Origin of the sequence: Allobosea sp. TAF32 (assembly GCF_052113585.1) — a bacterium.
GTDB lineage: Bacteria > Pseudomonadota > Alphaproteobacteria > Rhizobiales > Beijerinckiaceae > Allobosea.
In genome coordinates this window covers 111242-167371 of sequence record NZ_JBFRDM010000013.1, presented here as the reverse complement: position 1 = coordinate 167371, position 56130 = coordinate 111242, and the positions used below count along the sequence as shown (strand labels likewise).

Annotated in this window: 55 protein-coding genes and 3 pseudogenes (2 of these 58 only partly in view); 29 read left to right on the top strand and 29 right to left on the bottom strand. The window is 64.6% G+C overall.

The window, feature by feature from the left end; translation table 11 throughout:
• From AB4Z16_RS25780 to AB4Z16_RS25770, 3 genes and pseudogenes are all read right to left on the bottom strand, one after another.
• Positions 1 to 898: the 5' end (the start) of a catalase gene (locus tag AB4Z16_RS25780; RefSeq protein ID WP_441514164.1), read on the bottom strand. Its footprint begins 1199 nt before the window's first position; only the first 898 of its 2097 coding nucleotides appear in the window; its start codon is at positions 896 to 898; its stop codon lies beyond the left edge, outside the window.
• 341 nt (positions 899 to 1239) lie between these two features.
• Entirely contained in the window at positions 1240 to 1368 is a 129-nt protein-coding gene (locus tag AB4Z16_RS25775; protein ID WP_441514163.1) for a hypothetical protein, read from the bottom strand.
• A 192-nt stretch (positions 1369 to 1560) separates the two neighbouring features.
• Positions 1561 to 2044 (bottom strand): annotated as a pseudogene (locus AB4Z16_RS25770) (YciE/YciF ferroxidase family protein).
• Positions 2045 to 2556: 512 nt separating this feature from the next.
• Between AB4Z16_RS25770 and AB4Z16_RS25765 the strand changes: the two are divergent.
• Positions 2557 to 2841, top strand: a complete 285-nt coding sequence (locus tag AB4Z16_RS25765; protein ID WP_441514212.1) for a cysteine hydrolase family protein — start codon at positions 2557 to 2559, stop codon at positions 2839 to 2841.
• Positions 2842 to 3066: 225 nt separating this feature from the next.
• Here the strand turns inward: AB4Z16_RS25765 and AB4Z16_RS25760 are convergent, their stop codons facing one another.
• Positions 3067 to 4380, bottom strand: coding sequence for an Nramp family divalent metal transporter (locus tag AB4Z16_RS25760; RefSeq protein ID WP_441514162.1), 1314 nt, complete (start codon positions 4378 to 4380; stop codon positions 3067 to 3069).
• A gap of 144 nt (positions 4381 to 4524) precedes the next feature.
• Between AB4Z16_RS25760 and AB4Z16_RS25755 the strand changes: the two genes are divergently transcribed.
• From AB4Z16_RS25755 to AB4Z16_RS25730, 6 genes are all read left to right on the top strand, one after another.
• Positions 4525 to 4827, top strand: a complete 303-nt coding sequence (locus tag AB4Z16_RS25755) for a PepSY domain-containing protein (protein WP_441514161.1) — start codon at positions 4525 to 4527, stop codon at positions 4825 to 4827.
• 18 nt (positions 4828 to 4845) lie between these two features.
• A complete protein-coding gene (locus tag AB4Z16_RS25750; RefSeq protein WP_441514160.1) occupies positions 4846 to 5382 on the top strand; it encodes a hypothetical protein in 537 nt (178 codons plus the stop codon).
• 140 nt (positions 5383 to 5522) lie between these two features.
• The gene (locus AB4Z16_RS25745) at positions 5523 to 5774 is read left to right on the top strand and encodes a DUF6894 family protein (protein ID WP_441514159.1); all 252 of its coding nucleotides are present in this window, start codon (positions 5523 to 5525) and stop codon (positions 5772 to 5774) included.
• 162 nt (positions 5775 to 5936) lie between these two features.
• Positions 5937 to 7007: an ROK family protein gene (locus AB4Z16_RS25740; RefSeq protein WP_441514158.1), complete on the top strand. Its 1071-nt coding sequence runs from the start codon at positions 5937 to 5939 to the stop codon at positions 7005 to 7007.
• A gap of 186 nt (positions 7008 to 7193) precedes the next feature.
• Positions 7194 to 8474, top strand: coding sequence for a DUF763 domain-containing protein (locus AB4Z16_RS25735; protein ID WP_441514157.1), 1281 nt, complete (start codon positions 7194 to 7196; stop codon positions 8472 to 8474).
• Between the two features lie 107 nt (positions 8475 to 8581).
• Complete coding sequence (locus AB4Z16_RS25730) at positions 8582 to 9526, top strand: cation diffusion facilitator family transporter (protein WP_441514156.1); 945 nt, start codon at positions 8582 to 8584, stop codon at positions 9524 to 9526.
• 48 nt (positions 9527 to 9574) lie between these two features.
• Here the strand turns inward: AB4Z16_RS25730 and AB4Z16_RS25725 are convergent.
• A pseudogene (locus tag AB4Z16_RS25725) lies at positions 9575 to 9862 on the bottom strand (flavodoxin family protein); the annotation flags it as partial.
• Between the two features lie 245 nt (positions 9863 to 10107).
• On the opposite strand from AB4Z16_RS25725, the gene AB4Z16_RS25720 reads away from it, so the two are divergent.
• The 3 genes and pseudogenes from AB4Z16_RS25720 (at position 10108) to xth (ending at position 11771) form a co-directional block, all read left to right on the top strand.
• Positions 10108 to 10347 (top strand): DUF2171 domain-containing protein, encoded by a 240-nt coding sequence (locus tag AB4Z16_RS25720; RefSeq protein WP_441514155.1) that lies wholly within the window; start codon positions 10108 to 10110, stop codon positions 10345 to 10347.
• A 238-nt stretch (positions 10348 to 10585) separates the two neighbouring features.
• Positions 10586 to 10918, top strand: a pseudogene (locus AB4Z16_RS25715) (dienelactone hydrolase family protein); the annotation flags it as partial.
• Positions 10919 to 11000: 82 nt separating this feature from the next.
• The gene (gene xth, locus AB4Z16_RS25710; RefSeq protein ID WP_441514154.1) at positions 11001 to 11771 is read left to right on the top strand and encodes an exodeoxyribonuclease III; all 771 of its coding nucleotides are present in this window, start codon (positions 11001 to 11003) and stop codon (positions 11769 to 11771) included.
• 30 nt (positions 11772 to 11801) lie between these two features.
• Here xth and AB4Z16_RS25705 read toward each other — a convergent pair whose 3' ends face one another.
• The 3 genes from AB4Z16_RS25705 to AB4Z16_RS25695 all read right to left on the bottom strand — a co-directional run bounded on the left by AB4Z16_RS25705 (position 11802) and on the right by AB4Z16_RS25695 (position 15660).
• Entirely contained in the window at positions 11802 to 12098 is a 297-nt protein-coding gene (locus AB4Z16_RS25705) for a SemiSWEET family sugar transporter (RefSeq protein WP_441514153.1), read from the bottom strand.
• Positions 12099 to 13106: 1008 nt separating this feature from the next.
• Complete coding sequence (locus AB4Z16_RS25700; protein ID WP_441514152.1) at positions 13107 to 14822, bottom strand: M28 family peptidase; 1716 nt, start codon at positions 14820 to 14822, stop codon at positions 13107 to 13109.
• 49 nt (positions 14823 to 14871) lie between these two features.
• Positions 14872 to 15660 carry an IclR family transcriptional regulator gene (locus AB4Z16_RS25695; protein WP_441514151.1) on the bottom strand — a complete coding sequence of 263 codons (789 nt, stop codon included), beginning with the start codon at positions 15658 to 15660 and terminating at the stop codon, positions 14872 to 14874.
• Between the two features lie 215 nt (positions 15661 to 15875).
• Here AB4Z16_RS25695 and AB4Z16_RS25690 point away from each other — a divergent pair, with 215 nt between their 5' ends.
• From AB4Z16_RS25690 to AB4Z16_RS25660, 7 genes are all read left to right on the top strand, one after another.
• Positions 15876 to 16700, top strand: a complete 825-nt coding sequence (locus AB4Z16_RS25690) for a polysaccharide deacetylase family protein (RefSeq protein WP_441514150.1) — start codon at positions 15876 to 15878, stop codon at positions 16698 to 16700.
• Positions 16697 to 17494: a polysaccharide deacetylase family protein gene (locus AB4Z16_RS25685; protein WP_441514149.1), complete on the top strand. Its 798-nt coding sequence runs from the start codon at positions 16697 to 16699 to the stop codon at positions 17492 to 17494. The genes AB4Z16_RS25690 and AB4Z16_RS25685 overlap by 4 nt, the downstream gene beginning before the upstream one ends.
• Before the next feature lies 1 nt (position 17495).
• Positions 17496 to 19046 carry an ABC transporter substrate-binding protein gene (locus AB4Z16_RS25680; RefSeq protein ID WP_441514148.1) on the top strand — a complete coding sequence of 517 codons (1551 nt, stop codon included), beginning with the start codon at positions 17496 to 17498 and terminating at the stop codon, positions 19044 to 19046.
• A gap of 71 nt (positions 19047 to 19117) precedes the next feature.
• Positions 19118 to 20809, top strand: coding sequence for a M20/M25/M40 family metallo-hydrolase (locus tag AB4Z16_RS25675; RefSeq protein WP_441514147.1), 1692 nt, complete (start codon positions 19118 to 19120; stop codon positions 20807 to 20809).
• Positions 20810 to 20873: 64 nt separating this feature from the next.
• Entirely contained in the window at positions 20874 to 22466 is a 1593-nt protein-coding gene (locus tag AB4Z16_RS25670) for an ABC transporter substrate-binding protein (RefSeq protein ID WP_441514146.1), read from the top strand.
• Positions 22467 to 22500: 34 nt separating this feature from the next.
• Complete coding sequence (locus AB4Z16_RS25665) at positions 22501 to 23442, top strand: ABC transporter permease (protein WP_441514145.1); 942 nt, start codon at positions 22501 to 22503, stop codon at positions 23440 to 23442.
• The gene (locus AB4Z16_RS25660) at positions 23439 to 24323 is read left to right on the top strand and encodes an ABC transporter permease (protein ID WP_441514144.1); all 885 of its coding nucleotides are present in this window, start codon (positions 23439 to 23441) and stop codon (positions 24321 to 24323) included. Before AB4Z16_RS25665 ends, AB4Z16_RS25660 begins: the two co-directional genes overlap by 4 nt.
• Positions 24324 to 24381: 58 nt before the next feature.
• Here the strand turns inward: AB4Z16_RS25660 and AB4Z16_RS25655 are convergent, their stop codons facing one another.
• Positions 24382 to 24795, bottom strand: a complete 414-nt coding sequence (locus AB4Z16_RS25655; protein WP_441514211.1) for a LysR substrate-binding domain-containing protein — start codon at positions 24793 to 24795, stop codon at positions 24382 to 24384.
• Between the two features lie 464 nt (positions 24796 to 25259).
• Here AB4Z16_RS25655 and AB4Z16_RS25650 point away from each other — a divergent pair, with 464 nt between their 5' ends.
• Complete coding sequence (locus tag AB4Z16_RS25650) at positions 25260 to 26282, top strand: PAS domain S-box protein (protein WP_441514143.1); 1023 nt, start codon at positions 25260 to 25262, stop codon at positions 26280 to 26282.
• 761 nt (positions 26283 to 27043) lie between these two features.
• Positions 27044 to 27211 (top strand): hypothetical protein, encoded by a 168-nt coding sequence (locus AB4Z16_RS25645; RefSeq protein WP_441514142.1) that lies wholly within the window; start codon positions 27044 to 27046, stop codon positions 27209 to 27211.
• A 48-nt stretch (positions 27212 to 27259) separates the two neighbouring features.
• Here the strand turns inward: AB4Z16_RS25645 and solA are convergent, their stop codons facing one another.
• The 9 genes from solA to AB4Z16_RS25600 form a co-directional block, all read right to left on the bottom strand.
• The gene (gene solA, locus AB4Z16_RS25640; protein WP_441514141.1) at positions 27260 to 28447 is read right to left on the bottom strand and encodes an N-methyl-L-tryptophan oxidase; all 1188 of its coding nucleotides are present in this window, start codon (positions 28445 to 28447) and stop codon (positions 27260 to 27262) included.
• The gene (locus AB4Z16_RS25635) at positions 28444 to 29505 is read right to left on the bottom strand and encodes an LLM class flavin-dependent oxidoreductase (RefSeq protein WP_441514140.1); all 1062 of its coding nucleotides are present in this window, start codon (positions 29503 to 29505) and stop codon (positions 28444 to 28446) included. The genes solA and AB4Z16_RS25635 overlap by 4 nt, the downstream gene beginning before the upstream one ends.
• Positions 29506 to 29512: 7 nt before the next feature.
• Positions 29513 to 30433 (bottom strand): ABC transporter substrate-binding protein, encoded by a 921-nt coding sequence (locus tag AB4Z16_RS25630; protein ID WP_441514139.1) that lies wholly within the window; start codon positions 30431 to 30433, stop codon positions 29513 to 29515.
• Positions 30434 to 30510: 77 nt separating this feature from the next.
• Positions 30511 to 31452 (bottom strand): ABC transporter substrate-binding protein, encoded by a 942-nt coding sequence (locus AB4Z16_RS25625; RefSeq protein WP_441514138.1) that lies wholly within the window; start codon positions 31450 to 31452, stop codon positions 30511 to 30513.
• Between the two features lie 43 nt (positions 31453 to 31495).
• Positions 31496 to 33265 carry an amino acid ABC transporter permease/ATP-binding protein gene (locus tag AB4Z16_RS25620; RefSeq protein ID WP_441514137.1) on the bottom strand — a complete coding sequence of 590 codons (1770 nt, stop codon included), beginning with the start codon at positions 33263 to 33265 and terminating at the stop codon, positions 31496 to 31498.
• Positions 33266 to 33292: 27 nt separating this feature from the next.
• The gene (locus tag AB4Z16_RS25615; RefSeq protein ID WP_441514136.1) at positions 33293 to 33820 is read right to left on the bottom strand and encodes a GNAT family N-acetyltransferase; all 528 of its coding nucleotides are present in this window, start codon (positions 33818 to 33820) and stop codon (positions 33293 to 33295) included.
• Positions 33821 to 33834: 14 nt separating this feature from the next.
• Positions 33835 to 35013 (bottom strand): M20 aminoacylase family protein, encoded by a 1179-nt coding sequence (locus tag AB4Z16_RS25610; protein ID WP_441514135.1) that lies wholly within the window; start codon positions 35011 to 35013, stop codon positions 33835 to 33837.
• Entirely contained in the window at positions 35010 to 36362 is a 1353-nt protein-coding gene (locus AB4Z16_RS25605; protein ID WP_441514134.1) for an LLM class flavin-dependent oxidoreductase, read from the bottom strand. The genes AB4Z16_RS25610 and AB4Z16_RS25605 overlap by 4 nt, the downstream gene beginning before the upstream one ends.
• Positions 36363 to 36396: 34 nt before the next feature.
• On the bottom strand, positions 36397 to 37368 hold the full coding sequence (locus tag AB4Z16_RS25600; protein ID WP_441514133.1) for an MsnO8 family LLM class oxidoreductase: 972 nt from the start codon (positions 37366 to 37368) through the stop codon (positions 36397 to 36399).
• Between the two features lie 425 nt (positions 37369 to 37793).
• Between AB4Z16_RS25600 and AB4Z16_RS25595 the strand changes: the two genes are divergently transcribed.
• The 7 genes from AB4Z16_RS25595 to AB4Z16_RS25565 all read left to right on the top strand — a co-directional run bounded on the left by AB4Z16_RS25595 (position 37794) and on the right by AB4Z16_RS25565 (position 44146).
• Positions 37794 to 38720 (top strand): LysR substrate-binding domain-containing protein, encoded by a 927-nt coding sequence (locus AB4Z16_RS25595; protein WP_441514132.1) that lies wholly within the window; start codon positions 37794 to 37796, stop codon positions 38718 to 38720.
• Between the two features lie 102 nt (positions 38721 to 38822).
• A complete protein-coding gene (locus AB4Z16_RS25590; RefSeq protein WP_441514131.1) occupies positions 38823 to 39173 on the top strand; it encodes a DUF3088 domain-containing protein in 351 nt (116 codons plus the stop codon).
• Positions 39174 to 39560: 387 nt separating this feature from the next.
• A complete protein-coding gene (locus AB4Z16_RS25585) occupies positions 39561 to 40187 on the top strand; it encodes a GNAT family N-acetyltransferase (protein ID WP_441514130.1) in 627 nt (208 codons plus the stop codon).
• Positions 40188 to 40207: 20 nt separating this feature from the next.
• Positions 40208 to 41179 (top strand): LLM class flavin-dependent oxidoreductase, encoded by a 972-nt coding sequence (locus AB4Z16_RS25580; RefSeq protein WP_441514129.1) that lies wholly within the window; start codon positions 40208 to 40210, stop codon positions 41177 to 41179.
• Between the two features lie 17 nt (positions 41180 to 41196).
• A complete protein-coding gene (locus tag AB4Z16_RS25575) occupies positions 41197 to 42459 on the top strand; it encodes an LLM class flavin-dependent oxidoreductase (RefSeq protein ID WP_441514128.1) in 1263 nt (420 codons plus the stop codon).
• Positions 42460 to 42500: 41 nt separating this feature from the next.
• A complete protein-coding gene (locus AB4Z16_RS25570; RefSeq protein WP_441514127.1) occupies positions 42501 to 43607 on the top strand; it encodes an LLM class flavin-dependent oxidoreductase in 1107 nt (368 codons plus the stop codon).
• Positions 43604 to 44146 carry a flavin reductase family protein gene (locus AB4Z16_RS25565; protein ID WP_441514126.1) on the top strand — a complete coding sequence of 181 codons (543 nt, stop codon included), beginning with the start codon at positions 43604 to 43606 and terminating at the stop codon, positions 44144 to 44146. The genes AB4Z16_RS25570 and AB4Z16_RS25565 overlap by 4 nt, the downstream gene beginning before the upstream one ends.
• A 110-nt stretch (positions 44147 to 44256) precedes the next feature.
• Here AB4Z16_RS25565 and AB4Z16_RS25560 read toward each other — a convergent pair whose 3' ends face one another.
• The 8 genes from AB4Z16_RS25560 to AB4Z16_RS25525 form a co-directional block, all read right to left on the bottom strand.
• On the bottom strand, positions 44257 to 44682 hold the full coding sequence (locus AB4Z16_RS25560) for a hypothetical protein (protein ID WP_441514125.1): 426 nt from the start codon (positions 44680 to 44682) through the stop codon (positions 44257 to 44259).
• Between the two features lie 58 nt (positions 44683 to 44740).
• Entirely contained in the window at positions 44741 to 45121 is a 381-nt protein-coding gene (locus AB4Z16_RS25555) for an ABC transporter substrate-binding protein (RefSeq protein WP_441514210.1), read from the bottom strand.
• A complete protein-coding gene (locus AB4Z16_RS25550; protein WP_441514124.1) occupies positions 45118 to 45300 on the bottom strand; it encodes a PhnD/SsuA/transferrin family substrate-binding protein in 183 nt (60 codons plus the stop codon). Before AB4Z16_RS25550 ends, AB4Z16_RS25555 begins: the two co-directional genes overlap by 4 nt.
• 160 nt (positions 45301 to 45460) lie before the next feature.
• Positions 45461 to 46810 (bottom strand): LLM class flavin-dependent oxidoreductase, encoded by a 1350-nt coding sequence (locus AB4Z16_RS25545; protein ID WP_441514123.1) that lies wholly within the window; start codon positions 46808 to 46810, stop codon positions 45461 to 45463.
• Positions 46811 to 46834: 24 nt separating this feature from the next.
• Entirely contained in the window at positions 46835 to 47581 is a 747-nt protein-coding gene (locus tag AB4Z16_RS25540; protein ID WP_441514122.1) for an ABC transporter ATP-binding protein, read from the bottom strand.
• Entirely contained in the window at positions 47578 to 48435 is an 858-nt protein-coding gene (locus tag AB4Z16_RS25535; RefSeq protein ID WP_441514121.1) for an ABC transporter permease, read from the bottom strand. The genes AB4Z16_RS25540 and AB4Z16_RS25535 overlap by 4 nt, the downstream gene beginning before the upstream one ends.
• Before the next feature lie 26 nt (positions 48436 to 48461).
• Entirely contained in the window at positions 48462 to 49349 is an 888-nt protein-coding gene (locus AB4Z16_RS25530; RefSeq protein WP_441514120.1) for a PhnD/SsuA/transferrin family substrate-binding protein, read from the bottom strand.
• A 482-nt stretch (positions 49350 to 49831) separates the two neighbouring features.
• Positions 49832 to 50362, bottom strand: a complete 531-nt coding sequence (locus AB4Z16_RS25525) for an NUDIX hydrolase (protein WP_441514119.1) — start codon at positions 50360 to 50362, stop codon at positions 49832 to 49834.
• Between the two features lie 601 nt (positions 50363 to 50963).
• Here AB4Z16_RS25525 and AB4Z16_RS25520 point away from each other — a divergent pair.
• Positions 50964 to 51566, top strand: a complete 603-nt coding sequence (locus tag AB4Z16_RS25520) for a M15 family metallopeptidase (RefSeq protein WP_441514118.1) — start codon at positions 50964 to 50966, stop codon at positions 51564 to 51566.
• Between the two features lie 292 nt (positions 51567 to 51858).
• Here AB4Z16_RS25520 and AB4Z16_RS25515 read toward each other — a convergent pair whose 3' ends face one another.
• Positions 51859 to 52755: a LysR family transcriptional regulator gene (locus AB4Z16_RS25515; RefSeq protein ID WP_441514117.1), complete on the bottom strand. Its 897-nt coding sequence runs from the start codon at positions 52753 to 52755 to the stop codon at positions 51859 to 51861.
• 195 nt (positions 52756 to 52950) lie between these two features.
• Here AB4Z16_RS25515 and AB4Z16_RS25510 point away from each other — a divergent pair, with 195 nt between their 5' ends.
• Both AB4Z16_RS25510 and AB4Z16_RS25505 read left to right on the top strand, forming a co-directional pair.
• Positions 52951 to 53685 (top strand): SDR family NAD(P)-dependent oxidoreductase, encoded by a 735-nt coding sequence (locus tag AB4Z16_RS25510; RefSeq protein ID WP_441514116.1) that lies wholly within the window; start codon positions 52951 to 52953, stop codon positions 53683 to 53685.
• A gap of 90 nt (positions 53686 to 53775) precedes the next feature.
• Positions 53776 to 54375, top strand: coding sequence for an NADPH-dependent F420 reductase (locus AB4Z16_RS25505; protein ID WP_441514115.1), 600 nt, complete (start codon positions 53776 to 53778; stop codon positions 54373 to 54375).
• Positions 54376 to 54882: 507 nt separating this feature from the next.
• Here AB4Z16_RS25505 and AB4Z16_RS25500 read toward each other — a convergent pair.
• Both AB4Z16_RS25500 and AB4Z16_RS25495 read right to left on the bottom strand, forming a co-directional pair.
• Positions 54883 to 55989 (bottom strand): extracellular catalytic domain type 1 short-chain-length polyhydroxyalkanoate depolymerase, encoded by a 1107-nt coding sequence (locus AB4Z16_RS25500; protein WP_441514114.1) that lies wholly within the window; start codon positions 55987 to 55989, stop codon positions 54883 to 54885.
• Between the two features lie 13 nt (positions 55990 to 56002).
• Positions 56003 to 56130: the 3' portion of a CopG family transcriptional regulator gene (locus AB4Z16_RS25495; RefSeq protein ID WP_441514113.1), read on the bottom strand. The gene runs 265 nt beyond the window's last position; 128 of the gene's 393 nt are visible here — the last part of the coding sequence; its start codon lies off the right edge, out of view — the gene reads right to left on this strand; its stop codon occupies positions 56003 to 56005.

Genomic DNA, 56130 nt, shown 5'->3' with positions numbered 1-56130 from the left:
CCGCTTCGTCCTGGCTGAGCAATTGCACACCGAATTCCCACTCCGGGAAATCGCCGTTGGTGATGGCCTCGTGCAGATCGCGGCGGTGATAGTCCGGATCCGCACCCGCGATCTTCACCGCCTCGTCCCAGCAGGTCGACTGCGTGCCGAGCTTGGGCCGCCAGTGGAATTTGACGAAGGTCGGCTCGTCGCGGTCATTGAGTAAACGGAACGTATTGACGCCGAAACCCTCGATCATCCTGAGCGAACGCGGGATGGCTCGATCCGACATCACCCACATGATCATGTGGGTGGATTCTGGCATGAGGCCGACGAAATCCCAGAAGGTGTCGTGCGCGCTCGCAGCTTGCGGATAGCCGCGGTCGGCCTCCATTTTCACTGCGTGGATGAGGTCCGGAAACTTGATGGCATCCTGGATGAAGAAGACTGGGATGTTGTTGCCAACGAGATCCCAGTTGCCTTCCTTCGTGTAGAACTTGACTGCGAACCCCCGGACATCCCGTGGCGTATCGACGGACCCCGCGCCGCCCGCAACCGTCGAAAAGCGGGCGAAGACCTCCGTCTTCTCTCCAACCTCCGTGAGCACCTTCGCCCGTGTGAACTCGGCCAGGGAATCCGTGAGCTCGAAGAAGCCGTGCGCCGCCGATCCGCGAGCATGGACGATACGCTCGGGAATGCGCTCGTGATCGAAGTGCTGGATTTTTTCGCGTAGGACGAAGTCCTCCAGCAGGGTCGGGCCGCGTGGACCGCCTCTCAGAGAATTCTGATTGTCGCTGATCGGCACGCCATGGTTGGTAGTGATACGCGTATCCGGAGCGCTTGTGGTTTGGTGGAGCTCTCCGCCCTCACCGTGTCGAATGTTAGCGCCTGCGGTGTGCCGTCCCTTTGAATTCGCCATAACCGTCTCCTGACCGAACACGTCGGCGGTTTGCCAGACTTGTCCGTCGTTCAACTCGACGGCCGTGCCACCGTTCCGAACGTTTCCAATTCAAAAGCAGGCGAATTTCGCGCGGCCGGGCCTTTCGGGTTCGAACAGCGCCAGCATCCCGGCCTCGGTCCTGCGTCATCGAGAATGGGGCATACGGCGAAAGGAGTCCGGGTGATCTTGGCGAGCCCAAACTCATCGATTTCCCGGTCCGCAACAAAGCCCAGGATCAACCCTTCGTGCCGGCAACGTCGGCCCGGGTGACGGCAACCGTAATGTGGACAGCCGCGCAGAGGGAGGAAAGCGCCGTCGATCTAGGGGGGCAGCGGCCCATAAGCGACGCTGATCGGCATGCTTTCGGCCACCTCGATGTTCAATGTCTTGATCGGCAGCCTGTTCGTCGCGAGCATCATTCCGATGTCGACATCAAGGCACTTACACAATTTAGGGGGTTCGCTCGGATCTTAAGATTTTCCGTCGAGCGATGAAAGTGCTGTGCCTCGGTGACGCCTTCGCTCAGCAACCACTCGGCGCCCAATCTTCGGATCACAAACGTTGCCGCATATTGCTCTCCGAACGCCTCCCGGAACGGCCCGATCGCGCGGGATCTGTTGGATCGGGCTATCCGGGAGGCGTTAATGGACTGACACCGAGATCAGGCGGCTTTCTTGTTCGCCGAGCCGATGCCGATTTTGGACAGGAGCTGGTCCATCTTGGTTCTTCGGCGCCTGGTTGAGCAGCCCCAGTTCCCCGGCCCAGGTCTTCAGCGTGCCGTAGCGGGCAATCTCGTAGTGCTCGACCGCCTGGGCGGCGGCGACCAGGCCAGCATCGATCGCAGGGCTGCCCTCGAACTCCTCGATGATGCCAAGCATGGCGTCGCAGGTCTTGCCACTGGGGGCCTTGCCGAGAATCTCGAAAACCTCGGTGAGCCGCTCGATATGGGTTTCGGTTTCGTCGCGATGGGTTTCGAACGCTTTCTTGACCTCAGGTGAATTCGCTGCGCGCCATCTTGGGCAGTGCCTACAGGATCTGCTTTTCTGCGTAGTAGATGTCCTTGAGCGTATCGAGAAAAAGGTTCAGGACCGGGAAGCGCTGGTTTCTCCACTCGCACAGGGCCATGCTTCAGCGCCGGCGAACTTTCATACGCCTCAGCGGCCTGGCCAGCCGGGAGAGGAGGCTCAGCGGCGGCCGGGGCCCAATCCGCGGTCGAGGAATGCAACGGGACCGCATGCTCCCTTCCAGCTGGATGATGGCGATGGCTTAGCTGCCGAGATGCACCGAACTCGCGATTGCTTTGTCTGAAGGAGACGAGCGATGGCCGCGCACGGCCTGGTCAACGGCCCCTCGGCGAGAACTGCATCCACCTGTGCGTAGATATGCAGCGGCTCTTTGGCCCGGGATATCCATGGGCCTTTCCTTGGCTCGAAAGGGTTCTGCCATCGATCGAGCTGATAACCCGCTCGCACCCCGAACGTACGCCGTTCACTCGCTTCATACCGGCTCCGCGGCCGGGAGACGGTATCGGTTCGTGGCGCCGGCATTAAGAACGTTGGGCGGAGGTAACCCTTGACAATCTCGGTCTCGATGCTGTTCGCCTTCACGCGGTACTTGAGCGCTTCGTCTCGCCCGCCATCGTCCTAGACAAGAGGGTTTATTCTCCCTGGACAGCGGCCCTGGATCGGTTCGTCTCCGAGAAGCACGTATCATCATCCGGCGGCGAGACCGACGTTTGCGTCCTGGCAACCGTCCTGGGTGCCATCGATCGAGGCCTTCGCGTTGTTCTCGTGACCGATGCGCTTTGTAGTTCTGCCGATTCCACCCATGACGCCTTGATGGAACTCTACCTCAACCGCTTCAGCGAGCAGATCGAAGCCAGTACCACGGCGGAGGGTGGTGGCACAGTGGCGGTGAAATGATTCAGCGGGGAAGTGGAGCATCAATGTGCTCGTCGCCCGATACCCCGACCACTTGGCGAACCAGCATGCCGACTTCCAGTGTGTAGGACGTTGTCGAAATGCCCGGGAGTTCCGCCAGACTGACGTAGTGGCTGCCGTCGTCGTCTTGGCACTGTTCCCGGTAGAGTTCGCGCCGGACGGTTGAGCCTTCCGCGCCGGACCTCTGCTTGCGCGGGCTGGCCCCGATCAGTGGAAGACAGCCATCGATGCGGCCGCCGCCGCCATAACGATGGTCGCTCCCCAACCAAAAATGCGGACCGTACCGTTCGTAACGAAGCGGCCCATGTTATCGCGCTGCGAACCAACCCACATCATCGCTGCCATCACGGGGACCGCAACGAAGCCGTTCACGACGGCGCTCCAAAACAACGCCTTCATCGGATCGATCGGCGTAAAGCCGAGACCCACGCCGAGGAGGGTGGCTGCTGCTATGACCGAGTAGAAGCCGACGGCTTCCCAAGGCTTGTTTTCCAGGCCGCATTTCCAGCCCTGCGCTTCACCGAATGCATACGCGACCGAGCCTGCGAGTACCGGCAATGAGAGCAAGCCCGTGCCGATGATGCCGAGGCTGAAGAGCTCGAAGGCGAAATCACCGGCGATCGGCCGAAGCGCTTCTGCCGCGTCGGCCGCGCTTCCGATCTCGGTCTTCCCGCTGGCATGCAGCGTCGCCGCCGTGCTGATGATGATGGCGATCGCGACGAGGTTCGACACCGCCATCCCGACAAATGTGTCCAGACGGATCCGTTGAAACTGACGATCCGCTTGCTCAGGTGCTTTCTTCAGGGGCTTGTCCTCATCCTTGCGGTCGATCTCCTCGACCTCCTGGCTGCTTTGCCAGAACAGGAGGTAGGGGCTGATGGTCGTGCCGAAGATCGCGACCACCATCGTCACGGTGTCTCCGGACAGCGTCAGCTTGGGCATGACGAAGCCTGCCCCGACCGCGGGCCAGTCGATCTTCACGATAAAGATCACGGCGACGTAGGCGAGCAGCACCAGCGTCAGCCATTTGAGGTAATTGGCGTAGGTCTCGTAGGAAATGAAGAGCTGCAATGTGAGCGAAATGCTGGCCAGCACGACGGTGTAAAGCGCGCTCGGGCCGCCAATGGCGAGCGAGCCGGCCGCACCCATGGCGGCCAAGTTCGCGCCGATGTTGATGGTGTTAGCGATGAAAAGCAGGCCGACCAGGCCGAGCACCGCCCATTTCGGCATGACCTTCTTGAGGTTCTGCGCCAGGCCGCAGCCGGTGACGCGACCTATCTGGGCGCTAACGAGCTGCACGGCAGACATCAGGGGATAGGTCAACGCCATCGTCCAGAGCATGTTGTAGCCGAACTGCGCTCCGGCTTGCGAATAGGTCGCGATCCCCGAGGGGTCATCGTCGGCCGCACCGGTTATGAGTCCGGGCCCGAGCTGCTTGAAGACAGCAGCGCCTCGCCATCCTTTCCATGAAATCGACCGCTTCGCGGGAGGCGGGGACGGCATTTCGGAGAGACTGGTCATGGCGTTGTTCCCGGAGAGCGCGGGAACAACAGCCTGCTGCCGGCTTCGTTCCGCCGCACAATGCGCTCGGGAACAGAAACGACGGCCCAGCGGTTCGAGAGGCATCCTGCGGCCTAGGCCGCGTCCAGTTAGGGGGCTTCTCCAATGAGAAAGCAGCTGATCATACTCACCATCCTGGCGGCGACGGCGCCGTTCGGCGCGTATGCCCAGACCTCGACCACCTCGCCCATGCCGGCACCGAAGGCGGATGCCGACAAGAATGCGCCGCTGCCGGGAGCCAACAGCTTCACCGAAGGCCAGGCCAAGAGCCGCCTCGAGGCGAATGGCTACACCAACATCAGCGAACTCAAGAAGGACGACAACGGCGTCTGGAAGGGCAGCGCGACCCATAGCGGCGCCACGGTCAGTGTCTCGGTCGACTATCGCGGCAATATCACCCGCAACTAATCATAGGAGAAACGAATCATGACCCAGACCCTGACCCGTTCCTATGACAGCTACGAGGCCGCTCGCGCCGTCGTCGGCCAGCTCGAAGCCGCCGGTGTGAACTCCTCAGACATCAGCCTCATCGGCCGCCATCAAAAGGCCGACGATAGCAATGCTGGCGAAGGCGCAGGCATCGGTGCCGTGCTGGGTGGCGCCGCAGGCCTGCTTGCAGGTATCGGGCTGCTCGCCATTCCCGGCATCGGGCCGGTGGTCGCGGCTGGCTGGCTGGCGTCTACCGCTGCGGGCGCGGCCGTCGGCGGCGCCGCCGGCGGCATCGTCGGCGCACTGACGAGCGCCGGCCACAGCGAAGAGGAAGCGAACTATTACGCCGAGACCGTCCGCCGCGGCGGATCGGTCGTGTCTGTTCGCGCCGCCGAGGAACAGGTGCCTGCGATTGAGGCGATTCTAGATGGTGCCACGCCGATCAATCGTGATGAGCGCCTAGCCGAGTATCGCGCTGGCGGCTGGAGCCGCTTCGACGAGACCGCAGATCCCTATCAGCGTCCCGTGATCTGAAAACGGTGCACAGTAGAACGTCAGGCAGGTCGGCTATCCGCCGGCCTGCATCGCTTCGGTTCTCTTGTCCAGGTTGTCATTTTGGGGAACCAGGGCCGGGCCGCTGCGATTGGAGGAGTGACTTCCTCAGGATTCTTCCCATGCCTATGTACCGTTTCATCACGAATAGCGGTGGATCGCACTTCGTCGATTTGGATCTTCCGGACGACAAGGCTGCTCGGCAGGAAGCTCGGACGGCGTTCGCTGAAGCTGCCCACGATGCGCTGACCGAAACCGACAATTGCGAAATAACGATGTTGGTCCAGGCGGGTGAGCGCCCCGTCTATCGCGGTCGGATTTCATTCGAATCCGCAGACGTCACAGATTCGGCCCGTACCCGATCAGGAACGTGACGGTGCTTCTCGTGAGCACCCAGCGTACATGTGCCCGATCGGGTTCATGCCGCGGGAAAGGGGCCGACCCTGATCCCGAATGTGTTCACTATGGGGCGGCCGATCTGCGTTGGAACCCCGCTCCTCCTGACGGGTTGAGTTTGTCTCACCGACGAGGCTCTCATGGCAAAAAGTACGAAGTCGACCCCGGCGGACGGTCGCAACGGGGCCGCTCAGCTGCCCTCGGTCATTGTCACAAGCTACAATCTGGAAGCCCGTGACGAGGACGGCTTCGTCGGAGACAAGGCAAGGCGCGGAGCGATCTTTGAGCATCTCGAGGAGTTACGAGCGGCATTCCGGGAGACCGGCGAGGACCCGATCGATAAGCCGAGTGATGAGCTAAAGAAGAAGGATCTCGACGCGATCCTGGCGGGCGACGATGCCGAGGCGGCAGCGCTGGTTCACAGTGCGATCGAGAAGTACGCGGAGGCCCTGGCATCGGTCGTCCGTCGCTTCTGTCGCTTCAAGGCTTGGTCGGCAGTTGAGCGCATCGTCGTAGGGGGAGGCTTTCGCCAGAGCCGCGTCGGCGAGCTGGCCATAGGACGGGCCGGGATCATCCTGCGCACGGAGCAGCATCCGGTTGAGTTGGTGCCGATCCGTCACGACCCGGATGAGGCGGGTCTACTGGGCAATGCTCATATCGCTCCAAAATGGATGTTCGAGGCCTTCGACAGCCTGGTGGCGGTCGACATCGGAGGATCGAACATTCGGGCCGGGATCGTCGAGCTTCGACAGACGAAGGCGATAGATCTCAGCAAAGCGAAGGTTGCGACCTTTGAGTTGTGGCGGCACGCCGACGACACGACCAATCGCGACGAGGCGGTCGAGCGCCTTGGCGAGATGATTAGAAGTCAAATCGAGGCCGCGGAGAAAGCAGCCCTCAAGGTCGCACCCTTTATCGGCATTGGGTGTCCCGGCATCATCCAGCCCGACGGCAGCATCGACCGCGGGGCGCAGAACTTGCCAGGCAACTGGGAAAGCAGTCGTTTCAACCTAATCGACAGCGTTCGCGAAACGGTGCCGACCATTGGCGAGCACGAAACGATGGTCACCATGCATAACGACGCGGTCATTCAAGGCCTGAGCGAAATGCCATTCATGCAGGACGTCAAAAACTGGGGCGTAGTCACGATCGGAACGGGGCTGGGGAACGCCAGCTACGAGAACCGCGCCAAATCCTCAAAACGGAGCTGAAGGCTCGGGGATGTCGCACCCGCGAATCCTAGGAGGATTTCCGAGGGTCGAGCGGCTTTCCGCGCCCTCGGGGTGCTCGCTTGAACGAAGTGAACCGCTCTAAGTTCCAACGCCGTTCGCTCGGTATGGTCAACGATCACGGGTCGATGTACATATCGAAATGTTCTTATTTCGTTCCCGTGAGTTATGACAAAGCGATCTGGCAGTGCCGATCTTCCCCTACATTACGGGCGTGTGCCGCTCTGGCTCGGCGAGCGCATGGCCCGGCTGGGTAGTGTGATCTGTGAAGCCATCATCCAGCAATACGGGCGCGATGAGCTACTGCAGCGACTGGCGCATCCCTTCTGGTTCCAGTCATTCGGCGCGATCATGGGCATGGATTGGCACTCGTCCGGCATTACGACCAGCGTCATCGGGGCGTTGAAACGGGGTCTTAAGCCGCCAGCTGGTGAGTTGGGGCTGCATGTCTGCGGCGGGCGAGGGAATCATTCCCGTCGGACACCCGCCGAGCTCGAACAGATTGGCGCGAAGGTAGGGTTCGACGGGACAGCCTTGGCGCAGGCAAGCCGGCTCGTCGCCAAGGTCGACAGCGCAGCGGTGCAGGACGGCTTCGACCTTTATCTGCACGGATTCTTCGTGGCCGATGACGGCCATTGGACAGTCGTGCAGCAGGGCATGAACGGCGACGGCGGTCTGGCGCGGAGGTATCATTGGCATTCCGAGGGCCTTGGCAGCTTCGTCGAAACACCGCATTCCGCAATAGAGGGGCGCAGCGCCGGCAACATCGTCAACCTGACCGATGCGCGCGCTGACTGCGCCCGCGAAGCGCAGGTCACGATGCTGCGCGATCAGGGACCGGACAGGATCGTCAGGGAATTGGCGGCGCTGCAGCCGGCGCGCGCCATCCCTGATCAAAACGCCCCGCAGCTGTTCCTCCCGCATCTCGTGATGCCCGCCCACCACGATGTCAGGCCCGAGGACATCGTGACACGACGCCTCCATGGGGCATTGGCTGCCGCGGCAGATCGGGGGCCAGAAGACTTTTCCGAGCTGCTGCTTGTACCCGGCATCGGCGCGCGCACGGTGCGGTCCCTGGCGATGGTCGCGGAAGTACTGCATGGCGCGCCCTGCCGTTTCAGTGATCCAGCGCGCTTCTCTCTCGCCCATGGCGGCAAGGACCGGCAGCCCTTCGCTGTGCCGACAAAGGTCTACGACCAGACCATCGCTGTCCTGCGCTCGGCCGTCGATCGGGCGAAGCTCGGCCAGGACGATCGCCTTGCCGCCATTGCGCGGCTGGACGGTGAGAGCCGTCGGCTAGAGCGTAGTACGACCGGGCCGACGCTCGTCGAATATGTCGCTGAGGAGCGCCGCCGATCTGCGGAATACGGCGGCCGGAGTGTCTTTGGCTGGGAAACGCCCGGGACTGCACAAGGCGAAAACGTCAGAGCAATGCGTCGGCAGCTCTAGGCCAAGGGCTCCCCGCCCTTATCATTTGCCTTCGTGGGATACATTTCACGCGTCGGGTCAAGGGAACAGCCACCGCTGCAGCTTGTTGCGCTGAGGCGGGGAGCTAGATGGCGACACATTCGGGATCACGGAAAGTCATCTATGCAGCGCTGGCAGGAAATCTGCTGATCGCGACGACGAAATTCGTCGCGGCAGCCTGGACCGGCAGCTCGGCGATGCTGTCGGAGGGCGTTCACTCCCTGGTCGATACCGGCAATGGCGCACTCTTGCTCTACGGCCTCAACCGGGCCGCGCGGCCGCCCGATCTCACGCATCCCTTCGGCCACGGCCGCGAGCTCTATTTTTGGAGCTTCGTTGTTGCGCTCCTAGTCTTCGCGGTCGGGGCCGGCGTATCGCTCTACGAGGGAGTGGCCCATGTTATCGCCCCGCATCCGGCGACGAACCTGACCGCGAACTATCTCGTGCTCGTTTTCTCGGCCCTGTTCGAAGGCTATTCCTGGCGGGTTGCGTTGAAGGAATTCAAGATCGCCAAGGGCTCGCTGAGCTACTTCGCCGCGGTCCGACAAAGCAAGGATCCGAGCGTCTTCACGGTGCTGTTCGAAGATACCGCAGCCTTGCTCGGCTTGTTCATCGCCTTCATCGGCATCACGGCAGCGGCCTATTTCGAGCGACCCGAGCTCGACGGCGTGGCGTCGATCTTGATCGGCGTCATTCTGGCGATGACGGCAATGCTTCTGGCGCGCGAGAGTAAGGCGCTGCTGATCGGGGAAGCGGCTTTGCCCCACGTCCAGGAAGAGATCAGGGCGGCGGTCGACGGAGATCCAGATGTCGAGCGTGTCAACGGCATGACGACAGTCCATCTGGGCCCAGATCAGATCGTCGTGGCGCTGAGCCTTGAATTCAAGGACGATCGATCGACCGTTGACATCGAGGATTGCGTGGAGCGCATCGAAGCGAGGCTCAGGAAGCGCCGCTCCGACATCGTCTCGGTATTTGTGAAGCCGCAGACTTCCACCACGTGGCGAAAGCGGCGCGCCAAGCTGGTCGAGTAAAAATTTAGATCGCCGACGGCGGTGCTACCATAGGCAGCGCGGGTTGCCTCAATACCCCGGATAGGAATGCCGCTTCAGCAGTCCAGCGAGGTGGGCCGCATTCCGAGCGAGCATCCGGTTTGTCATGGCGGTCGTTTCTGAAATCTCGTCGAGATCGATGAAATTCATGCTGCCCCTGGCTTCGCCGACCCAATATGTCGGCCCGCCGGCCGCGATGGTGAACCCGACATCAAACAATGCCTGAGCGATTTCAGCGGAGACGTGATGGGCTCCATCCTCGTTGCCCACGACGGCGACGGCAGCGACCTTGCCATAGGCACCACGGGATCCCGAATCTGGAATGTTTCACGCAGGTCACGCGACGTTCCCCCTCCGCGATCCGAAAAGCACGATCGATCAGGTGAGGCACTTGGGCATCGCTCGCGGGGCCGCACAACCGAAGGTTCAGTAGCGATAGGAGCGCCGCAATCGACACACCGGAATCCTTCCGCATCCACGATGACGGTTCCGATACGTGTGTTGGAACCTCGGTGCCCAATGCTCCGTTGCCGTTCGGAGAGGTCGAGCCAGGAGACCAAGCGATGCTGTTCGTTGAGCAAATCAAGGAAGGCCAGGGGGTGATTGGATCCGATGGAGAGCATGTCGGAACCGTCGACGCCCTTAGCGGCCAGCTCATCAAGCTGAAGAAGAATGATCCGGGGTCGGGCGGAGCCCACCACTATCTCGACCTGGCGCTCGTCGTTGCCCTCGAGCACGATACGATCAAGCTGATCGTCCCGGCGGCGGAAGCCAAGGAGAGATGGTCTGAGGCGACCGAGTAATGGACCGACGCCATTTTGTTGCTGGAGTCGGCGCGACCATCGTCGCTGGGCCAGCCCAGGTGAGCGTCGCGGTTGACCGCTTTGGCCCAAGTGCCTCTGGAGGCACCGTCATTCTCCTTTATGGCTCAGACGGCCTGACGAATAGCGGCCGATATGAGTTTGCCGCAAACATGATCGCGGGGGCCGGCTACAACGTCCTGCTCCCGCGGTACTTCGAGGCCACCGGCGATCGGCCCGCTACGGTGAAATCAAGAGCAAGTTCCCGGTGTGGCTGGAAGCGATCGAGTCAATCACCGGCGATCACCAGGCCCGTCTCGCCGTTGTCGGCTTCTCGCTGGGCGGTGCATTGGTCCTGGCTCTGGCGGCACGCGATCGCAGGGTTAAAGCTGTCGTCGACTTCTTCGGATTCCTGCCGCCGGGCTTGGAGCGAGCCTCGCAGCCCCCTACGCTCATCCTGCATGGGGAAGCGGACCGAGTGGTGCCTGTGTCTAACCGCCGGGGCCATCGAGAGATTGGTCAAAAGCAGCGGGGGAACGGTTCAACGCCAATGGACATGGTTTCTCACTGGTGAGTTGGATGCAATATTGAGGACACACGCGTTCCTGCGCGAGAACCTTTGACGATTGCCGGTTTCGCGTGTGGGAGAGCCGTCGGTGAAGATCGCAACCTACAATGTGAACGGCATCAACGGTCGGTTGTCCGTTCTTCTCCAGTGGCTCAAGCAGGACCGCCCCGACGTCGTGTGCCTGCAAGAGCTTAAATGCTCAGACGATCGCTTTCCCGAGCACGAATTGCAGCAAGCCGGCTACGCGGCGGTTTGGCACGGCCAGAAGAGCTGGAATGGTGTAGCTATCCTCGCGAAGGGGTCATCCCCGGTTCTCACGCGCCGGGGGCTACCGGGAGATCCTGATGACAGCCATAGCCGGTACATCGAGGCGGCGGTCAACGGGGTACTGATCGGGTGTCTCTATCTCCCCAACGGGAATCCTTCCCCCGGCCCCAAGTTCGAATATAAACTGCGCTGGTTTGGGCGACTGCATGCCTACGCCCAGGAGCTGCTCTCCCTGGAGGTACCGGTCGCGCTCGTAGGCGATTTTAATGTCATGCCGACGGAGCTCGATGTTTACGCACCCGGGCGATGGCGAGATGACGCGCTCTTTCGACCCCAGGTGAGGACGGCATATACTAAGCTCCTCGAACAGGGTTGGACGGACGCCGTCAGGCACCTTCATCCGAGAGAGCGCATCTACACGTTCTGGAAGTACTGGCGGAACTCGTTCGAACGCGACGCAGGGCTGCGGATTGACCATCTCCTGCTAAGCCCTGCTTTGGCTGCAACACTCAAGCGTGCCGAGGTTCGACGGTCGCCGCGCGGCTGGGAACATACTAGCGACCATGCCCCGGTCATGATCGAACTTGGATGACATGCTGGCCGAGCAGCGAGCCCATCTGCGTTAGGAAGCCGGATCGACCGTGTCGGCCACCGCCTCCTTTTTAGCCTGAGGCAGCAGCGTCATCATCAGGATGAACGCCGACAGCACAAAGCATATGCTGTTCGTGACGATAAGTGGCCATTCGCCCAGACCGATTCCATATGCCGTCCAGAGAGCGAAGCCAGTCACAGTCAGGCTATATGTCACGGTAGAGATTGCCCCCGTGTCGCGTGTCCGGACAATACGCCAAGCCTGCGGGACAAAGCTGATGGTAGAACACAGCGCTGCGAGGGTGCCGGCCACGGCGATCCAATTCACGTCGAAAACCTACCTCTACAGTCGCCGAACATTCGCCCGGACCTTTCGTCGATAGCCGCAAGCAATTCCAACAGCACCAGTTCCGGTAGCGGCCTTCAACACGGCATTCTGTGCGGCGCAGGTCTTTTCCGACTGATCTCGCGCTGGCAGCACGACCACCTGAGGCGATCTTCATGCTCCGGAACCAGATGGCCTGCTGCGCCTCGAATGCCAGCATCGACATTTCCAGAAACAACTTAAACATCGGCAGCCTCTTCAGGTGAGGGCTTCCGAGGCCGCCGCATTCCCTTCCGCGCTTGGCTTGTGCGAGATTTTGCGCCCTGCCCGGCCGCCGACCGGGCCGGGCGTTCCGGCTGCTCTTCCTCCGCCACCCTCGCCCGCGTCTCCTGACTCATGCGATACCAGGCGTAGCCAATCGCGCCCGCGAGGATCAGGGGCGTGGGAAGCCGTGTCGCCAGTAGCGTTATCGGAACCGCAAGGCGCTCGGGGATTTCGCCCCTTCCCACCTTCCCGGCAACCCAGGCACCAGCCAGGCTGAAGACCGCTGCCCGGATCATTTCTCCTCCTCCGCGGCGCCCGGTGTCGTGGGCACCTGCTGGGCCACAGGGTCGCTCGCGGGAAAGGTGTCTTTGAGGGCCTGTTCGAGCTTCTGATCGGAGGTGAGCGCCCGCTCTGCTTTCTTTTGAGACTTTTGCTCCTGCCGGAGACTCTCGACTGCCGGGCTCTGTGGATCTGCCATGGGTGCCTACGTCAACTGTCAGTGCGAAGGTTGAACGCTGCTAAGCCTGTACCGTTCCTTCCCGGAGAAGATCTCGGTCCGCGACCTTGTGGGAACCAGAGCAGCGCTTATCTCTCTGTCCGCGCAGCGCCACATGGTGCCTGCTTGCTCTCCGGTTGGATGCCTCGCCGGATGTAGATAGATGTCGGTGGCGAGCTGTATGCCGTTTCGCATCGTGCCCGTCCCAGTGCAGCCGGGGCTCACCGGTCGAAACCCCCGCATTCGTGCTGTCAGACTCCGGCCGGATCGGTTGGCGGATCCGAGGCGGCCGCCAGCAGGCGCGATGCTTCGGTAAGGCTGTGGGTCAAGTGATTTAGCGCACGCACCGCATCGACTTCCGCAAACCGGGCCTCGTCTCCAGCCGCGCAGGAAGCAAGTCGCCGGAGCGGATCGAGAACCGGCCAGGATGACAGCGAAAGCGCGGCATCGTGTACGAAGCGATTCCCCCGGGTGTAGTCGAGCGGAACGATAATGCGGCTGAGCCGCATGACCGCGCGATCATGCACCGAAGCGTCGAGCGCCAGGATATCGAAGCCCGCGAGATCCAGGGCCAGAGCTCTCGCATTGCCGATGGCCTTGCGGAGATGCGGCGGGATCTCAGGGCGATCCCCGAAGCGATCCAGTTCGCCGGCGAGATCGGCCAGCTGGTTGGTATAGTCGATCGGCAGCCGCTCTCGCGTCAGGAGGTCCAGCACGACGCGCAGCACGATCCGCGCGTCCCGTACCAGCAGATCGGGATCCACCTTGTCGAGCTGGTCGTGTTCGGTATGCCACCACCAGCCGAGATCGTTGCGCATTTTCAGCGCGCCCGGCTCCTGCAGGCTGAGGCTCCCGAAAACGGAGGGGATGCCGATTCCCGGGAAAGAATCGTCGGCCGAGCGCGCCTTGCGGCGCCCGGCCAGCTTTTGCCCGGTCTCCTCCGCGATAGCGGCCTCTGCGATGCCAAAAAGCCCACCGGCCGCTCCCGTCCGGGTCAGATCTTTCGCTCCGATTCCTCCGGGGCTGTCGAGATTCACATGGGCCGCGCAGCGTGCGTCGAGCTCCGCCCAATGATTGTCGGCATACCAGGCCGATCCGGAATAGCGCCCCTGGGAATGCCCGGACCAGAAGCAGATACGAATGCCCCGGCGCCAAGCCTCCCGATGCTCCAGGCACAGCCGCAGGACCTCAAGCATCACGATATTCGCGGAGCCGTTGTCCATCACGCCCTTGAACCAAGTATCGACATGGCATGAGAGCAGGATGAAAGGTCCTGGCGGATCCTCGGCTAGCGGCAGATCGCCGACGAGAAGCGGGGTTTTGCGCCAGCCGGTATCCACCTCCGCATGAAGCGTGACCTCCACCGCAGCATCCTGCAGAGCTTTCCGGAGGGCTTCGCCATCCGCATTTCCGATCGTCAGCACGACGACACTCGGCAGGGCTGAACGCGTATCGATCGACGGATTGCCCCAGATCGGCGAGATGCACATCTCGTGCAGCAGATGGTGGGGGCTGATCTGCACAACGCCCGCCGCACCCGCCTGCGAGGCCAGCAGGGCTATACCGGGGCTTGCGATCCCATCGACCAGAACGATCCGCCCGCGGACATCCCGTTCGGCAAAGGCTGCACGCGAGCCGTCGCCGAGATCGATGAGCGCCCCCACCAGCCCATCGCCCGGCGAAGGCAGCGACATCGAATGCGTGATTGCCGGTATCGTTCGTCCATCGACGACGAGCCGGGCCGGCCCGGGAATGCTGATATAGGCGTCATGCTGGATGAGCTCGGTTCGCAGGCCGAGCCCGTCCAGCTGCTCCTTGATCCACGAAAAGCTGGCCGCCTCCCCGGCTGTTCCGGCCAGTTTCGACCACTGAGCCAGGGTTCCAAGCCCAGACATCATGCGGGCCGCAGACACCGCGCCGACAAGCGCCGGTTCCGGGCCACCTTCGGCTTGCATTGCTATGGCCATGGCGATGGCATCCTTGTCTCTTGCATCTGCGTGAAAGGGGCCGACACGTTCAGCCGGCGCTTCGAGAGGCCGCGAGCAGCGCCGAAAGCTCACGCGCCGCGCTGCGAACGGTCTCGACGAGGGTGGGAAGGAGGCTCTCGCTCACCCGGCCTGTCGGCGCACCGATATGGATCGTCGCGATGATCTTGCCGTCGGGACCCATCACCGGCGCGGAGATCGAGATCAGGTCGGGGCTAACCTCGCCATGGCTGACATAGAAGCCCTGGCCGCGAACATGCGCGAGCACCTGCCGAAGCCGATCGGGATCGACGCAGGTCCGGTCCGTGAACGCCTTCAGCGGCTCACTGAGCAGCGCCTCCCGAAAGGCCTCGTCCTGAAAGGCGAGAAGGACGACGCCCGAGCCGGCATGCATGGGCCTGCTTCCGCCTATGCCCGCCAGCACCTTCACTGCTCGCTCCGGTTCCCAACCTGCCACACAGAGGCTGTTGCGGCCGTCGCGAACGCGAAGCTGGACCGTTTCGCCCGTGCCGCTGCCGAGCTTCGCGATGATCGGCCCGGCAATCCTCGCGATATCGATCTGCCGCTCCGCCGCATTGCCGATCGCCAGCGCGGCCAGCCCCAGCCGATAAGTGCGCCGCTCGGGTGTCGAGCTGATGAAATTGCTGGCCTCGAGGCTGCACAGCAGCCGGTACACCCTCGCCTTGCTCTGCCCTGAACGCCGCGTGATCTCAGAGAGGCCGAGATCGGGCGTTTCCGCAATGAGCTGCAGAACGCCGAGCGCGGCGTCGACGGCATCGACCCGGTACTTCTCGATCTCTTTGGGCGGGGACGCACTCATCGTTGGCGCTCTCCTTCTGCTCGGCCCCCAAGATGGCGGGGCCGCCCTCTTGTGAAGTTCGCCACTACCACAATGTCGTTTGGTTCGCTAGATGAACCATCGGTTCAATAATTTGACATCGACGCAAGTCCGACGCAAGCTCCTCCGAAATCGACCTTTGGCAGCGCTCCTCCAACAACGGCTGCGTCATCGAGATCGCAGGGAACGAAAAACCGATGGCTTCAGACGCGAAAGTCCGCTTCGGCCGGATCCGCTGGCCCGGTGACGCCAGGGCCGTCGTCTGCGTCACGATCCATGTCGATGGCCCCGCCGTCGAAGCCGGCCGCGGCCAGAACGCGCTCGGCATCCACGGCCGCGGCAGTTACGCGCTGCGGCGCGGCATCCACCGCTATCTGGAGATGCTCGACCGTCACGACGTGAAAGCGACCTTCTTCTGCTGCGGCTATGACGCCGAGCACTGGCCGGAGCCCTTTTTCGATATCAGCAAAGCAGGCCACGAAATCGCAGCCCATGGCTATCAGCATGAAGGCTTCGACCTCGGCGAGAGGGAGCCGGAGCTGCTCGAAAAGACCCATCGGATTCTCGAAGGCTTCGGTGCGGCGCCGGTCGGCTGGTGCTCGCCATCCGGGCGCAAGAGCCGGCTGACGCTGCCGACCCTGCGGCGCCTCGGCTATATCTACGACGCGAGCGAGAAGGACGAGGACATCCCCTACCTGCTGGAGGATGGCTTCATGATCCTGCCGAACAACACCGTCTCTCTCGACGATTTCCCGATGTATTTCACGGGCGGCGCCTCGGCAGCGGAGGTGGAGCGCAACTTCGTGCAGGAGTTCGACGCCGCGCTCGATCGCGACGGCTATGTCCACCTCACCGTGCATCCCCGAGCGGGTGGCGGCTCGGGCACCCCGGCGCGGGCGGCGGCGGTCGACCGTTTCCTGGCTCACGCGAGGGCGACGCCCGGCATCCGCTTCATGACCTGCCGCGAACTCGCGGAATACTGCCTGAGCGAGCCCTCCCGCTGGCAGGAGACACGGGCATGACCGGCTCCCTTCTCATCACCGTGAACGTGCACGGCATTGGCCCGGAGGCCGCAAGCACTCCGGAAGCGGAGCTGTTCGGCCGTGATGCCCATGGCCGCTACACCTATCGCATCGGCCTTGCCCGCCTGCTCGACGCCCTGCGCGAAGGCGGGCTTCCAGCGACGTTCTTCTGGCCGGCGACGGAAGCTGAAAAGCTGCCTCACCTCGTCGAGCGCTGCCTGCGGGACGGCCACGAGATTGCCAATCACGGCCGAGCATTCGAAGACCACCCCGCGCTCGGCCGCGAGGCGGAAGCCGCAGCCATCGGCGAAGCGCACGAGACGTTGCTTCGCCTGAGCGGAGCGTCGCCGCGCGGCTTTCGATCTCCGACGGGTACCCTGTCCCCGGATACGATCCCGATCCTTCAGAGCCTCGGCTATCTCTACGATTCCAGTTTCCTCGACGACGACTGTCCCTACGCATTGGGCGGGCATGGCGGCGATGGCATGGTCGAGTTGCCGATCTCGGAGGGGCTGACCGACGCCACGCATTTCCGCCGGCGTGTCACCCAGGACCGGGCCGAGGAACTGATGAGCGAGGAGCTCTCGGCTCTGCTCGCGGTCGACAGCTACGCCTGCCTCACCTTCCATCCCCGCGCCGACATTGGCGTCGGGCGCGCCGCGCGCCTGCCCTTGGTCCAGCGCCTCGTCGGGCTGGCCGAGGCGCGGGGAGCCGAGCCCCTGCTCTGCGCCGAAGTGGCGGAGCGCTTTCGAACAGCCGGCATCGCGCCGACATCTGACACGACCGGAGATTGAGATGCGTGCTCTTGCAGCCCTCGCCCTCGGATTGACCGCGTTTGCGGCGGCCGGAAGTCCTGCCTCGGCCCAGACTCTGCGGACGATGCTCACATCCGATATCCGGGGTGTGATGCCCGGCCGCAGCCCCGACACAGCAACGGGCAGCGTCCTTCAGAACATCTACGAGGGCCTGGTCGCATGGCGCGCCGACGGAAGCGTCGCTCCCATGCTGGCCGAGAAGATCGACACCTCCGCCGATGGCAAGACCTATGTCTTCACCCTCCGCGACGGCATCAAGTTTCACAACGGCGCGCCTTTGACCGCGAAGGAGGTGGTCTGGACCTGGGAGCACTTCCTCGATCCCAAATCCGCGTGGCCCTGTCGCGGCGCCTTCAATGGCACGAACGCGACGAAGATCGAGTCGGTCAAGGCGCTCGACGATCGCCGGGTGGAATTCCAGCTCGCTGAGCGGAGCGGCTCCTTCCTCAGCGCCATGGCCCGCGGCGATTGCGATTCCGCCGGCATCGCCCATCCCGATGCGGTCGATGCCAACGGCAACTGGGTCGCGGCGATCGGCACCGGCCCCTTCAAGATGACCGACTGGCGCAAGGGCCAATTCATCGAGCTCACGAGGTTCGCAGACTATAGATCGCGGACGGAACCTTCGGACGGGCTTTCCGGCGCGAAGGAAGCGAAAGTCGAGAAGGTTAGGATCAATCTCGTCCCGGACGCCCAGGTCGCCAAGCTCGGCATCCTGCAGGGCCAGCTCGATCTTTGGACCGACGTCGATGCAGCCTCAATCAATGATTTCGCCAACGATAAGAACGTCACGGTCGTCACGACGCCGGTCGCCGGCATCTACACGATCCCGCTGCAATCTCGCGATCCGGTGCTGGCCGATCCGCGCATCCGCCAGGCGATCAGCCATGCGATCGATCGCGCGAGCCTCGCCAAGGCAGTGCTGGACGATGACAGCATCGCCTCTCCGTCGCTGATCCCGCTGACGAGTAAATTCTACGGCAAGGTCCAGCGCAGCGGCGCAGAATACGACCCCGACAAGGCGCGCGCCCTGATCAAGGCCTCCGGCTACAAGGGCGAGCGGATTGCTCTGATCACCAGCAAGGCATCTCCTGTGATGGGCGATACAGCGATCTACCTCCAGTCCATGCTGCAGGCCGTCGGCCTCAATGTCGATGTCGAAATACTGGAATTCGCTACGCAGTTCGAGCGCTTCTACAGCGGGCGCTACCAGATGATGGTCTGGAATCTCACACCCTATCTCGATCCGCTCTTCATCGTCGAGCGCTTCACCGGCGACAAGGCGCGCCAGGCCGACAAGGTCTGGGACAGCCCCGCCTCGAAGGAGCTCCTCAAGAAGCTCGTTCTTGCCGATGACGGCCAGGACAAGCAGGCGCTCTACGATGAGCTGCATCGCCTGCAGATGGCGGAAGCGCCGCTCGTCGTATGGGGCACGCGCGCCACGACGGTCGCCTTCCGGAAGAACGTCACCGGCTTCCAGTCCTGGCCCGGCCAGAAGCCGCGCTACTGGAATGTTTCGGTCGCTCCCTGACCTCCGCTGCCCGGAGCGATCGCCATGCCGTCGCTCCGCAAATCCCACTTTTCATGACGGCCGAGGGCCAGATGACGCTTGCGATACTCACTGATCCGAAAGCTGCCGGCATCTCCGCGGTGAGGTTGCAGGCGACGGTGGCCACCCTGTCCGCGCTCGGCCGAAAGCTGCCGGGATCGGACAGCGCCGCAACCGCCTGTCGCTTCATATGCGAACAGTTGACGTCCTGCGGCGTTGCCAATCAGATCCTCGAACTCGACGCCTTCATCAGTTGGCCCGTCAAGGCGTCTCTCGCTGTCAATGGCACTGTGCTGCCGGCCAATGGCTCCGCCTTCACGGCCTCTGCCGACAAGCTGAGCGGCCGCGTCACCCGCTCTTTGGAATCGGCCGACCTGAACGGCGCCTTTCTGGTGATCGATGGACTACCGCGCTACGACTCCTGCATCAGTGCGCAGAAGGCCGGCGCGCTCGGCGTCATCGCCATCTCGCATGGGCCGCAGCGCCATTACGTACAGGCTTCGCCGCTGTGGGGCGCGCCGACAGGCCCGGCCGATCTCGCCCTGCTGCCGAGCGTGCCCGCGATACAGGTTTCGCGCGACGCCGCCGCCGTTCTGGCGCAAGCCATCGCAAGCGGCTCGCAGATCACCATGACCAGCGAAATCCGCACGGAATGGCGTGCCGCCCAGCAGCCCGTCGGCGAGATCGAGGGGCGGGAGCCGGGCTATGTCCTGCTCGGCGCGCATTACTGCACATGGGGGGACGGTGCGACCGACAACACGGCCGGCGTCGCCCTACTGATCGAGCTCGCGCGGCTGCTCAAGCAGCAGCCCAAGCCCCGCTACGGCATCAAGTTCGCCTTCTGGACCGGGCACGAACAGGGCGGCTACGCCGGCTCATCCTGGTATGCCGACGCATTTCGTGCCTCGCTCTACCGGGACGCCATCGCCTATCTCAATGTCGATATTGTCGGCAGCCGCGGCGGCACCACCAAGGCCCTGCGGAACACGACCGCTGAATTGGTCGACTACGTCAGGCAGGTGCTTGACGGAACGGTCGGCAAGCAGACGCAAGAGGAAGAGGATTTCGTCGACCGCTCGGTCAAGCGGCTCGATCCCTATATCGATCCCCGGCGCTCGGCACGTAACTCCGACCAGAGCTTCAGCGGAATCGGGCTCGCCACGGCTCAGGTTAGCGCCTTCCTCCCGGCTGCCAGCCCGGAACATCTACACGGCAGCGGCCTGGCCTGGTGGTGGCACACAGATCAGGACACGATCGAGCATATGGACGCCGCAGTCCTGGCCGTCGACACGCTAATTTATCGAAACCTCGTCGCGGGATTGATCGACGCCCGCGCCCTGCCCTTCAAGCCCGCAGCCATGGCGGGCGACGTGCTCGCAGGCCTGCGCGTCTATCGTGACGCCGCCCCGGCGCTCGACGATATCGCGCGCCTGACCTGCCTTGCCGAGAGACTTGCCGATGCGCTCGCCGGCTGGGCGCCGACCGCATCCGACGACCGGCTCCTTCTGCGCCTCGGCCGCCATCTCAACCCGGTTCTTTATCACGCGCGCAGCGCCTTCGAGTTCGACCTCGGCCGGGCCAGCAGGATCCTGCCCGGGCTGGCGGCGGCTCTGACGCTCAATCGCCTCGATGCCGATGCCACCCGGATGGCGGGGGTGCACTTGCGCCAGCGCGCCAACCGCATCGCGCATGGTCTTTCGCAAGCCATCGAGCTGGTCGAGGCCGCGCGCAACGGCACGCCCTGACCCAGTCCGGCTTTCGACCAATCGCTGCGGCTTTCACAGCCGCACAATCCAACAGGGGATCACCATGGACCGTCGCAGCTTCATCAAAGCCGGCGCCGCCGCCGCACTCGCCGGCATCAGTGCTCCGGCTCTTTCGCAATCAGCCCGGCAGAAAGTGCTTCGGTTCGTGCCTTATACGGACCTGACGATTTTCGACCCGATGTGGTCGACGGTCGATATCACCCGCGACTACGGCTACATGATCTACGATACGCTGTTCGGGCTGGATGCGAATTTCCAGCCGCAGCCGCAGCTTGCCGAAGGCCTGCTCTGGGGCGATGACGGGCGTAGCTGCACCATCACGCTGCGAAGCAACATCACCTTCCATGACGGCGAGCCGATCCGCGCCCGCGATTGCGTCGCCAGCCTGAAGCGCTGGTCGCAGGCCGCGCCGATGGGCGCGACGCTGTTCGCGCTGACGGACGAACTCGTCGCGGTCGACGACCGGACGCTGCGCTTCCGCCTCAAGCGCCCCTTCCCGATCCTGCCCGCCGTACTGGGGCAACTCAGCGCTCCCGTGCCTCTCATCATGCCCGAGCGGGTCGCCCAGACAGATGTGAAGACGCAGATCACCGATCGGACCGGCTCGGGCCCGTTCAAGTTCAAGGCCGACGAGTTCCAGCTTGGCAATCTTGCGGTGTTCGAGAAGTTCCAGGGCTATCAGCCTACGCCCAGCACCGCGCGCGGCCTGACGGCAGGCCCGAAGATGGTCCATTTCGATCGTGTCGAATGGCGCCGCATTCCCGACGCCGCAACGGCCGCCGCGGCGCTCCAGACTGGTGATGTCGATTGGATCGGCGGACCGACGTCAGAAACGGTCGAGCTGCTGGCCGGCTTCAAGGATATCGACCTGCCGCGCCTCGAGGACATCCCCTCGATGGCGATGATGCGGATCAATGCCCTGCATGCCCCGTTCAACAACAAGAAGATTCGCCAAGCATTGCTCCCCGCAATCGACCAGGCGGAGTTCTGCATGTCCGTCGCCGGCACCAACCCGCAGAACTTCGCGACCGGCAGCGGGTTCTTCCCACCCGGCACGGCGCTCGCCAGCGATGCCGGCCTCGACCCGCTGAAAGGTCCCCGCAGCATCGAGAAGGCCCGGCAGCTCCTGAAGGAGGCTGGCTATGCCAACGAGCGGGTTCGCCTGCTTGGCGCCGCTGACAGCCCGGCTTCGACCACGCCGCTGGCCCAGGTCGCGGCGGACATGCTCGGCAAGCTCGGCCTGAATCTGGATATCGCGCTTCTCGACAATGCTTCCGTCGCCCAGCGCCGCCGCTCCGAAGAGCCGATCGACAAGGGCGGCTGGTCGTTGAGCTGCTGGCTCTTCCCCGGCACCTGGTTCGTTGATCCCGGCACCAACATCATGCTGCGCGGCAATGGGCGCAACGCCTGGTTCGGCTGGCCGACCGTTCCGAAGCTCGAAGAACTCCGCGACGCCTGGCTCAACTCGCCATCCGTCGACGACCGCAAGCGCATCGCGCAGGAGATGCAGGTCGTCGGGATGGATGAGCTCCCGGCCCTTCCGCTCGGCGCCATCTACCGCCAGACCGCGCTCAAAAAACACCTGGTCGATCGTGTGCCGACTGCGACGGTGTTCTGGAACATCCGTCGTGGCTGATTTCGCCCTCCCTGCGGCATGAGGAGACCGCTCCATGCTCGCCTACATCCTGAAACGCATCCTCGCGACGATACCGGTCATGCTGGTCGTCGCGCTGACCGTGTTCTCGCTGCTGTTCCTCGCACCCGGCGATCCCGCAACGATGATCGCGGGGGACCAGGCTTCAACGGCGGATATCGAGCGGATCAGGCAGAGCCTCGGCTTGGACCAGCCCTTCCTCGTGCAATTCGGCAACTGGCTGTGGCGGCTGGTCCATTTCGATCTTGGCAACTCCGTCTTCACGGGCCAGCCGGTGACGGCGCTGATGGCGGAGCGGGTTGGGCCGACTGTTTCGGTCATGCTGCTGACGCTCCTGCTCTCGGTCTGCATCGCCGTCCCGCTCGGCGTGGTTGCGGCCTGGAAGAGCGGCAGCTGGATCGACCGGACGATCATGAGCGTCTCGGTGGTCGGTTTCTCGGTACCGCTCTTCGTCGTCGGCTACATCCTGGCATGGGCCTTCGCCTTGAAGCTGCAATGGCTACCGCCGCAGGGCTACTCGCCGCTGTCGGAAGGGCTCTGGCCGTGGCTGCAACGCCTCATTCTGCCCGCCGTCACGCTCGGTTTCGTCTACATCGTCCTGATCGCCCGGATCACGCGCGCATCGATGCTGGAGGTCCTGCAGCAGGACTATGTCCGGACCGCGCGCGCCAAGGGCCTGGGCCCTCACTCCGTCCTGTTCCTGCACGCGCTCAAGAACGGTGCTGTGCCGGTCATCACGGTTATCGGCATCGGTTTCGCCGCGCTGATCGGCGGCACGGTCGTCACTGAAACCGTCTTCACGATACCTGGCATGGGGCGGCTGACCGTCGATGCCATCCTGCGCCGCGACTACCCCGTCATCCAAGGGCTCGTGCTGATTTTTTCGTTCGTCTACGTGCTCGTCAACCTGGCCGTGGACCTTATCTACACGCTCGTCGATCCGAGGATCCGCTATTGAACTCCTCCCTGCTCCACGCCGGCACCGTTGGCAGGTCTTCCGAAGGCTCCCGCCTTGCCGAGGCGCTCAAGCTGATGCGGCGGCATCCGACGATCCCGTTCGGATCGGCCGTCCTGATCGCAATGGTCGCGATCGCCATACTGGCCCCGATGCTGGGCACGATTGACCCGACGGCGACGTCGCTGGCGCGCCGGCTGCGCGAGCCTTCCGCCCAGTTCTTCTTCGGCACCGACATGCTCGGGCGCGACCTGTATTCCCGCGTCCTGTATGGCGCCCGCATCTCGCTGCTGGTCGGGTTTTCGGTCGCGATCCTCTCGTCGGCCGGCGGCCTGCTGATCGGCCTGATAGCGGGCTTCATCAAGCGCGTCGACGTCGTCGTCATGCGCATCATGGACGGGCTGATGTCGATCCCGTCGATGCTACTGGCGATCGCGCTGATGGCTCTCACGAAGGGCTCGGTCATCAACGTGATCGTCGCCCTGACGATCGTCGAGATCCCGCGCGTGACGCGCCTGGTCCGCTCGACGGTTCTCTCCCTACGCGAGCAGCCCTATGTCGAGGCCGCCACGGCCGCCGGTGCGAGTACGCCCCGGATCATCGTCCGCCACATCCTGCCGAACTCGCTTTCTCCCCTGATTGTGCAGGCGACCTATATCAGCGCGGCGGCGATGGTCACCGAAGCCGTGCTGTCCTTCATCGGCGCAGGGACGCCGCCGATTACACCGTCCTGGGGAAACATCATGGCGGAGGGCAGGACGCTCTGGCAGCTCAAGTTCTATATCGTGCTGATCCCGGCAGCTTTCCTTTCGGCCACAGTGCTTGCCGTCAATCTCCTCGGGGATGGGCTGCGAGATGCCCTCGACCCGCGTAGAATCTATTGAACCAACATGTCACACAGCCTGTAATCTTGATAAAGCGATCGCTCGTCCGATCGCTCCATTAACGAAGCGCAGTGTATTGGCTCGCGTCAGTCTTATAGTCGAGCCCGTATGCGCTGACAGCATTGAAGACCAGCGGCCCATCGACGCGCGCGCGGACCTCTCGCTCATCCTGGACGAGTCGCCAAGCATTGACCGTGCCTGGCGTCGGCAGGCGCAGATTGATGCCGCGGTGGCCCACGAGGTCCTGCGGCATGGCCGGAGCGGGCTGAGCTGGGGGGTAGCCGGGCGTCCCGACGATCGCCATAGGGATGTCGGGCCCGAGCCGAACCGCGACCATGTCCTTGGCGACGTGCTCGCCCAGCCTGACGGCGGCGTCGAACGCCTCGGCGACGACGTCCGAGAGCTCATAGGTCGTGACGATCTCGATAATGATATCGCGATAGTCGGCGAGAACCTTCGTTACGGCCGGCAGCAGGCAAAAGAATTGATCCTATCGCCCGTTCAACCGCAGCCCCCTAAAGGCCAGCGGCTATGCTTCCTCCCAGGGAAATGCGCGGGAACCTTTGTAAATTTGGGGCGTTTACAGACCTGCTTTGGAACACGCGAATGCAGAAGCTTCTAGTTTGCCGCGTCGGCCCGGTGTGGGGCCTACCGCGATGTTACGGGGGCGACCTATGGCCACTCGCCCCATATCCAAGAGGCGGTGCAAGCTGCTCGAACCACGGCCGAACGACGAGGCGGCGAGGTGAAGTTCAGTGTTGAAGCAGAGCAACAGTATCGCTCCCTTACCAGTGTGCAACTTGACAAGGTAGCGTCAGATAAGGCCAATCGTCAAAATAGTGTTCGCGTCTGGATTCACCGGATAGCGCGCGCGGCGAAGCAAAGCAGCGATTTCATGCGGTAGCGTTGCCTTTGTACAATATGGCGGAGGCTAGATTGTCGAATAGCATGGTAGTTTCGGCAGTTCTGCGGCCAGAATTAGACGACAGCGCGAGTACGCCAGATCCTAGAGACTGGCTGGCAGCGATCATCGACGGATCGGATGATGCGATTGTCAGCAAGAACTTGAACGGAATTATCCAGAGCTGGAATGGCGGCGCGACGCGGCTGTTCGGCTACCCGCCCGAAGAAGTAATAGGCCGATCCGTCACCATCTTAATTCCGCCCGACAGGCTGAATGAAGAGCCGATGATTCTGTCGGAGATCCAGAAGGGCAACCGCGTTGATCATTTCGAGACCCAACGTCGACGCAAGGACGGCTCACTGATCGACATCTCGCTGACAATTTCGCCCATCCGTAATGAAGCTGGTAAAATCGTCGGCGCTTCTAAAATTGCCCGTGACATCACCGAACGCCTGAGAGCTCAGCAGCAACAGCAGCTGCTGATCGGCGAGATGCATCATCGCATCAAAAACCTGTTCGCCCTGGCAACGGCAATCGTCTCTATCAGCGCCCGCTCGAAGGGTAATCAAGCCGAGGTTATCGATGGGCTGCAGGCCAGACTATCTTCGTTGGCTCGGGCCCACGAACTGATCCTCGCGGACCGTTCCCACGGGCCCGATTCCGGGCACTTGACGCTTCGTTCGCTCGTCCAAGTCATCCTGGAACCCTACGCCCTCGATGACCGGATCGAGGTCTGCGGCGACGATTGTGAAATAGGGGGAAAGGCCGTCACCAATTTGGCTCTGTTGCTCCACGAATGGGCTACGAACGCCGCAAAACATGGATCATTGTCCAGGGATGCCGGCCGTCTCATGATCGAGATTTCTCGTTCCGATGATGACCTCATACTGACCTGGAAGGAGATGGGCGGACCTGCCCCCGTCCTACGAGCTGCAGGTTTCGGTAGCAGGTTGGAGCAAGGATTGGCTGGCGCATTACACGCTACCGTCGAGCGAGATTGGCAGGAGTCAGGTCTGGCCCTTTCGCTCTCTATTCCGAAAACGTCCCTAGCTTGATGGGCCTCAATCGGCTTGCAACACCGCCCTACGTTTGGCGACTATCCAGCGCCCCCTGGACTGCTTCGACCGCGTCATCGGTGGACACGTCGTCTGCGGCCGCCGCTCCTTGAGCTTACTCGGCCGTCTCGCCCCTGAATTTTAAAGTTGCACGGTAAACGGGCTGACCATCATGTTTCTCGACAGACGCGCTGAGATCCAGCGCCGGACCGTCAGGAGCTCCTCTTTGGCCATGTCGGCCAAAGCTTCCTGAGCGGCGTGCGCGGCGGCTTTGTCATCGGGGTAGACCAAAGCCTCGTCGCCTTGTCCACCTCCCGTTGTCGGTGGTGAAACGATATCCAGGCATAGGGTGATCCCATTATTTATGGCCAAACGCCAAGCTCTCTGGCGGGGTCCGTTCACACAAAAAAGGCCCCGACAGCCGAGGCTGACGGCGCCAGGTGAGGATTCGAGGTGTCTCGAAGGCGGAACGCGCGACCGCATCCTTCGTTCCTATCCGCCGTGCGGCTTAGGTGGCGGCAGCGTCGGCGGACCGTCGCGCCAACGCCACGCCCAGCGGATCGGCGTCTGGCAGCCGGCAAGCGACAGCGATCCCAAGGCGAGAAGCATGATACGGTTCATGGACGTGTTTTGGAGGAAAGCGTGGGCCCGGCCGTGCGGGCCATCCTTCGAGGGAAGGATGCAACTGTTCTGGGCAACTGGGGTTCTTGGGCTGCGGCGTCAGAGAGGGCTCACATGAAGCACGAGCGCAGGCTAAGCGAATGCAGGAGCGCGAGCGGGACAGAGAGGCGAAGCATCGGCCGCCGAAACTCTTTTCGGATCGGGCCGCTGCCGCGCTGACGCTGGCTGCCAGGCCCGAGAATGCCGGCAAGACCATCGTGGTGATCTTCCCCGACAGCGGCGAACGCTATCTCTCCTACGTGGAATGAACCGGCGCGGCGGCCACCCCATCCGGGGGGCAGCGTCGCGCCACCGGCTCATCTGGAGATCGGCAGTTCGGTGCGATCGCGGAACCGGGCCAACCCGAAACTCGACAGATCGATGCCGCTCGCGCCATCGAAAATCGTCTGGGCGACCGCCTCGCCGATTGCTGCCGAATGCTTGAAGCCGTGCCCCGAGCAGGGGGACACCACGAGCACGCGCTCGCTGTCCGGCCAGCGATCGATGATGAAGCCGTTGTCGGGCGAGACTGTATAGAGGCAGGTCTTGCGCCGCGTCTCGCCGATCCGCAGCCCTTTCAGCCGACCTTCTGCCGCACGCGAATAGAAGGCTCTGGATTCTCCATCCTCGCTCGAGCGGTCGAAATCGTCGGGATCGACGCCGTGCGTTTTCTCACCGTGAGCGAGCTTCACCGCGCCGTCCCGCGCTGGGAAGCCGTAGAAGCCGTCCTCCGGGCGCGGGCCGTAGGACCAGATGTAGACCGGGGCCTCGTCCCAGCCCGCCGGCACCGAGGGATCGACCCGATACCAGTGCAGGATCTCGCGGGTTGGCCGTAGCAGGCTCGCGATGCGGGGGCCGAGCAGGCGGCCGGCCCAGGCACCCGCGCTGACCACGACTTGGCCAGCCGCGATCGTGCCACGCCCCGTTCGCAGCTCGACATGATCGCCATGCGGCACGATCTCGCTTACGCGCGTGTCGAAAGCCGCGCGCGCGCCCGATGCCTCGGCGAGACGGAGCTGGACTGCGATGCAGCGCTCCGGGCTGAGATACCCGCCCTCCGGTTCGTAATAGACGCGGTCGCTTTCGGACAGGCTCAGCCAGGGATAGCGGCGACCTGCTTCGTCCGCGCCGATCAGTTCATGGCGCGTGCCAGTTGCACGCGCGACGGCAAGCGTGCGCTCGACGAAATCGGCCGGGCTCGGCCGTGGCACCTCGCTCGATATGGCGAGAAATCCGACGCGCCCGAACAGGCTCTCCCCGCTGCGCTCTTCGAGCTCCGCCCAGATCTCGTGTGACCGACGCACGAGTGGGGCCAGCGCCGATCCTTCTGCGACAGCCAGGCGCGTAATGCGCGTCTCTCCGTGGCTCGAGCCCAGCTCGTGCGGTGGCCGGAACTGGTCGACGCCGAGGACGTCCGCTCCCCGTGCGGCGAGCTGGAAAAGGCTGGCGGCGCCCATGGCGCCGAGGCCGAGTACGACGATGTCCGCCGTCAGACGGTTGTTCATGGGAGGCGACCTTGCAGTGGCACGACACGAACTGGCCGCTCAGGCGGCAAGGCCGGCCGCCGCCAGCCCAGCTCCGGAGCGACGCGGCGCAGCACGTCGTCCAGGATCTGCTGGTATTCGGCGAGCTCGAAATCATAGGGCAGCTCCAGCCTGAAGGCCGTCGCATGAGGCAGGACCGGATCGCTGCGCAGCTGCGACAGAATCTGGTCGGTGCTGCCGACGAGATCGGGGGCGAAAAGCGTACGCTTCGGTCCTTGCGGGTCCAGAGTGCGGGCCGTCCGGCCTTGCGCATAATCCGCGTAGCGGCGGCGCGAGGCGACATCGGCGCCATCCGTCGGAACGATGACCCGCCCCAGCGCAATCTGCGGCGGACGTGCGCCGGACCAGGCGTCGAGGAAGGTTTCGACGATGTGCTGCTGGGCCTCAAAGAAGCGATCCGTCGTCTCGCCCTGGACGATGTTGCCGGTCAGCAGATCAAAGCCGTTGTGCCCGGCCCAGGCGGCCGAGCGCAACGAGCCGCCGCCGTACCATAGGCGCTCGTCGAGTCCGGGCGCGACAGGATGCAGGCGCGGCCGCTGCGGCCCGGCGGGCGAGGCGATCACCGCATGCTCGTCGCCCAGCAGCGGGCTGCGCAGGTTCTCGCGCAGGCGCAGCGCCCGTTCGTAACCGTAGTCGGCGGCCTTGGGAACGCCGTCGAAGAAATGCGCGCCGAGATAGTCGGAATGGGCGGGCGCGCCGACGCTGATCCCAATTTGCAGGCGCCCGTGGGACAGAGCGTCGACCGTGGCGAGATCCTCGGCGAGGCGGAACGGATTCTCGTAGCCGAGCTGGATGACCGCCGTACCGAGCTCGATCCGGCGCGTGCGCTGGCTTGCGGCGGCGAGAAAGGTCGCGGCCGAGGAGACGCCGCGCTCGAGATGCCGTTGCCGGACCCAAGCCGAATCGTAGCCGAGGCGCTCACCCAGCGCGAACAACTCGAGCCCTCGCTCGAGGCCGGCGGCGGGATCGTCCAGGGTAAAGGTGCCGGGTGTCAGGAAGCCGAGCGAGGCAATAACCATCGCGCCCTCAATATTTCGGCAGGCCGGGAGGATTGGTCTGCGGCTTGTCGAGGCGCTCCTCTTCGACGCCCCAGCGCTTCAGAGCGGCGTCGAAGCGGCCGTCGCGATACACGCCGTCCAGCGCGATCGTGATCGCCTCGGCGAGGCCGGCCCCCTTCCGGGTCGCGACAGCGACGTCCGAGCGCTCGGGCCAGCCGGCGCTGAGCACGCCGACGCGCCTGATGTTCCGGTCGCGCTGCTGGATGAAGAGAAGCTGCGCATGGGGCTGGACGATGACGTCGGCGCGCCCGGAGGACAGGGCCAGCAGGCGATTGGCCTCGTCGTCGAAGGCGATGAGCTCAATCGGCCTGAGCCCGCCGGCGACGTTCTGCTTGCTCCATTCAAGCAGGATGCGTTCCTGGTTGGTGCCGGCGCCGAGCACGACGCGCAGGCCTGCCAGATCCTTCGGCTCGGCGATCTTCTCGACCTTGCTGTCGGCCTTGACGAAGAAGCCATGCAGCCCGAGCCGGTAGCTGGAGAAATCGAACTTCTCCTTGCGCTGCTCCGTCACGCCGATATTCGAGATCGCCGCGTCGTATTTGCCGGAGATCACGCCGAGCGGCCAGTCGGCCCAGGGTGTCGGTACGAGCTTGAGCTTGAGGCCGAGGCTGTCGGCGATGAGCTGGGCGACATCCGGATCCGCACCCACCAGCGTATTGGAGTCGGTCGCATAGGTTGCAAGGGGCGGCGTGCTGGCGTTGGTCGCCACCGTGAACACGCCGGGCTCCACGAACTTGAAGTCCTTCGAGATTGCCGTGATGGCGGCCGGGTTGGGCTGCACGCGCGGCCGGCCTGGCTGTTCGGGATTGAGGTCGTAGACCGACTGGGCGAGGGCAGGCGCCGCGAGCGAGAATACGGCGGCGGCGATGGCCGCTCTGCGGGTGATCATGGCGGGTCTCCGAGCGAAGGGGGCGCCCACCGGCGCCCCGTAGATCGAGGGGAAGAAAGCTGGCGAAGACGCGCAGGTCAGCTCTTGGGCAGACCCGCCGGATTGGCCCGGGAGAGTTCTATCGCCTCTGCCGCGAGGCCCCAGCGCGCCAGCGACTTCTGGTAGTTGCCGTTCTTGATCTGAGCGTTGATGACGGCGGCGATCGCATCCGCGAAGCCCGCGCCCTTCTTCGTCGTCACGGCGATCTCGGCGGTCTCCGGCCAGCCGCCCGAGAAGGAGCCTACCAGCCGGGTGGTGCCGGTCTGCGCGGACTTGAAGCCGAGGATGCCGTTCGGCCCGAAATAGACGTCGGCCCGGCCGGAATCGAGCGCGAGATAGAGCACGACATCGTCGTCGTAATACTGCACCTCGGTGGTCTTGAGGCCCTTGGCCTCATTGGCCTTGATCCAGCGCAGCAGGATCTGCTCCTGGTTGGTGCCCGACGAGACGATGACCTTAAGCCCTGCGATATCTTCCGGCTTGGTGATTTCCTTGATGCCGCTCTTGGCGCCGGCATACAGGCCTAGCTGGTCCTTGCGGTAGGTCGAGAAGTCGAACTTCTCCTTACGCTGCTCGGTGACCGTGATGTTCGAGATCGCCGCGTCGTATTTGCCGGACGTGACGCCCAGCGGCCAGTCGGCCCAGGCCACCTGCACCAGTTCGAGCTTCAGGCCGAGGCCGTCGGCGACGAGCCGGGCGATGTCGGGCTCGGAGCCGACGATGACCTTCTGGTCGTCGGTCGCGTTGATGCCGAAGGGTAAGCGAGTGCCGGTGGTGGCGATGGTGAGTGTGCCCGGCTTTGCGAGCTTCACATCCTTCAAGAGCTTGATCGCCTCGGGGACCGCCTCGGCGCGTTGCTGACCCTTCTGCGCCGCGGTCAGGTCGAAGCTCTGCTGCGCCAAGGCGAGCGAGGGGAATAGCGCGGCTCCGGCGAGGAGGCCGAGCAAGGCGCGGCGGGAAAATGCGTTCGACGAGGTCATGGTCGGGCCTTTCGGTCGAGAGGGGGATGGAGGCGGTGGGGCTTCACAGCACCTTGGCGAGGAATTCCGCGGTGCGCGGCTGTTCGGGCGCGTCGAGCACCCGCTCTGGTGGGCCGGCCTCGACGATGCGGCCGCCATCCATGAAGACGACCTGGTCGGCAACCTCGCGGGCGAAGCCGATCTCGTGGGTGACGATGACGAGGGTCGCGCCGGAACGGGCCAGCTCCTTGATGACGGCCAGCACCTCGCCGACCAGTTCGGGGTCGAGCGCCGAGGTGGGCTCGTCGAAGAGCAGCGCCTTGGGCTTCAGCGCCAGCGCGCGGGCGATCGCGACGCGCTGCTGCTGCCCGCCCGAGAGCTGGCGCGGATAGGCATTGGCCTTGTCGGAGAGGCCGACGCGGGCGAGAAGTTCGCGGGCCGCGGCCTCGGCTTCGGCACGGGTCGTGCGGCGCGCATGGATTGGCGCCTCGACGATGTTCTCCAGCGCCGTCAGATGCGGAAACAGGTTGAAGTTCTGGAACACCATGCCGACATCGACTCGCCGGCTAAGTACCTCGCGCTCCTTCAGCTCGTAGAGGAGCTCGCCCTGCTGCCGATAGCCGATGAGCTGGCCGTCGAGCGTGATCGCGCCGCGATCGAGGCGTTCGAGATGGTTGATCGAGCGCAGCAGCGTCGACTTGCCCGAGCCGGACGGGCCGATGATCGCGGTGACCGAGCCCGAAGGCAGAGTCAGCGAGACGTCGTCGAGCACCTTGAGCTCACCGAAACTCTTGGAGACGCTTCGGATGGTGATCTCGCCGCCGCGGCGATGGGCGAGCGGGGCCTGTGCGACAGGCTCGCCCGGCACGGTGGGCGTCGCCGCGGCCGAGGCGCTGCCGCGCGCGAAGCGCCGCAGCAGCGGGTCGAAGATCGAGGGCGGGCGCTGGCGTAACGCGCCGCGGGCGTAATAGCGCTCGATCTGGGACTGGACCACCGACAGCGCGGTCAGGATGACGAGATACCAGACCGTCGCCACCATCAGCAGCGGGATCACCTCCAGATTGCGGCGATAGATGACCTGGACGGTGTAGAACAGCTCCGGCAACGCCAGGATGTAGACGTTGGAGGTGCCCTTCGCGAGGCCGATGATGTCGTTGAAGGCGGTCGGCGTGATCGAGCGCATCGCCTGCGGCAGCACAATGCGGAAGAACTGGCGCCGCTTCGGCAGGCCCAGCGCGGCCGCGGCCTCGTGCTGGCCCTGGTCGACGGCAAGCAGGCCGCCGCGGATGAACTCGGCCGAGAACGCGGCCTGGTTGAGCGTCAGGCCGAGCACCGCCGCCATGAAGGGACTGATGAGCTGTGTCGTCGGGTAGGAGAACAGCGTCCAGCCGGTGAAGGGCACGCCGAGCGAGACGGTCTCGTAGAGATAGCCGAGATTGTTGAGGATCAGCAGGAGGACGATCAACGGGATCGAGCGGAAGATCCAGACGAAGGTCCAGGACACCGCCGCCAGCGGGGCCGAGCCAGAGAGCCGCGCCAGCGCCAGAAGCGCCCCGAAGGTGAAGCCGAGCAGAGCGCCGAGCAGCGTCAGAAGCAGCGTCCGGCCGAGACCGACCAGCACGGGTTCCGCGAAGAACCACTCGGCGAACACGTCCCAGCCCCAGCGCGGATTGCCCAGCACCGAATTGAGCACGGCGACGACGACGATGATTGCGAAAGCGCCGCCGGCGATGCGCCAGGGATTACGGGCCGGAACGATCCGGAGCCCGGCGCGTCCCGCATGCACGGACGTCGGGGGAACGGTCGCGGCGTTGCCGTCGAGGGCGAGGGTCATGGCTGGATCCTGTGACGGGATGGGGGCTCAGGCCGAAACGGCGAAGGCCTCAAAGGGCAGGTCGATCGACGCGACGAGGCGTTTGCGGAAGGGCAGATGGCTGAACTTGCCGGCGTCGACGTTCAGGTCGAAATGCGGCTCGTAGCCGAGCGATCGATAGAGCTCGACAGCCTCCGGCTGGCGGCTGCCGGTCGTCAGGTAGAAGCGGCGGTAGCCCTGTTCCAGCGCCAAACGCTCCAGTTCGCGCACGACCCGGGCGGCCAGCCCCTGGCGGCGCAGATCGGAGCGCGCCCAAACACGCTTGACCTCGGCCGTCTCGGGCTCCGCATGAGGCATGAAGGCGCCGCCGGCGATAGGCTCCCGGCCTCGCAACAACAGCAGGAAATGGCCGCGCGGCGGCAGGAACAGCTCGGGCGGGTAGCGATGGAGCTCGACGACAGCCGGGTCGCGGCCGGGGACATCGCCATAGCGGCCGTCATATTCTCGGATCAGATCCTGAATCAGGGGCTGCGCCAGCGGATCTTCCGGGCTGGTCGAGACAAACAAATCCGTCATCGGATTCTCCGTCATCAGGCGAGGAAGCGCTCGGCGAGGCGCGTCCAGTAGGGCGCGGCCGGCGCGATCAGCGCGTCGTTGAAGTCGTATTGGGGAGAGTGCAGCGGCGGCCCCTTGCCCGCTCCGACGAAGAGGAAGGCGCCGGGCCGCTCCTCGAGGAAGTAGGCGAAATCCTCGCTCGCCGTCCGCGGCGCCAGATTCGGCTCCACCCCGGCGGCGCCGAAGACGGCGAGCCCCGTCTCGCGCGCGAACTGCGATGGGCCCGCATGGTTGACCACGGCCGGCATTCCCAGCCGGTATTCGACGTCCGCCGTCGCGCCAAAGGCCTCGGCCTGCGCCTTCACCAGGGCCGGCAGGCGCTCGGAGAGGAGCCGGCGCACCTCGGGAGAGAAGCTGCGGATCGTCGCCTGGAGCTCGACCGAATCCGGAATGACGTTGGAAGCCGTGCCGCCATGGATCGAGCCGACCGTGACGACGGCTGCCTCCAGCGGGGGAACGTTGCGGGAGACCAGGCTCTGCAGCGCCGTCACCACATGGGCAGCGGCGAGCACGGGATCGACCGTCTCATGCGGCGCGGCGCCGTGACAGCCGTGGCCGACGATCCTGATGACGGCCTTGTCCACCGCCGCCATGGCCGGGCCGTCCACGAATCCGAACACGCCCTCGGGCACCCCCGGCCAGTTGTGCAGGCCGAAGATCGCATCGACCGGGAAGCGCTCGAAGAGGCCGTCGCGGATCATGCTTCTGGCGCCGACGGAGATCTCCTCGGCCGGCTGGTAGATCAGCCGCAGCGTGCCGTCGAAGCGCTTGCGCCGGGCGAGCGCCCGGGCGGCGGCGAGCAGGATCGCGGTATGCCCGTCATGGCCGCAGGCGTGCATCACGCCGGCATTCCGGCTCGCATGCGGCAGGTTCGTCGCCTCGGCGATCGGCAGCGCGTCGAAGTCGGCACGGATGCCCAGCGCCCTCGTGCCGGTTCCGACACGCAGCGTGCCGACGACGCCCTCGCCGCCGATCCCGGTCTCGACGTCGTAGCCCCACTCGCCCAGCAACTCGGCGATATGCCGGGCCGTCTCCTTCTCCTGCGTCGAGAGCTCCGGATTCTGGTGGAAATGACGGCGCAGCGCGATGAAGCGATCGAGTTCTTCCGCGACCTCGGGAAGGACAGGCGACGGATTGCGGACCGGCGCGTTCATCCGGCCACCGCCAGCGCCTGAGCGGGCTGCGCCTGCGCATAGCGGCTCACCTTGAACGGCAAGCCGAGATGGTCGCGCAAGGTTTCGCCCGCGAGATCGCGGCTATAGCGGCCGCGCGCTTCCAGCTCGGGCACGACCAGCTCGACGAAATCGGCGAACCCCTCGGCCGTCACCGGGAAGCCGAGGATGAAGCCGTCCGCCGCCCCAGCGTCGATCCAGCGAATGATCTCCCCGGCGACATGCGCGCCGGTGCCGATGAAATTGGGCTTGGGTGTCGCGGCCGCAAGCGCCGCTTCGCGCAAGGTCTGATTCTGCTCCCGCGCAGTCTTCTTGATGCGGTCGGTCGTCGAGCGGAAGCTGTTCTTGCCGATGTCGCCGAGCTCGGGAAACGGCGCATCGAGCGGGTATTGCGTGAAGTCGTGATGATCGAAATAGCGGCCGAGATAGGCCAGCGCGTCGTCGATCGAGATCAGGTTGCGGATGACCTCGTATTTCGCCTGCGCCTCCTCGGCCGTGCGCCCGACGATCGGCCCGATGCCGGGGAAGACCTTGACGTCGTCGGCGCTGCGGCCATGGGCGACGGCGGCGACGCGCACCTGGTCGCGGAAGGCCTTCGTCTCTTCGAGCGAGGGCGAATGGGTGAAGACGGCGTCGGCATATTTGCCTGCGAGCTTGATGCCTGCGTCCGACGAGCCAGCCTGGAAGATCACCGGCTGGCCCTGCTTCGACCGGCCGATATTGAGCGGCCCCTCGACCTGGAAGAAGCGGCCCTTGTGGTCGAGCCGGTGCAGCTTGGCCGGATCGAAGAAACGGCCGCTCTTACGATCCCTGACGACCGCGTCCTCATCCCAGGAATCCCAGAGGCCCTGTGTCACCTCGAGATATTCGTCGGCGATCTCGTAGCGCAGCGCGTGCTCGGGATGCGGTCTGCTGTAGTTCGTCGCCGAGCCTTCCAACGGGGTCGTAACGACGTTCCAGCCGGCGCGGCCCTTCGAGATTTGATCGAGCGAGGCGAATTGCCGGGCGACGGTGAACGGATCCGAATAGGAGGTCGAGACCGTGCCGGCGAGCCCGATCTTCGTCGTCGCGACCGCCAGCGCCGAAAGGATCGTCAGCGGCTCGAAACGATTGAGGAAATGCGGGATCGACTTCTCGTTGATGTAGAGCCCGTCCGCCACGAAGGCGAAGGCGATGCCGGCGGCTTCCGCCCTGCGGGCGGTCTCGACGTAGAAGTCGAGATTGACGCTGGCGTCCGCTGGGCCGGACGGGTGACGCCAGGAATTCATATGCCCGCCGGCGCCTTGAAGCATGATGCCAAAGGAGACGGGTTTCGCGGCGTTCGCGCTCATGGGGGGCCTCGTCGGGTTGGAGAGGGATGCAGGATCAGGCTGCGGCCCGCTGGGCGCCGGCGGCGATCAGCTCGATGGAGTGCCGGCGCGCGGCCGCGTCGCGGACCGGGTTGTCGAGCACGACCTCCGCCACGCCGAAGCGCGTCGCCAGGGCATCGAGCTCGGCGCGCACCTCCTCGCCGGTGCCGGCGATGACGTGGGGATGGGTCTCGCGGACGGTGAAGTTTGCGTCGCCCGCCTCGCGCGCGAAGCTCTCTGCCTGCTCGCGGCTGCGCAGATTCACCGCGCGACCATCCGAGAGCGTCACGCGGAAGATGCGCGTCTCCCGCACTGCCTCCCGTGCCGCCGCCGAGGACGATGCCGCGAAGGCATGAACCGCCAGCGCCGGCGCTTGGCCGCCCCCGGCTCGATAGGCCCCGAGGCTGGCTTCGATGAGCGCGGCATCACCGTTGAAATGACCGGCAAAGACGAATTCCCAGCCGAGCCGCGCGGCGAGAGCGCCGCTCTCCGGCGAGCCGCCAAGCAGAATGCGCCGCGGTGTAGCGCGGGCGAGCGGCCGGGCGAGATCGTCATTTAAATAGCCCTCGAGCGCCTCGACCAGAGCAGTGAAATCCGGCGGCACTGAGCGGTCCAGACGGGACTGGAGAGCCTGCGTCGCCAGAGGAAGCCCGCCCGGCGCCCGGCCGATGCCGAGATCGACGCGGCCGGGTGCAAGGGCGGAGAGCAGTTTGAAGCTCTCAGCGACCTTGAACGGGCTGTAATGCTGCAGCATCACCCCGCCGGAGCCGACGCGGATGCGATCGGTCGAAGCGAGGATCCAGGCCGCCAGAATCTCCGGCGCGACGCCTGCAACCTCGCCGTTGCCGTGGTGCTCGGCCAGCCAGAAGCGATGGTAGCCCAGCCGCTCGGCGTGGCGGGCATAGGCGACGGAATCGGCAAGCGCCTGCTCGGGATCCGAGCCGTCCGCGATCGGACTCTTGTCTAGCAGGCTCAGCGCGTAAATCATGTTTCGCTCCGCAGGCCCATCGAGGGCGAGAGGCGGCGATTGTCACGGCGCGCGACCGTCCGGCGAAATAAGGATTGAGAATTTTCTTATCGTCAGCGTCGATAACACTCGGAATCCGAACGCTTGCTTCTCCTCTAAATCGCGATCGGAGAGAACTTCTTCTCTGCCGCAACCAAAATTCGCGATAAGGCCCTAGCTCCTCGGGGGCGTCCGGCAAAAGGGCGCGGCCATCCGGGCCGTCTGCTCAGCCACAGCCCGCGGCCATCGCAACGAGAGACCCGCAGAAGAGCGCATTCGCCAGCCCCGCATCATGGCGGAAGTCCTCCTCCGGGTGGGGTCGACTTCGGAAAGACCCCCTCGCGCTCACCCCTTATGATCGCGGTCTTCGCCCACGCGTCCGGATCGCCAACTTCCCTTCCTGATCGATGAATCTCCAGCAGTTCCGCATTGTTCAGGAGGCCGTCCGCAGCGGCTTCAACTTCACCGAGGCCGCGGCCGCGCTGAACACGTCGCAATCCGGTGTCTCGAAGCACATCAAGGATCTCGAGCTCGAACTCGGCGTCGCGTTGTTCGAACGGCGCGGCAAGCGCATGCTGGGCCTCACCGAGGCCGGGCGCGCCGTGCTCGGCTATGTCGAGCGCATTCTCGCCGACGCGACGAGCATCAAGCGCGTGACCGGCCATCTCCGCGACCCGTCGGCGGGCGAGTTCGTGATCGCCACGACCCACACCCAGGCGCGCTACGCCCTGCCCGAAATCGTCAAGCGCTTCCGGTCGGAGTTTCCGCAGGTCAGGCTCTCGATCAGCCAGGGCGATCCCGGCGACATCGTCACCCGCCTGCGCGAGGGTTCAGCCCATATCGGCATCGCGACCGAAAGCCTCACGAGCGCCGCCGAACTCGCGACCTTTCCCTACTACACTTGGCGCCACATCGTCATCGCCGACCGCTCAGACCCCCTCGCCGGTCGAACCGGGCTCGACCTCGCGACGATCGCGCAGCGGCCGATCGTGACCTACGGCCTCGGCTTCACCGGTCGGCCGCTGATCGACGCGGCGTTCCGGGAACAAGGCCTGACACCGGACATCGTCGTCGACGCCATCGATACGGACGTGATCAAGTCCTATGTGGCTCTCGGGCTGGGGCTCGGCATCGTCACTGAGATCGCCTTCGATCCGAAACGGGACGAGGATCTTGTCAAGATCGCCGACGATCTGTTTCCCGAGGCGACCTCCTACATCGCCGTGCCGCGCGGGCGTTTCCTGCCCGGCTACGCCCAGCGCTTCATCGAACTCTGCCGGCCGGAGCTGACAGCCGCGACGGTGCGCGCCGCGGTCGGCTCTGAGCCGCGATGAGTCCAGCCGGTCACACGCGTCCAGCAGGTCATCGACCTGCGACGCGTGTGGTCTTCTTCGACGGCCGATCGGCCGTTTCCTCCGCAACGGAGCCGTCACATCATGAGCACGCCGCGCGACACCATCTTCCTGATCGAACCCGGCTTCGCCGACCCCAAGCTGCCGGGCAAGCTCTGGTTCTGCCCGTTCTGCAATCAAATCGAAGGTGTGCTGGCGAGCTTTCCCGCCTTGAAGGACGCCGTCGAAGTCCGGCGCGTGCCCTTCGCTCGCCCGCGCGAGGCGGTCATCGCCGCGCTGGACGAAGCCCATCAAGGCCTGCCGGTCCTCGTTTTCGCCGACGCATCCACCGCTCCGCCCGATGCCCTTGAGAGCGACGGCCGCCGCTTTCTCAACGACACGCGCCGCATTCTCGAAGTTTTGGCCGAACGGCACGGCACGCCCTGGCCGCACTGAGGCCGGCACGCCCGGCGCGAGCGGAACGGACATGCTGGCGGCATCTCCCAGGCAGGGGCTTCAGTGAATGCTTTCGAGAAAAAGGCAAGCGCCATGCCTCGCTGCGATAGAATAATTTCAATGCGTTACAGCAATGCATCGGAAGTGCATTCTCGGTATCCGCCATTATTATTATCGAGAAGAAGCATATGCGATCATTGAATTTGACAGATCAGCCGCGCGAGCCATTGAATTGCATCGTCTGCCTTCTTCCAGGGCATTGATCTGTCCAGCATAGGCACCGGCAACGATCGCGCACCAGCGACCGGCCGGCCGATGGTGGAAAGGCTGTCCTGCCGCGCCGATGCCACCGCGCGTCGCGAAAAGGCCGTTCACGGAGATCTCACCATGACTGACGTCTTCATCCGGTCGTCGCATCACGACGATCCGGCACACCCCCTCGTCGAGGGGCTGATCCGGGAATATGACGGCCGCTACGGCGCCAACAGCCGGCCGGGCGGCGCCCGCTCGGAACTGTTCCGCTATCCGTCCGAGGCCTTCCAGCCCCCGTTAGGCGATTTCATCCTCCTGCAGCGCGATGGCCGCACGATCGCCGGCGGCGCCTTCATGAGCCATGACGACGAGACCGCCGAGCTCAAGCGCATCTGGACGGATGGCGACGTTCGCCGCCAGGGGCTCGCCGAGCGCGTCGTCGCGGAGCTCGAGGTGCGCGCCGCAGCGCTCGGCTATACGCGCGCCTACCTGACGACCGGATTCCGCCAACCCGAAGCGACCGCGCTCTATCTCAAGCTGGGTTATCGGCCGCTCTTCGACGTTGCGGCCGATCCGGCTCTCTATCGCTCCCTGCCCTTCGAGAAGCAGATCGGCCGCGCGGCCGCGCGCCCGGACGCCTCGCCGGTCAAGCCGCCGGCCGAGTCGCTCGAGGCCGCGACCGCACGCGTGGCCGTGATTAAGCAAGAGCAGGAAGCCCGCATCCTGGCGCGCCTTACCCATCACGGCGTGCTGGCCGCCTGATCCCTCTCCGGACCAACGACATGAACCCGATCGAACCGCTCATCCTCGGCGTTACAGTGGATCTCGGCGGCCGCGCCCACGGCCTTGCGACGAACTGGCGGCAACGCTGGGCGCGTTTGATCACGACGCTCGACGGCGTGGCCGGATTCGCGGTTCTGGAGGACGGCTTCGGCCGCCCGGACGGTGACGGCCCGGACGCCACCCTGCTCGCCAACTGGTTGGCGCCCCTGGCGCCGCGGATAGGCCTCATCGCGGGAGCGGCGCTCAACCTTGCCGAGCCTTTCCATGTCTCGACCGCGATCGCGACGCTCGACCATGTCAGCGAAGGCCGGGCCGGCCTGCTCGTGCAACGTTTGCGGAGTGAACGAAACGCGGCGGCATTCGCGGCGATCGGCCGTCTCAACGGCTTTCCCGATGCCGGAAGCGAAAAGGCGCTCGACCGTGATCTCGCCGACGCCATCGACGTCGTCCGGCGCCTCTGGGACAGTTGGGAGGACGACGCGGTCATCCGGGACACCCGCACGCAGCGCTATCTCGACGGTGGCAAGCTGCACTACGTCGACTTCGCAGGAGAGGCCTTCAAGGTTCTCGGTCCCTCGATCACCCCGCGCCCGCCGCAGGGGCAGCCGGTCGTCGCCGCGCGCTGGGCCCCCGGCGATGACGATACGACGGCCGTCCAGGCTGACCTCACCGTCCTGGGGATCGCGCACATCGCCGCCTTCAGGGAGCGCCCCGGCGCGAAGCAGACGCTGATCGTGGCCGAGCTCGGCGAGAGCGATACCCTGTTCGCGGCTTTGCGGCGGGCCGCCGCGGCCGGTGCGCGCGCGGTGAGCCTCACATTGTCGGGCGCGCCGGAGGAGGCTGAAGCCTTCGCGACCCATACCGCGCCGGCACTGCGCGCAGCCGGTCTCGTGCGGCCGGCGGCCGGAGGATCGCTGCGGCGGCGCTTCGGCCTGCCGGCGACGCCCAGCCGCTACGCATCCGCGGCCTGAAGACGAGGGTTGATGTCATGAGCAGGAAACAGGTCATCCTCGGCGCGCAGTTTCCCGGCGTGAATAATTTCACCGTCTGGAGCGACCCTCAGGCCGGCAGCCAGATCGCCTTCTCGTCCTTCCACCGCCTTGCCGAGACGGTGGAGCGCGGCAAATTCGACTTCATTTTCCTTGCCGAAGGCCTGCGCATCCGGGAGCAGAAGGGCCGTTTCCACGAGCTTGACGTGGCAGGTCGCCCCAACACCTTGGCCATCCTGACCGCGCTTTCCTCGGTTACCCACCATGTCGGTCTCATCGGCACACTGACCACGACCTTCAACGAGCCCTATCCGCTGGCGCGCCAGCTCGCCACGCTGGACATCCTCTCCGAAGGCCGCTCGGGCTGGAACGTCGTGACCTCTCCCGGGGCATTCACCGGCGCCAATTTCCGGCGCGGCGACCATCTGCCCTTCGCCCAGCGCTATGAACGCGCCCGCGATTTCATCGAGACCGCGCGCAAGATATGGGGCGGCGGTGCATTCGAAGCCCATGGAGCGCATTTCGACATTGCCGGGACGACCGACGCCGCGCCCTTGCCGCAGGGCAGGCCGGTCATCGCGCAGGCCGGCGATTCCGACGCCGGACGCGAGCTCGCAGCAAGCCATGCCGACCTGATCTATTCGCGCCACGGCACGCTCGATGAGGGGCAGGCTTTCTATGCCGACGCCAAGGACCGCCTCGCCCGGTACGGCCGCAGCCGCGATTCGCTGAAAATCCTGCCCGGGGCCAATTTCGTTCTCGGCGACACTCCGGAGGAGGCGAAGGCGCGCCACCGCGCCATCCGGCTCCAGCAGGTCAGCCCCAAGGGCGCGATCGTTTTTCTGGAGCAGGTCTGGAATCGCGATCTCTCCGCCTGCGATCCCGACGGCCCCTTGCCGGAGATCGAGCCGGATGTTTCTGCCCAACTCGCTCAAGGCCGCGCGAACCGCTACGATGACAGGCTCGAAACCGCCAAGGCCTGGCGCGAACTGGCCGAAGACGAGGGGCTCAGCATCCGCGACCTCATCATCCGCGTGACCGAGCGCAAGCAGTTCATCGGCACGCCGCATCAGATCGCAGAAGAGATCGACCGCCATGTGCAGGAGGACGCGGCCGATGGCTTCGTCTTCGCCCCGCATCTTACGCCGGGCGGTTTCGACGAATTCGTCGAGAAGGTCATCCCGGTGCTGCAGGATCGCGGCGTATTCCGCCGCGACTATCAGCACACGTCGCTGCGCGACCATCTCGGCCTCGCGGCCTGACGCCGCGGCCGAAGGCGGCGATGAATGAACGGATCGGCCTCATGAGCGCCACGACGGAGCATCTCTGGTACATCCCCAACGCCGTCGATTTCGGGCATCGCGGCGACACCGTCAGCGCCGACCACAACAGCCTGGAGACGCTGACGCGCCATGCCAGGGCGCTGGAGGAAAACGGCTGGGCCGGCGCGCTGATCGGCACGGGTTGGGGACGGCCCGACACCTTCACGCTCGCGACCGCGCTCGCCGTTCGCACGACGCGGTTCCAGCCACTGATTGCGATCCGCCCGGGCTACTGGCGCCCGGCTCATCTTGCCGCGGCCGGCGCGACGCTGGACCGTCTCAGCGACGGCCGGGTCCGTTTCAACATCGTTTCCGGCAAGGACGACCTTGCCGCCTATGGCGACAGCGAGGGCGACCAGGCCCACCGCTACGAGCGGACGCGGGAGTTCATGCGTCTCATCCGCCGCCTGTGGACGAAGGAGAATGTGACCTTCGAAGGCGCGTATTTTCGGGTCACGGATTCGACGGCCCAACCCCGCATCCGCGTCAGCGGCGATAGGCGGCATCCGCCGCTCTATTTCGGCGGTGCCTCGGAGGCGGCCGAGCGCGTCGCAGCGGTGGAGGCGGACGTTCAGCTCTTCTGGGGCGAGCCGCTTGACGACATCCGTCAGCGGATCGAGCGTCTCAAGGCGCTCTCCAGGCGGCTGGACCGCGATCTGCCTCCTCTGGAATTCGGCTTACGGATCACCACGCTCGTGCGCGACAGTTCTTCCGAGGCCTGGGCTGCGGCCGAGGCCAAGGTCGCGGAAATGGCGACGGGCAGCGGTGCGAGCTGGAATGATCACCGGCGCGGCGTCGCAGTCGGCCAACAGCGCCTCTTCGACCTGCAGGCCCGCGGTGGGGTGCTCGACAGCGCTCTCTACACCACGCCCGGAAAGTTCGGTGGTGGCGGCGCGGGGACGACTTGGCTGGTCGGCTCGGCGGAAGAAGTCGCGCAGTCCCTGCTCAAATACCGCGATCTGGGCATCACCAAGTTCATCCTGTCGGACACACCCTATCTACGCGAGATCGAACGGCAGGGCCGGACCTTGCTGCCCCTGTTGCATAACGGCCAGAGAGCCCGATCGGCCGATCGAGGAGCGACATGAACTACTTGCCCACCCGCCTCACGGCGGACGACATCGCGACGGATGCCTTCAAATCCGTGATGCGGAATGTGGCCGGCGCGGTGAGCATCGTCACCGCTTGCCATGGCGGCGGCAGGGCGGGCCTGACCGCGACCTCCGTCACCGCGCTATCCGCAGAGCCGCCGACGGTGATCGTCTGCGTCAACCGCACAGCCTCGGCCTGGCCTGTGATCGAGGCGGCCGGCCATTTCGCGATCAACGTGCTCGGCGCCCGGCACAGACCGATCGCCGACCACTTCGCGGGGCGTGGCGGCTTCAAAGGAGAGGCCCGCTTCGCCGGTGCGGACTGGGGGACGCTCGTGACCGGGGCCCCGACGCTCGACGGCGCCCTTGCCGTCATCGATTGCGACACGGAAGAGGCGCTCGAGCGTCACTCCCACACGATCCTCATCGGGCGCATCAAGGCGATCAGCCACGCCCAGAACGAGGGCGCGCTGCTCTATTGGCGCGGCGTCTACGGCCAGCTCGACGACGAATTGCAGGCCGGCGCCGGCATTTAGTGAAGGATGGCCGCAAGACACAGTGGTGCAAGTTCGGGCTCTTAGCCGGGCTGACGGCCACGGCAGGACATGTCGCAGTCTCCTGGCTCTGCGATGGCGACCGCATGGTGTCAGTGGTGGATCGAAGAGCTGTCGAACGGGCTGGCTCGAATGCGCGACAGTTCGGCCGCGACGAGTTCCGGCGAGGCGTCATCCTCGGTCCGGAAGGCGCGTCGTAGCCAGCCATTGGCGTCGACCAGAACCTGCGCTGGCGGCACAGGGCCGCCGGTGAGCGCGGCCAAGGCCACCGCCCAAGGCGCTGGATCCTCAACGGAGCAGCGCTCGGTGGCTCCGTCGACCTGAGCGAGCACGGTTTCACTCTCGCCGCCGCTCACTAGCAGCCACATCGGCTTGCCGTTTCCTGGCGAAAGCAGTGTTCCGTCGGCACAGCGGGCGTCGAAGCCCGGCACGCGCGCCGCGCCGGACCAGCTCATCTCGGCAGGCGAGAAAATGCGGGCGCGGGCGGTCGAATGCGGGTGCGGACCCGGTCTGTTCAAACGGGGACATTGGGGAGGATCTTCTGCGCAAAGGCCTTGGCGTCGGTGTTCTTGCGAATCACGTTGACGAGCTTGAGAACAGGGCGACGTCGTCGCGAAACGCCGCGCCGGTGGAATGATGGTCATGGGTGTGGCTGCGCAGGATCGCGGCTACCGTCTCGGGCGTGACCTTGGCCGGAACGAAGGGCGCGAAGATCTCGGCCCTCTCGTCGGGATTGGCCGCCGTCCAGGCCTGTGCCTCGACGATGGCGCGCGAGATCGCTCCGGCGACCTCGGGCTGGTTGCGGATCAGGGCGCCGCGCAGGCCGAGCACGCAGCAGGTCGATTTCGCGTACTGGCCTTCGAGATTAGTGGCGAGCTCGACGAGCTTGTCGCGTTCCCGGATCAGGTAGAGATGCGGATCGTCGCCGGCGAGCGCCTGGACTTCGCCCTTCTTCAGCGCTTCGCCGAACAGGTCCTGGGGAAGCTCACGTCCTTCTCGGGATCGAGCCCGATCTCGGCGAGGCGGATGGCGAAGAAATTCCGCACCGGGCTCGCCGGATCGGTCACGGCGACCGACTTGCCCTTGAGATCCTTGAGGCTACGGATGTTGGCGGTTTCGGGCACCAGCAGCCGCATCCATCATCTCACGCTCGCTTCCGCGCAACCTCGGCCCGAGGCAGATGGGCCTTATCCCACGGCAGGAGAGGTCTTTGCTTCCAAAGCGCGGCGACGAGGGAAGAACGAATCCACCGTGAGAGCAGTCGGCTGGTCTTTCCAGTTGGGTCCGCGCCGACGCTCAGGCCGAACGCTTGGCTGGCTCGGGCGGATCGAAGCGGCTGGGAACCGGGGCGAGACCGAGCCGGTCGCGTAGCGTTCCATCGCGATAGTCGCTCCTGAACAGGCCGCGCTTGCGCAGCAGCGGCACCACCTCATCCGCAAAGACCTCGAACTGTGCCGGCAGGATCGGCGGCATGACGTTGAAGCCGTCCGAGGCGCCCGAGGTGAACCAGTCCTCGATGATGTCGGCGATCTGTTCCGGCGTCCCGGTCGCGGTAAAATGCCCCCTCGCGCCGGCGAGGCTGTGGAGCAGGCCGCGCAATGTCGGGCGCTCGCGTGCGACCAGTGCGGTGATTGACTGGGACCGGCTGCGAGAAGCCTGAACCTGCGACGGGTCGGGAAAATCCGCCACCGACAGGACGTCGTCGAGATTGAGATGCGAGAAGTCATGGCCACCGAAGCGGCTCGACAGCCTGGCCAGTCCAACGCTCGGATGAGACAGCTCGTTCAGCTCCCCCCACACCCGCTTCGCCTCCGCCTCGGTCGAGCCGATAGCGGCGCTGAGACCAGGGAGGATGACGATTTGGTCGGAGCTTCGGCCGCGCGCGCGGGCCTGCGTCTTGATGTCGGCATAGAATTCAACGGCGCTTTCCTTGGTGAGATGTGCCGTGAAAATCGCCTCGGCGTAGCGCGCCGCGAAGGCGCGCCCGTCCTTTGACGCTCCAGCCTGAACGAAGACCGGCCGCCCCTGAGGGGAGCGCGGAATGTTGAGCGCTCCAGCGACGCTGAAATGGCTGCCGCGGTGCTCGGCGCGCCCGACCCGCTCGGGCAGGGCGTAGGTCCCACCCGCACGGTCATCGACGATCGCGTCCCGGGCCCAACTGTCCCAGAGCTTGGACACCGCCTCGACGAAATCGTGGGCGCGCGCATAGCGCTGGTCGAGGCCGACCTGAGAGTCCTGACCGAAATTGACGGCAGCGCCCGGCGCCCATGAGGTGACGATGTTCCAGCCAACGCGCCCGCCGCTGATATGGTCCAAAGAAGCGAACTGGCGAGCGAGATTATAGGGCTCGTTATAGGTGGTCGACGCGGTGGCAATCAGCCCGATACGGCTCGTCGCGGCGGCAAGCGCCCCCAGCAGCGTGATCGGCTCCAGCTCGCCCCGCGCCGCATGGGCAAGCTCGTCACCGAGCGCGAGCTGGTCGGCGAAGAAGATCGAGTCGAGCTTGGCCGCTTCCGCCGCCAGCGCGAGGTCGCGATAATAGGAGAGATCGCTCAACGCCTTCTTGGTCGAGGCGGGATGGCGCCAGGCGGTTTCGTGATGGCCCCGGCCGTTGATGAAGAGATTGAGGTGGAGTTCGCGTGCCATGACGGTCGATCCTCTGGGTGGGGGCTAGACGGCGTCGGTGACGCCGAGCGCTGCGAGCAGTTCGCCGCGCAAGGTTTCGAAATCGGGATCCTTCAGGCGTGGATGCGCCAGGGCGACCGGGCGGTCGACGACGATGCGGCCGTCCTCCATCACCAGAACGCGGTCGGCGAGTTTGATCGCCTCGTCGACATCATGTGTGACCAGCAGCACGGTCGGCTGATGCTGGCGGATCAGGCGGAAGAGCAGATCGTGCATCCTGATGCGCGTCAGGGCATCGAGGGCGCCGAAGGGCTCGTCGGCCAGGAGCAGGCGTGGCTGACGCACTAGCGAGCGCGCCAGCGCGACTCGCTGTTGCTCGCCGCCCGAGAGAGCGTTCGGCCACGCGTCCTCGCGTCCGCCGAGCCCGACATCGGCAAGAGCCGTGCGGCCACGCTCGTCCGCATCCGCCCTGCGCAGGCCGAAGACGACATTCTGCAGCGCATTCTTCCAGGGCAGCAGCCGGGAATCCTGAAAGAGAACCGAACGGTCGGCGGGCACGCTGATCCGGCCTTCGCCTTCGACGCCGTCGTCGAGACCGGCCAGGGCCCGCAGCAAGGTGCTCTTGCCCGAGCCGCTCTTGCCGATCAGCGCGACGAACTGGCCGGGAGCGAAATCGAGCGAGACGTCGCTGAGCACGCTGCGCCCGGAAAAGCGACGGGTGACACCACGCAGGCTGACGGCGGCGGGACCATGGCCCTGTGGCAGGTTGAGCGGATGGGCGGACGCATTCATGAGGCGAGCGCCTTGCGGTAGGACAGCGCACGCCGCGCCCAAAACCTCACCGCGAAATCCGAGCCCAGACCGAGGATGGCATAGATGGCGAGGCCGACGACGATGACATCGGTCTGGCCATAGTCGCGGGCGCGATTCATCAGATAGCCGATACCCTCTGTGGTGTTGATCTGCTCCAGCACGACGAGCGCCGTCCAGCAGGTGGTGACGGCCAGTCTCAGGCCCGTGAAGAAGCCGGGCAGCGCGCCCGGCAGCGCAACCTCGCGCAGGAAGGCGCTACGCGAGAGCCCGACGCTGCGGGCGAGCTCGACATGGCGGATGTCGATGCCTCGCAGCGCCGCATGCGTGTTGATGTAGATCGGCACCAGCACACTAGAGGCGATCAGCGCGATCTTCATCGCCTCGCCGATACCGAGCCAGAGAATGGCGAGCGGGATCAGAGCCAGCGTCGGCACGGCGCGCTTGATCTGGACGAGCCCGTCGAGAGAGGCCTCGCCGATGCGGCTAAGCCCGGCCGCGAGTGCCATCGTGAGCCCTATCGCGACGCCAAGGCCGAGGCCGAGATAGGCCCGCTTCGCAGAGGCGAGGAAATGGTCGGCCAGCGTACCGTTGCTCAGGAGTTCGATGCCGGTCAGGACCGCCGTCGACGGCGCTGCCAGGAATTTCGGCGAGAGCCAACCGAGGCTCGACGCCAGCTCCCAGATGACGACCAGCGCAATCGGGCCGAACAGGATTCCGCCGTGGGGAAGTCGCGAGGGCGCGAGCTGCGGCGGCCGCGGCTCCTGAGTTCCGGCGGAGCGCTCCCAGGCGTTCGTGTCGGCCTGGAAGCCTGTGGCATAGGTTATCAGGCTCATGGCATCCATCCGTTCCGAGCAGGGCTTCAGTTGATCTTGGTGCCGATGACCTCATCGAAGCGCAGGTCGAATTCCTCCCGCGCATCGAGGCGCTTCGGCAGGTCGCCGGCTTCGTGGATCACGTCGATCAGCGATTGCTGCTTGGCGATCAGGCTGGCGAGCAGCGGAAACTGGAACTCGCCCTCAGATTCCACGATCTTGCGGCCATCGGTCGGCTTCAGGTTCTGGCGCTTGACGTAATAGGCATCCACCCAGGCATCGATATTCTGGTGCGACCAGCGGCTGGCGTCGATCCAGCCCGCCACGAATTCGCGGATTGCCGCCGCCTTCGCCGGGTCGTCGAGGGCTTTCTGGCTGGCGTAGAGATAGGTCAGGCTCTTGGGCAGGCGGTCGTTCTGCGCCTTGGGCAGGGCGCTGGCGCCGCGATCGGCGAAATCGGCGAGGTAGCGCGAGAAATGCGGCTCGTTGAGTGCGGCGACATCGACCTGCCCGGTCCGGATAGCATCTGGAAAGTCTGCAGCCCTGAGGGGCACGAGCTTCACGTCCTTGCGCGTCAGGCCCGCGAGCTTCAGCGCGTTGAGCACGAAGGGCTGGCGCCCCGTGCCTTCGCCATAGGCGATACTCTTGCCCTTCAGCTCCTCGAGGCTGCCGATCTTCAGGCCGGCGCGGACCGCGAGGAAATAGTCGGTCTCGGAGGAGACGCGCGCGGCGACGATCGGGATCTTCTCGCTGGCGGCATGGGCCTGTATCGGCGGCGTGTTCCCGACGGTGGCGAGGTCGAGCGCTCCGGCGCGGAAGGCTTCGAGGATCGCCGGACCGCCGAGAAAATTGGCGTAGGTCACGTCGCTCGACAGCTTCGCCTGCACGCCCGAGGCGCGGATCAGTGTCTGCAAAGCCTCGTTCTGATCGGCCACAACCAGTTTCGTCCCGGCAGGGATGTGTTGGGGAAGTGCCCCCTGAGCCGCTGCGCCACCGATGGCATGGGAGACGAAAGGGAGAAGCAGCGACGCCTTCAGCAGCGCGCGGCGGCCGGCTTGGACATGCTTAGACCACCCAGTCGCATCGGCCATGGTCGTCCCCTTTGCAGATTGGTTGCGTCGGCGATCACCGCCGACCTCACCAAATCCTGCAAAAGAATCGTTTGTTTAGTCAAACGAATGTTCTTTTTAAGATACGATATAAATCCGAAGAACCTTCCAAGCCTCTTATGGGATTCAGGAAGGAATGAGTCGTTCAGCCTGATGCGCGTCCTGCGGGCTATCCGATCTGCAGTCGCGTCGCCCACTTTTGGGTGATCTCGCGCCAGCGGACTTCGAGATTGTGCCAGAATGCGGACGTGCTCCGGTTGGGCCGCCGGCATCGATTTTCGTCTTTGGTCCAGATCCTAGTCTGAAGCTTAGCGCTCCGGCTTCAACGTTGCGAGAACCTTCCGAAGGCCAGGCTCTTCGACCAGATCCGATGCGTCCTTCAAGCTGAACCAATGTCGAAGGCGCTGCGCTTCCTCCGGCCAATGGGCTAGCTGTTGTGTCACGTGCATTGGGTAAAGCCGAACCTTGCAGAGGCTGAAGCTCGCCTGCAGCCGCTTCCAGTAAAGAGATCGCCCTACTGGCTTTCTCTTGACGGGCCCAACGACACCAGCCTCCTCCAGAGCCTCTCTGCCGGCGGCCTCATGAGCCTTGAGCTTCTTGATCGGCCACCCTTTCGGAACGGTCCAACGCTTGGTGGAGCGCGTCGTCACGAGCAATATTTCCCATTCTCCCGCCGCGTTTCTGCGCAGCGGCAGCGCCCCCACCTGCAGCTTCGCTTTGCCTTGGAGCTTCTTCATGAGCGGGTCGTTTTCATCGAGCGTCGCCGAGGCCAGAATGGCCGCCCAATCAAACGTGAGACAACATGCGGGCGCGGGCCGGCCACGCAATTTTTGAATCAAGGGGACAAGCGTCCACGTGAATTGTCCGTGACACGTGCGCGATCCCGATCCAGGTCAGCCTGTCCTCAAAGGCAATATGCGGAGCGTGGCGAGGCGCGCAGTTTGTATCGGGCAGCGGAATCCAACCATGACACCCGAGCAGAAATCTGGCTTGACCCGCCTGATGATCCAGTGGCCTGATAAGGGATTGAACTTGAGCAACTCGCGAATGGCCCTCTGATCGAACTACTTGAATGCTATGAACTGGCGGCAGTAGCGTTCGGCTATTGAAGCGATGAGCGCCGATCGGAGGCTCGCGCGGTTGCGAACGATTATCAGGAGCTTCTGAAAGCCATCGAGGACGAAGTTGCTGATGCTCTGGCCCTTCGATCACGGGGCGCCGGGCCATCATGACCAACCTGACCAATAATCGACCCAGTCAGTCATACGAGGCCTGATCCGCCCGGCCGTCGTGCGCCAGAGTCGGACATGGGGCGATCACCCGGAACCGGACATGCCAAGCCGAAAGCAGCCTGCTCCTTGGCGGGCGCTCAACTTTGCTTGAGCTCAAACTCAAGCGGCCGCCTTCCTTTGGCACCATCGGACTGCGATTGTGCGGGTCATGATGCGTGGAAAGGCAGGTTACCACTGGAGATTGTGGTGCATTGCGCTCTTCAGTTTCGGCCTGAACAGCGGAGCTCACAGCGAACCAGGTGGTAGATTGCGTACTTCGCCGGATGTCCTTGCCGATCCGCTGCGGTACGGGCCGGGCGGCATCTACGCGAAAATTCCCCCTCGGGATGAATTCGGGCGGGATCAACTCGCGATGTTCCGCGCATGGAATTCAAATCCACTGGCAAACCACGAGGCGAATCTTCGGGCCATCCGACCAATCCTCGCCAAAGTCGTGCGGAAGGCGCGAGCCGATAATCCAGGGCTGCGCTTCGTGATCGGTTCCGGGAGACGTGACCGCAAACAGCAACGCATGGCGGTTGCCTGGGGCTGGTCACTGACCAGTGACAGCTCGCACCGGTCGGGCAAGGCAGTGGACCTATGGCCGCTCGACCAGACGGGACAGATCGTCTTTGATCCGGAAATTCAGAATCGGATTGCTGACGCGCTGGCGCAGGCCGGACGTGAATTGGGCGTATCGCTCCGATGGGGTGGTCATTTCCACGGCTACAAGCACATGGACCGCTCGCATTTCGAGCTTGTCTCGCCGTAACGCCCGCAAGCGGTGATCTGAGCAGCCGTCGCCGCTGCCAAATCCCGGCAGCGCGCCGAGTACCACAAGCTTTTTCCAGAAGCAGTTCGGGCTCCGTGGTAAAGTAATTCAGCCCAGAGCCAAGCTCATTGTTTCCATCGGGCGTGTCTAAGCTGCGCCAATAGCTGAACTCAGCTGCGCGGTATAAACCGGACATTCTGCGCGATGCGTTGTCTCCCATTTAGTTCCAACGCGACAACGGGGTGCCTCCAAGGTGTCGTATGCTCCACAGTGTCGCGGAAGACTTGCCGTGTCAGTTGCTCGATACGGACAGTCCCGCAAGCAACGGTGCGTAGACAGCGAACCTGTGGGAAGCGAATTCCATGAACAGCCGAACACGCTTGGTTTTGCGGGTCTCGCCATGGGTGAGGAGCCAGAGCACGCCGTTGCGCTGCGGCAGGATACCTGGCGCTCGGGTCAGCTGGGGATCGGAGTCGCCGACAAAGCACGGCAGCCTCGTCAAGCCGATCCCTTGGCGAACCGCGGCTATTTGCGCCTCGGCGTCCGGGGTCCTGAAAGGTACCTCGGCAGTTCGGATCTCGCCCGCGCGAGCCCAGTCCGGGATACCGTGATCGTTAATGACGATCGGCCGGATGGGCCTCTGCGCGCCCGCCCGCCACTTCGCCAGCAGGTCGCGGGACAGGTAGACCCCGCTGGCCAGTTCCGGTCCCATCAGGCCGTGGAGATTGAGCGGGAGGGTCTTGCGGTCGACGACGAAGCGGATCGCCACATCGGCCTCTCGATTGGTCAGGTTCGCGACCTCCCCGGTCGACATGATTTCGATCTCGATTTCGGGGTGCAGGCGCGCGAAATCAGAGAGGTCCGGCATGAACAGATGCGTCGCGAGGAAAGGCGGCAGCGTCAGCCGCAAGAGGCCGCGCGCGCTCCGGTCGCGCCCGAACACGCGCGTCTCCAGCTGGTGTGACGAGGTCTCCATCTGCTCGGCGAACTCCAAAACCTCCTCTCCCGCCGTCGTCAGGCGGTAGCCCGTCGGCAATTTCTCGAACACTCCCGCACCGAGCCGCTGCTCCAGTTTAGCGACGCGCCGCAGCACGGTCGCGTGGTTCACGGCGAGGCGCTCGGCGGCGGCCCGCACTGAGCCGGCGCGCGCGACGGCCAGAAAATAGCGAACATCGTCCCAATCGATCATAGCATAATCCTGCACCGGAAAGGTGCCTCTTCAAAGCTGGGGCGCAGTGATCCGATGTTGCCATCCAATTCACCCGGTTAGTTTTCGCACCACCGATGTTCACGCCTCCGCACTCACCGTCGCGTGCCGCCAGGGCCATCTCGGGGCTCTCGGGTCGTCCTCTCACGGCCACGAAGGAACCCAAAGGAGACGATCATGGGTAAGCTGGACGGTAAGGTCGCGGTCATCACGGGCGGGTCGAGCGGCATGGCGCTGGCGAGTGCCAAGCGGTTTGTCGACGAAGGCGCCTATGTCTTCATCACCGGTCGGCGGCAAGAGGCGCTTGACGAGGCAGTCAAGCAGATCGGCCGTAACGTCACCGCCGTTCAAGGCGACATGGCCAATCTCGACGACCTCGATCGGTTGTTCGACACGGTGAAGCAGGAGAAGGGCAGGATCGACGTCCTCTACGCCAGCGCCGGCATCGGCGAGGCGGCGCCGCTGGGCGAGATCACGCAAGAGCTCTTCGACAAGACCTTTGGCCTCAATGCGCGCGGCACGCTGTTCACGGTGCAGAAGGCGCTGCCGCTGTTCAACGACGGCGGGTCGATCTTCATGACTGGCTCGGTGGCCTCACTGAAGGGCTTTCCCGGCTACAGCGTCTACGCGGCGAGCAAGGCGACGCTGCACGCCTTCGCGCGAGGATGGCTCAACGAGCTGAAGGGCAGAAACATCCGGGTGAACGTGCTGCACCCGGGACCGATCGCCACCCCGATGCAGGACGAGGTTCTGACCGAGGAGGCGAAGAAGATGTTCGAGTCCCTGATCCCGCGAGGGACGATGGGCCTTCCCGAGGAGATAGCGGGAGCCGCGCTGTTTCTGGCGTCCAACGACTCCAGCTTCGTCAACGGCATGGAGCTGTCCGTCGACGGCGGCTTCTCGGCCATCTGAGGCGCTGCCCGAAAATCCCCGCCCGACAGAGACCAGATGGCTGCGCCGTTGATGGCCGGGCCATCCCTCCCTCCTATATCGGAGACCATCATGAGCTACGCGATCATCGGCTTCGGCAAGATCGGCCAGGCCCTGGCCCACGCCTTCGCCCGCAGGAACTTCGAGGTGGCCGTCGCCAGCCGCCGCCCGCCCGAGGCCCTAGCTCTGCAGGCCCGGGCGATCGGCCCCAAGGTCGTCGCCAAGTCCCGGCAAGAGGCCCTCAAGGCCGATACGATCTTCCTGGCGATCAGGTCCGACTCGCATCCGGACCTCGCCAAGGCTTTGCCAAGCTGGGAACACAAGACCCTCGTCGATGCGACCAACTCCCAGGCTCCGCTGGAGGACATGGACGGCCTGCTGTCTTCCGCCTTCGTGGCGAAGCTCTATGCCGGCGCCAAGGTCGTCAAGGGGTTCAACCACCTGGGCGCAGCGGCTCTGGCAATGGACCCGGTCGTGGCGGGCGGCCATCGGGTCGTGTTCCTGTCGAGCGACGACGAGGACGCGGCGGCATCCGTGGCAGCCCTGGCCAGGCAGCTCGGCTTCGCCCCCGTCAATCTGGGGCGGTTCGACGAGGGCGGCGCGCTGGTTCACGCCCGCGGCTCCGTCTGGGGCGCGCTGATCTTCCAGAACATGTTCAAGAAGGAGCAGTAGAGGATTGGCTGGCAGTTCGTGCGAGGGGTGTATCCTCCGCCCTTCCCTTGATCATGTGGCTGGAACGCGCCCAACCTAACCTTCCGCGCTGAGTTCAGGCAGGCAACCTGAAGATGGCCCCTGTGAACGTTGGCAATAAGCTCGCCCTCCCCCTGCAGGGGCTGGTGTCGGCGTTGCCGACCGGCTTGCCAGCTGGCAAACATTCCCAAGGGTGGAAGCGGGCCAGAAGCGCCGGATTCTGGTCGGACCAGATGCGCCAAATGCCGACATTGCGCAGTCGCTTGGGAGCACACATTCTCGCGGCCCTTAGGGACCGCGTTTGCCACGTCCTCGATCACTGCGGCCAGTGCACAAATAACGTCTTTCCTCAGGCCCGGATCAGATTCCGCCACCGCTGTGCCTTCCTGCTTCTTTGTAACGGGTGAGCTTCATCGGTATCGAGGCACTTTGGGGCAATCTATTTTCTGTTAGCGAAAGAAAATGGGTCTCATCTGCAGACCGAGTCCGTCAGTGGCCGAGGAAGAACCGGATCATTTCCCGCGAGGCGTCGGGCCCCTTCGCGTCTACGAAGCTTCCGGTCCGGTCTCCACCCGACCAGGCGTGCCCGGCACCCTCCACCACCCAATACTCCGCGGTGGCCGATCCGGTCTCGGGCCCGACCACCCTGCGGACGACCTCTCTGCCGTTGACGACGGTGCCGGTGATCAACTCGGGCGAACGACCGGATTGTACTCCTGCCTTTTGGAACAGCGCCTCACCATTTGAGGGGTGAACAGTGGCATCCGCCGTGCCGTGGAAGATGATCTGCCTGATGGCGCCAGCTTTCGCTCGAGGTGCTGTCTTCGCGTTGCCCTTCATCGCGGCAAACGCCGACATGACGTCGTTGGCGGCGCCGTGTGGCAAGCCGGAATGGATGCCGGCGGCCGAGAAGACGTCGGGATAAGTGGAGGACAGCACATCCGCCATGGCGCCGCCCGCAGACAGGCCTGCAACAAAGACTCGTTCCCGATCGAGGCCGAATTCCGCGCTCAAGTCCTGCGCCAGCCCGGCCAGAACGGCGGGCTCACCGGCCCCGCGCCGCTGATGACGAACGTCGAACCAGTTCCAGCAACCCTGGGAATTGGCCGAACGCAGTTGATGAGGGTAAGCGACGACGATGCCGAATTCTTCGGCTAGCGCATTCATCCGAGTGCCCCGCGCAAAATCATCGGGGTCCTGGGTGCAGCCATGCAGCATCACGAGCAGAGCGAGTTTCCGCTCGGCATGACCCTCTGGCACGTAGAGCTTGTAATTCAGGGAGCCGGCTCCGTTGCGGTAGCTGCGCGTGCGAAAGCGACCGTCATCGTCTCCGGCCTCGGCCGGGTGACGGCGCGTGCCGGTCCGTTCGGCGAATTGGGTCCGTACGGCCCCGAGGGATTTGAGGGTCTCTCCCAGGCCCCACGTTCCATGAGCCTTGAAACCGGCCGATTCCGCTTGTCCCTCTTTGCGGCGTGTCCATGTCTGGGGCGGAGTTCCGGTTAGCGCGCGCTGGATGGTGGCGGTCGCGCCGACGAGATCGGCCGTCTTGAGACGTGACATGGCTTCGCCGAGGGCGGAGCGGATGCGCGTGTTCATGGGGTGTCCTTTTTCAGCTCAGTCGGTCGGCCAGAGCCGCCTTGATTTCGGGAGCGGCATGCAGCGCGCCTAGCACGGTGAGAGAGGCGATCGTCTCCCGGGCAAGCTCAGGGGAGACATCCGCCTCAATGACGGCCAGAC

Coding starts and splice junctions, on each gene's coding strand:
- AB4Z16_RS25760 (WP_441514162.1), bottom strand. CDS start 4,380: ATGACCAGTCTCTCCGAAATGCCGTCCCCGCCTCCCGCGAAGCGGTCG.
- AB4Z16_RS25755 (WP_441514161.1), top strand. CDS start 4,525: ATGAGAAAGCAGCTGATCATACTCACCATCCTGGCGGCGACGGCGCCG.
- AB4Z16_RS25750 (WP_441514160.1), top strand. CDS start 4,846: ATGACCCAGACCCTGACCCGTTCCTATGACAGCTACGAGGCCGCTCGC.
- AB4Z16_RS25745 (WP_441514159.1), top strand. CDS start 5,523: ATGCCTATGTACCGTTTCATCACGAATAGCGGTGGATCGCACTTCGTC.
- AB4Z16_RS25740 (WP_441514158.1), top strand. CDS start 5,937: ATGGCAAAAAGTACGAAGTCGACCCCGGCGGACGGTCGCAACGGGGCC.
- AB4Z16_RS25735 (WP_441514157.1), top strand. CDS start 7,194: ATGACAAAGCGATCTGGCAGTGCCGATCTTCCCCTACATTACGGGCGT.
- AB4Z16_RS25730 (WP_441514156.1), top strand. CDS start 8,582: ATGGCGACACATTCGGGATCACGGAAAGTCATCTATGCAGCGCTGGCA.
- AB4Z16_RS25720 (WP_441514155.1), top strand. CDS start 10,108: ATGCTGTTCGTTGAGCAAATCAAGGAAGGCCAGGGGGTGATTGGATCC.
- AB4Z16_RS25700 (WP_441514152.1), bottom strand. CDS start 14,822: ATGGCCATAGCAATGCAAGCCGAAGGTGGCCCGGAACCGGCGCTTGTC.
- AB4Z16_RS25695 (WP_441514151.1), bottom strand. CDS start 15,660: ATGAGTGCGTCCCCGCCCAAAGAGATCGAGAAGTACCGGGTCGATGCC.
- AB4Z16_RS25690 (WP_441514150.1), top strand. CDS start 15,876: ATGGCTTCAGACGCGAAAGTCCGCTTCGGCCGGATCCGCTGGCCCGGT.
- AB4Z16_RS25685 (WP_441514149.1), top strand. CDS start 16,697: ATGACCGGCTCCCTTCTCATCACCGTGAACGTGCACGGCATTGGCCCG.
- AB4Z16_RS25680 (WP_441514148.1), top strand. CDS start 17,496: ATGCGTGCTCTTGCAGCCCTCGCCCTCGGATTGACCGCGTTTGCGGCG.
- AB4Z16_RS25675 (WP_441514147.1), top strand. CDS start 19,118: ATGACGCTTGCGATACTCACTGATCCGAAAGCTGCCGGCATCTCCGCG.
- AB4Z16_RS25670 (WP_441514146.1), top strand. CDS start 20,874: ATGGACCGTCGCAGCTTCATCAAAGCCGGCGCCGCCGCCGCACTCGCC.
- AB4Z16_RS25665 (WP_441514145.1), top strand. CDS start 22,501: ATGCTCGCCTACATCCTGAAACGCATCCTCGCGACGATACCGGTCATG.
- AB4Z16_RS25645 (WP_441514142.1), top strand. CDS start 27,044: ATGCAGGAGCGCGAGCGGGACAGAGAGGCGAAGCATCGGCCGCCGAAA.
- solA (WP_441514141.1), bottom strand. CDS start 28,447: ATGAACAACCGTCTGACGGCGGACATCGTCGTACTCGGCCTCGGCGCC.
- AB4Z16_RS25635 (WP_441514140.1), bottom strand. CDS start 29,505: ATGGTTATTGCCTCGCTCGGCTTCCTGACACCCGGCACCTTTACCCTG.
- AB4Z16_RS25630 (WP_441514139.1), bottom strand. CDS start 30,433: ATGATCACCCGCAGAGCGGCCATCGCCGCCGCCGTATTCTCGCTCGCG.
- AB4Z16_RS25625 (WP_441514138.1), bottom strand. CDS start 31,452: ATGACCTCGTCGAACGCATTTTCCCGCCGCGCCTTGCTCGGCCTCCTC.
- AB4Z16_RS25620 (WP_441514137.1), bottom strand. CDS start 33,265: ATGACCCTCGCCCTCGACGGCAACGCCGCGACCGTTCCCCCGACGTCC.
- AB4Z16_RS25615 (WP_441514136.1), bottom strand. CDS start 33,820: ATGACGGATTTGTTTGTCTCGACCAGCCCGGAAGATCCGCTGGCGCAG.
- AB4Z16_RS25610 (WP_441514135.1), bottom strand. CDS start 35,013: ATGAACGCGCCGGTCCGCAATCCGTCGCCTGTCCTTCCCGAGGTCGCG.
- AB4Z16_RS25605 (WP_441514134.1), bottom strand. CDS start 36,362: ATGAGCGCGAACGCCGCGAAACCCGTCTCCTTTGGCATCATGCTTCAA.
- AB4Z16_RS25600 (WP_441514133.1), bottom strand. CDS start 37,368: ATGATTTACGCGCTGAGCCTGCTAGACAAGAGTCCGATCGCGGACGGC.
- AB4Z16_RS25595 (WP_441514132.1), top strand. CDS start 37,794: ATGAATCTCCAGCAGTTCCGCATTGTTCAGGAGGCCGTCCGCAGCGGC.
- AB4Z16_RS25590 (WP_441514131.1), top strand. CDS start 38,823: ATGAGCACGCCGCGCGACACCATCTTCCTGATCGAACCCGGCTTCGCC.
- AB4Z16_RS25585 (WP_441514130.1), top strand. CDS start 39,561: ATGACTGACGTCTTCATCCGGTCGTCGCATCACGACGATCCGGCACAC.
- AB4Z16_RS25580 (WP_441514129.1), top strand. CDS start 40,208: ATGAACCCGATCGAACCGCTCATCCTCGGCGTTACAGTGGATCTCGGC.
- AB4Z16_RS25575 (WP_441514128.1), top strand. CDS start 41,197: ATGAGCAGGAAACAGGTCATCCTCGGCGCGCAGTTTCCCGGCGTGAAT.
- AB4Z16_RS25570 (WP_441514127.1), top strand. CDS start 42,501: ATGAGCGCCACGACGGAGCATCTCTGGTACATCCCCAACGCCGTCGAT.
- AB4Z16_RS25565 (WP_441514126.1), top strand. CDS start 43,604: ATGAACTACTTGCCCACCCGCCTCACGGCGGACGACATCGCGACGGAT.
- AB4Z16_RS25550 (WP_441514124.1), bottom strand. CDS start 45,300: ATGCGGCTGCTGGTGCCCGAAACCGCCAACATCCGTAGCCTCAAGGAT.
- AB4Z16_RS25545 (WP_441514123.1), bottom strand. CDS start 46,810: ATGGCACGCGAACTCCACCTCAATCTCTTCATCAACGGCCGGGGCCAT.
- AB4Z16_RS25540 (WP_441514122.1), bottom strand. CDS start 47,581: ATGAATGCGTCCGCCCATCCGCTCAACCTGCCACAGGGCCATGGTCCC.
- AB4Z16_RS25535 (WP_441514121.1), bottom strand. CDS start 48,435: ATGAGCCTGATAACCTATGCCACAGGCTTCCAGGCCGACACGAACGCC.
- AB4Z16_RS25520 (WP_441514118.1), top strand. CDS start 50,964: ATGATGCGTGGAAAGGCAGGTTACCACTGGAGATTGTGGTGCATTGCG.
- AB4Z16_RS25515 (WP_441514117.1), bottom strand. CDS start 52,755: ATGATCGATTGGGACGATGTTCGCTATTTTCTGGCCGTCGCGCGCGCC.
- AB4Z16_RS25510 (WP_441514116.1), top strand. CDS start 52,951: ATGGGTAAGCTGGACGGTAAGGTCGCGGTCATCACGGGCGGGTCGAGC.
- AB4Z16_RS25505 (WP_441514115.1), top strand. CDS start 53,776: ATGAGCTACGCGATCATCGGCTTCGGCAAGATCGGCCAGGCCCTGGCC.
- AB4Z16_RS25500 (WP_441514114.1), bottom strand. CDS start 55,989: ATGAACACGCGCATCCGCTCCGCCCTCGGCGAAGCCATGTCACGTCTC.